This window comes from Pseudomonas sp. H1_D05 (assembly GCF_054682705.1).
Genome location: NZ_CP162825.1, coordinates 2,745,172 through 2,802,842, shown reverse-complemented (window position 1 = coordinate 2,802,842; position 57,671 = coordinate 2,745,172). Strand labels below are relative to the sequence as shown.

Here is a 57,671-nt window from a genome sequence, read left to right as displayed (position 1 = left end):
TGACCGAACTGGAATTTTTTGATTACCGGGTTCACGGTGTCCTACCTTCTTTGTGGCTCTTGGGGGAACTGGTTTCTTGCGAATTCTTGGGCAATGTCGGGAATCGGCCCAACCGTTGTCCGGGGTAAAACGTGTATCCAGATAAAACTTGAGGCTGGGAGCCTGCAAGCCGCCAGCGGTAAACCGCAGACGTCCGACAGACAACCAACCTCATAGCGCAATCGCTGATTAGCGACGCAGACCCAGGCGACCGATCAGAGTCTGATAACGACCCAGATCCTTGCCTTTCAGGTAGTCCAGCAGCTTGCGACGCTGGTTTACCATGCGGATCAGACCACGACGGGAGTGGTGATCTTTACCGTTGGCCTTGAAGTGACCTTGCAGCTTGTTGATGTTGTGGGTCAGCAGTGCAACTTGCACTTCTGGCGAACCAGTGTCACCAACAGCTTGCTGGTAGTCAGCAACGATTTGAGCTTTTTCTTGAACGTCGAGAGCCATGAGGCAATCCTTTTTATCAGGAAACTGTTTCAGGGAAACAGCTTCAACAGGCCAGGGACAAATCCCTGTATCTATAAATGAGTAGTGACCGTGCCTGTTAACAGCCACCCTCGCCAGCCTGCTTTGACACAGACCGGTTTCGGTCATTCCGACCGAATCAGTCGACGTGGTGCAATGCGCCCGTCTTCGCTCACTTCACCGATACCGATGAAGCGACCATTGTGATCCTGTACCCGTACCATGCCGAACTTCGGAGCATCCGGGGCACGTACCGGCTGGCCGTTGAGCCAGTAGAACGCACTCGCTTCCGAGAAGTGCAGCAACGGCCAATCCAGCAGGCCGCTGTCCGATGGCATCAGGAAGCGATCAACCGCTTCGTTGCCGCCTTCGGCATGTACTGCTTCAAGCTCTTCGAGGGTAACCGTCTGCGCCAGGGTGAAAGGCCCGGCCTGGGTACGACGCAATTCAGCGACGTACGCACCACAACCGAGTTGCTCACCGATATCCTCCACCAGGGTGCGAATATAGGTGCCCTTGCTGCAATCCACCGCAAGACGCGCAGTATCGCCTTCGAAGGCCAGTAATTCCAAGCGCGCAATAGTAACAGAACGCGGTTCGCGCTCCACTACTTCGCCTGCACGAGCCAGCTTATACAGCGGCTGGCCATCACGCTTGAGCGCCGAGTACATCGGCGGTATCTGACTGATTTGCCCGCGAAATTTCGGCAGAACCGCTTCGACATCGGCGCGACCAACGGTCACCGGGCGCTCCTGCAAAACCTCACCTTCGGCATCTGCCGTGGTGGTGGTCTTGCCCAGTTGCGCCAGGGTTTCATAACCCTTGTCGGAATCGAGCAGGTATTGCGAGAACTTGGTGGCCTCACCGAAGCACAACGGCAAAACGCCGGTGGCCAGTGGGTCTAGGCTACCGGTGTGACCGGCCTTCTCGGCATTGAGCAGCCAGCGGACCTTCTGCAACGCAGCGTTGGAGGTGAACCCCAACGGTTTGTCGAGCAAGATGATGCCGCTGACATTACGACGGATACGTTTGACCTGAGCCACCGAATTACTCCTTGGTGTCTTCAGGTTCAGCAACGACCGGATGCTGATTGTCTTCAGCCACGGCACGCTCGATCAGCGCCGACAGGTGCGCACCACGCACGACGGATTCATCGTAGTGGAAGTGCAATTGCGGCACGCTGCGCAGTTTCATTTCACGGGCCAGCTGCATGCGCAGGAAACCTGCGGCGGCGTTGAGCACCTTGATGCTTTGCGCGATATCTTCAGCATTGTCCTGGCCCATCACGGTAATGAAAATCTTGGCGTGACCGACGTCACGGCTGACTTCCACAGCGGTAATGGTGACCAGACCCACGCGTGGATCTTTGACTTCGCGACGGATCAGTTGGGCCAGCTCACGCTGCATCTGATCGCCGATACGTTGGGTACGGCTGTATTCTTTTGCCATGATTTGTTACCTGTTACTGCCCTGCGGTGAAACCCGCAAGGTCTGAAAGCGGCAAACGCCCGGCCTGACAAAAGCCAGACCGGGCGTTGCGTTTAGAGTCCGGGTGATGCGCCGCACCGTTGAGTACGGCAGCCCATCACGGCTCCTGAAGTGTGCGAGTTAGAGGCTGCGAGCAACCTGAACCTTCTCGAAGACTTCGATCTTGTCGCCGACTTTGACGTCGTTGTAGCTCTTCACGCCGATACCGCATTCCATGCCGGCACGTACTTCGGAAGCGTCATCCTTGAAGCGGCGCAGGGATTCCAGCTCGCCTTCGAAGATAACGATGTCTTCACGCAGTACACGGATCGGACGGTTACGGTGCACAACACCTTCGATCACCATGCAGCCTGCGATCGCGCCAAACTTCGGCGAACGGAACACGTCACGCACTTCGGCCACACCCAGGATGTTCTCGCGAACATCGCTGCCGAGCATGCCGGTCAGGGCTTTCTTGACGTCTTCGATGATGTCGTAGATCACGTTGTAGTAACGCATGTCCAGACCTTCCTGCTCGACGATCTTCCGTGCGCCAGCATCGGCACGCACGTTGAAGCCGAACAGTACAGCGTTGGAAGCCAGTGCCAGGTTAGCGTCGGATTCGGTGATACCACCAACGCCGCCGCCGACTACACGCACTTGTACTTCGTCGTTGCCCAGGCCATTCAAGGCACCGTTCAACGCTTCCAGCGAACCACGGACGTCGGATTTGAGGACGATGTTGAGCGTCTTCTTCTCGGCCTGACCCATGTTTTCGAAGATGTTTTCCAGCTTGCCGGCGTGAGCGCGAGCCAGTTTGACTTCGCGGAACTTGCCTTGACGGAACAGAGCCACTTCACGGGCTTTCTTCTCGTCAGCAACCACGCTCATCTCGTCGCCAGCGTCCGGGGTACCGTCCAGGCCGAGGATCTCGACAGGGATGGATGGACCGGCTTCTTTGATTGGCTTGCCGTTCTCGTCGAGCATGGCACGCACGCGGCCATAGTTCGAACCGACCAGAACCATGTCGCCTTGGCGCAGGGTACCGTCTTGAACCAGAACGGTAGCCACCGGGCCACGACCTTTGTCGAGACGCGATTCAACCACAACGCCACGGCCAGGAGCCGATGGAGTTGCTTTCAGTTCGAGAACTTCAGCTTGCAGCAGAACGGCTTCAAGCAACTCGTCCACGCCAGTACCGACTTTCGCCGAAACCGGAACGAACGGCGTATCACCGCCCCACTCTTCGGAAGTCACGCCGTGAACCGACAGTTCGCTACGGATGCGATCGAGATCGGCGCCCGGCTTGTCGATTTTGTTCACTGCTACAACCAGTGGAACGCCAGCCGCTACAGCGTGCTGAACAGCTTCAATGGTCTGCGGCATCACGCCGTCGTCCGCTGCAACCACCAGGATCACGATGTCGGTCGCCTTGGCACCACGAGCACGCATTGCGGTAAACGCGGCGTGACCCGGGGTGTCGAGGAAGGTGACCATGCCGCGTTCGGTTTCAACGTGGTATGCACCGATGTGCTGAGTAATACCGCCGGCTTCGCCAGCAGCTACCTTGGCACGACGGATGTAGTCGAGCAGGGACGTTTTACCGTGGTCAACGTGGCCCATTACGGTCACGACTGGCGCACGGGAGAACGACTCACCTTCAAACTTCAGGGACTCGGCCAGGGAGTCTTCCAGGGCGGTGTCGCTGACCAGGGTCACTTTGTGGCCCAGTTCTTCGGCTACCAGTTGAGCAGTTTCCTGATCAAGCACCTGGTTGATGGTCGCTGGAGTACCCAGTTTGAACATGAACTTGATGATTTCAGCAGCCTTGACCGACATCTGATTGGCAAGATCGCCAACAGTGATGGTCTCGCCGATCTGCACATCACGCACGACAGGGCCGGTTGGGCTCTGGAAACCGTGTGCGTTGCGCTTCTTCAGCTTGGCCTTGCCGCGACCACCACGACGGAAGCCATCGCTTTCTTCGTCGGTAGTGCGTGGTGCCACGCGTGGAGCCGGCGCTTTTTCTTTGACCGAGGCGCGATGCGGAGCGTTTTTGCGCTCGCCATCACCGCCACCGCTGCGACGATTGTTATCGTCAGCACGTGGCTTGTCCGGACGGCGCTGTTCGTTCTGCTTGTTGCGAACGTCAGCAGACGGAGCTGGAGCAGCGGCAACCACCGGTGCGCTTTCGCGAACAGGTTCGGCAACTGCAGCCGGCGCCGCAACGGCGTCGCTGGTAGCGTTCTGCGCAGCAGCAGGCTGATTACGCGCTTCTACTTCGGCGCGTTGCTTGGCTTCTTCTTCAGCCTTCTGACGGGCAGCATTTTCTACTGCGCGACGCTCATCCAGTTCACGCTTGCGCTCGGCTTCGATTTCTTCCGGGCTACGCTGTACGAAAACTTTCTTCTTGCGGACTTCAACGCTGATGCTTTTGCTGCCAGCAACACGCAGGGTGCTGGTGGTTTTACGCTGCAGCGTGATCTTGCGTGGTTCTTCCACTTTCGCCTTGTGGCTGCTTTTCAAGTGAGTCAGCAGGGACTGCTTCTCACTGTCAGTCACATTTTCTTCGGCGGCGGTGTGCGGCAGACCTGCCTCACGCATCTGCTGCAACAGGCGCTCTACCGGTGTTTTGACCTCATCGGCCAGTTGTTTCACCGTGACTTGCGTCATGCACTTCTCTCCTCAGGCCGCGCCTAATTACTCGAACCAGTGGGCTCGGGCGGCCATGATCAACTTGCCGGCACGATCATCGTCAATGCCGTCGATGTCGAGCAGGTCGTCAATAGACTGCTCGGCCAGGTCTTCGCGGGTAATTACGCCGCGCACCGCCAGTTCCATCGCCAAATCCTTGTCCATACCCTCAAGCGAGAGCAGGTCTTCGGCCGGATGGGCGTCTGCCAGCTTTTCCTCAGTAGCGATGGCTTTGGTCAACAAACGATCCTTGGCACGAGCGCGAAGCTCGTTGACGATATCTTCGTCAAAGCCGTCGATGTTGAGCATTTCTTCCAACGGTACGTAGGCAATCTCTTCCAGGCTGGTGAAGCCTTCATCTACCAGCACCTGAGCCAGTTCTTCGTCGACTTCCAGCTCGTCGATGAAGTTGCGCAGGATGTCGCCGGTTTCTGCTTGCTGCTTAGCCTGGATGTCCGATTCGGTCATCACGTTCAGGGTCCAGCCAGTCAACTGGCTCGCCAGACGCACGTTCTGACCACCTCGACCGATGGCCTGAGCCAGATTGTCTGCGCCAACGGCGATGTCCATTGCATGGGCATCTTCGTCAACGATAATTGCCGCAACCTCAGCCGGGGACATGGCGTTGATCACGAACTGAGCCGGGTTGTCATCCCACAGGACGATATCAACACGCTCACCGCCCAACTCGCCCGACACTGCCTGGACGCGCGAACCGCGCATACCAATGCAAGCGCCCTGCGGGTCGATGCGTTTGTCCTTGGAGCGGACGGCGATCTTGGCGCGCGAACCCGGATCACGGGACGCTGCCATTACTTCGATCAGGCCTTCGGCAATTTCCGGCACTTCGATGCGGAACAGCTCGATCAGCATTTCCGGCGCGGTACGCGACAGGATCAGCTGCGGGCCGCGGTTCTCGGTGCGGATTTCCTTGAGCAGCGCACGCAGGCGCACGCCGACACGGAAAGTTTCGCGAGAAATGATGTCTTCACGGGCCAGCAACGCTTCAGCGTTGTTACCCAGATCGACGATCACGTTGTCGCGGGTGACTTTTTTCACGGTGCCGGAGATGATTTCTCCCAGGCGCTCGCGATAGGCGTCGACCACTTGAGCGCGCTCGGCTTCGCGAACTTTCTGCACGATGACCTGCTTGGCAGTCTGTGCAGCGATGCGGCCGAACTCGATGGATTCGATCTTTTCTTCAACGACGTCGCCAACCTTGGCGCCAGGATGCGTTTCAGCAACCTTGGTTGGCCAGGTTTCGATGGCCGGATCGTCGAGATCATTCTCTTCAACGACCGTCCAGCGACGGAAAGTTTCGTAAGAACCGGTGTGGCGATTAATCTCCACACGCAGGTCTACTTCGTCTTCAAAACGCTTTTTGGTAGCAGTGGCCAGAGCCAGCTCCAGCGCTTCAAAAATTACGCTTGCCGGTACGCCCTTTTCATTGGATACCGACTCAACAACCAGCAGTACTTCTTTGCTCATCGTACGCCTCGCCTTTCGCAAGCCATTGGATCCGCGGGATCCGCGTCTCAGTCAAAACTGGGAATAATGTTGGCCTTGTCGATCATATCGATCGGCAACAGGAACTCATGGTCGTCTACCTGCACCACGACATCCTGTTCTTCTACACCGCGCAGAAGGCCCTGAAAGTTGCGTCGACCTTCAAAAGGCGAGCGCAGCTTGATCTTCACTTGTTCACCGGCAAATTTTGCAAACTGCTCAAGAGTGAACAGTGGGCGCTCCATGCCAGGCGAGGAAACTTCGAGGGTGTATTCAACGGAAATTGGATCTTCAACATCCAGTACACCGCTGATCTGACGGCTGACAATGGCGCAATCGTCCACCAGCACGCCACCCTCTTTATCGATATAAACGCGCAACATCGAGTGACGACCCTGAGCCGAAAACTCGATACCCCAGCATTCATAGCCCAGGGCCACGACCACCGGGGCCAGCAAGGCCTGCAACTCTTCTAGCTTGCTCGACACCTGAACCCCCTAGTGCATGATATGTGCATGCTTTGCAAAATAAAAAAATGGGCTTAACGCCCATCCTTGAAACGCCGTCGAACAGCGGCGTTGAAAGTGTCCAGCTAACAAAAAGCCCCTTAAAAGGGGCTCCTTAAACTGGTTGCGGGGGCCGGATTTGAACCGACGACCTTCGGGTTATGAGCCCGACGAGCTACCAGACTGCTCCACCCCGCGACAAAGCTGGGGCGGAAGTATACGACCGATCCCTTATAGGGTCAATGTAACCTTCCACCTGCAAGAAAGCCCGCAACAGCGGGCTCTCCTGACTAATTGGTACCGAGAAGGGGACTCGAACCCCTACACCCTATGGGCACAACCACCTCAAGGTTGCGTGTCTACCAATTCCACCACCTCGGCAAAACTACGTTGAAACCCTTCTTACTTCTGCTCTTGAGCTGGAGGTACGTCAGTCGCTGGAGTAGCCGACTTTTGCTCTTGAAGCACCGGGACATCATCAGAAGCCGGTTGTTGTTGCTTAGGCACTTCCAACACTGCTGGATTTGGGAGACCTGCCTGAGTCAGCTGATGAGCCTTCTCTTTAGCAAAGTAACCTAACCCCAAGCTGGTTATGAAGAAACCGGCGGCAAGTATAGCAGTAAACTTACTAAGAAAGGTAGAGGAACCTTGGCTTCCGAACACAGTATTTGAAGCACCTGCTCCGAAAGACGCGCCAGCGTCCGCACCCTTACCCTGCTGCAGCAAAACCAGAGCAACTACGCCCAATGCACCCAGCAGATGAAAAACGACTACGACTGTTTCCAGCATTTTTTCAGTTTCCCGCGGCGCGACAGATCGCACCGAACTCATCTGCATTCAGGGAAGCTCCACCAATGAGCCCCCCATCGATATCCGGCATGCCGAACAGTTCGACCGCATTGGCCGCCTTCACGCTGCCGCCGTATAGAAGGCGCACACCTCGTGCGACTTCAGAATTCTCTGCCGCCAACTGCTCGCGAATGGCTTTATGCACATCCTGAGCCTGTTGAGGCGTTGCAGTCAGTCCGGTACCAATGGCCCAGACAGGCTCGTAAGCGATGACTGCCTTGGCAAAAGCACCTACACCCAGCTCCTCGATGATGCTGCCCAGCTGACGCCCGACAACCTCAAGAGTTTTTCCAGCTTCGCGTTGCTCAAGGGTTTCCCCTATACATAACACCGGAATCAAGCCACATGCCTGTGCCGCTGCAAACTTGCGATTCAGCATCCCATCTCGCTCGCCCATTATCTGGCGGCGTTCGGAGTGCCCGACAAGCACAAGGGAACAACCTGCATCCACCAACTGACTCGGTGCAATCTCACCGGTCAATGCACCTTGCATGGATTCCACCGCAGAATTCTGCGCACCGACCGAAATCGATTTGCCTTTCAAGCCATCAATCACTTGATTGATATACAAGCAAGGCGGGAATACCGCGACATCAACACCGCTTGGCAAGGCCAGATGACGAAGGCCGTTGATCAGCTCAGCGACGCTGGCGCGGGTACCGTGCATCTTCCAGTTACCAGCTACCATAGGGCGACGCATGCTGTACCTCGTCGGTCAAAGTGGGCGCAGATGTTACCCAACACAATCATGGCTTGCAAGCCGTATCAGGCAGAAACTTCAGTTACCAGTTTTGCCAGCTCTTCGGCGTAGTTGCGAACCTGGGTTTCATCCTCGCCTTCGACCATTACCCGCACCAGAGGCTCTGTCCCGGACTTGCGCAAAAGCACGCGCCCGCGTCCCGCCATTGCCTGGGTGACGCGCGCACTGGCCTCCTTGACAGCCGGGTGCTCCAGCGGACTTTCGCCACCACCAAAACGCACATTGATCAGTACCTGAGGGCACTTGCGCAATGCCTGGCGGGTTTGCGCCAAACCTTCATTACGGGTCTTCAGCGCCATCAGCACCTGCAACGCAGCGATGATCGCATCACCGGTCGTGGTGTGATTGAAGCAAACGATATGCCCCGAGTTTTCTCCGCCGACCAGCCAGTTGCGTTCAAGCAACTCGGCAATCACGTAACGGTCGCCGACATTGGCACGAATAAATGGAATCGAAAGATCCGCCAGCGCGAGTTCCAGCCCCAGATTACTCATCAGGGTACCAACGACACCGCCCTGCAATTTGCCCCGCTCATGCAGATCACGAGCGATGATAAACAGCAATTCATCACCATCGACGATGGCGCCAGTGTGATCGACCATCAGCACCCGATCACCATCACCATCGAAAGCGATACCCAGGTCGGCATGCTCGGCGAGCACCGCAGCCTGCAACTGACCCATATGGGTCGAGCCGCAGTTTTCATTGATATTCAGACCGTTTGGCTGCGCTGACAGCACGACGACTTCTGCCCCCAACTCGCGGAAGACACTCGGAGCCACCTTATAGGTCGCACCGTGCGCACAGTCGATAACGATCTTGAGACCGGAAAAACTGGTTCCGGTTGGCACACTGCTTTTGCAGAACTCAATGTAGCGACCTGATGCATCGTTGATTCGCGACACTTTGCCGATCTTGCTCGATTCGACCACAGTCATCGGGGTATCGAGCAGCTCTTCAATCATCAGCTCCAGCTCATCCGGCAGCTTGGTGCCTTTACCGGAGAAGAACTTGATGCCGTTATCGTCATGCGGATTGTGCGAGGCACTGATCACGATACCGGCCTCAGCCTGAAACGTACGCGACAGATAGGCAATGGCCGGCGTCGGCATAGGACCCAGCAACATCACATCAGCCCCCGCCGATGTCAGACCAGCCTCAAGTGCCGACTCGAACATATAACCGGAAATCCGCGTGTCCTTGCCGACCAGCACCTTGCAAGCGCCCATTTTGCGGAACGCCATGCCGGCAGCCCAGCCGAGCTTGAGCATGAAGTCAGGAGTAATCGGGTATTCACCGACTCGACCACGAATGCCGTCAGTACCAAAGTATTTCTTGCTCATAACTGCTCCATCATTCTTATTCGGCTGATTCCACGGCCGCGATCATGCGCACCACGTCTACCGTTTCCGCTACATCATGGACGCGCAATATACGCGCCCCCTTCACCGATGCCAGCGCCGCCAGTGCCAGACCACCATGAAGCCGCTCGCCGACAGGACGATTCAAGGCCTGCCCGATCATGCTTTTTCGGGAAACACCGACAAGCAGTGGCCGGCCCAACGCATGGAGGGCTTCCATGTGCTTGAACAAGCTTAGGTTGTGCTGCAGGGTTTTGGCGAAACCGAAACCCGGGTCAAGAATGATCCGCCCCTCAGGAATACCGGCCGCCGCACACTGCGCCATGCGCTCGGCTAGAAAATCACCGACTTCGCGCGTGACATCCTGATACTGCGGATTGTCCTGCATGTCTCCAGGCTCACCGAGCATATGCATGAGACACACCGGCAAACCCGTAGCCGCCGCCGCATCCAGCGCGCCATCGCGCCGCAGTGACCGCACATCGTTGATCAACCCGGCACCCAATCGTGCGGTTTCGCGCATAACGGCTGGCGTAGAAGTGTCCACCGAAATGATCACATCCAACTCGCGATTGATCAGCTCGACGATCGGCGCCACACGCTCAAGCTCTTCGAGCGGTGACACTGCGCGCGCGCCTGGGCGAGTGGACTCGCCACCGACATCAATCAGCGTCGCACCCGCTGCAACCATAGCCTCGGCGTGGCGCAAAGCCGCATCGAGCTGGCTGTATTGGCCGCCGTCGGAGAAAGAATCAGGGGTGACATTGAGAATACCCATGACATGCGTCTGGGCCAAATCAAGAACCCGGTTGCCGCAAGGCAACCGGGTCAGGGACTGTACAGAAGTCATTTCAAACCTTAAACGTCAGCAGCCGGACCGCCAATCGGTGTTTCCGGACGCTCGTCACGAACCACCGGAGGTGGTGGTGTACCAGTGCCCCCCGACCAATCACGTGGCTCGCGTGGTGTACGTCCCGCCATGATGTCGTCGATCTGTTCAGCATCGATCGTTTCATACTTCATCAACGCATCAGCCATCGCATCAAGCTTGTCACGGTTGTCCGTGAGAATCTGTTTGGCCGTGCCGTAGCACTGATCAATGATGCTGCGCACTTCGGAGTCGATCAGCTTGGCTGTCTCACCGGAGAAGCTGGCAGCTTGACCGCCACCGCCGCGACCGAGGAACACTTCACCCTCTTCTTCGGCGTACATCAACGGACCGAGTTTTTCCGACAGGCCCCACTTGGTGACCATGTTCCGCGCAATCTGACTAGCACGCATAATGTCGTTGGAAGCGCCGGTGGTCACACCGTCGAAACCGAGGGTCATTTCCTCAGCGATACGGCCACCGTACAGCGAGCAGATCTGGCTGATCAGCGCACGCTTGGACAGACTGTAACGATCTTCTTCCGGCAGGAACATGGTCACACCCAGCGCACGACCGCGCGGAATGATCGATACCTTGTAGACCGGATCATGCTCAGGCACGACGCGACCGACAATGGCGTGGCCAGCTTCGTGATAAGCGGTGTTCTGTTTCTCTTTCTCGGACATGACCATGGATTTGCGCTCGGCGCCCATCATGATCTTGTCTTTGGCCAGTTCGAACTCTTTCATTTCGACGATGCGCTTGCCGCTACGTGCAGCGAACAAAGACGCTTCGTTGACCAGGTTGGCCAGGTCAGCACCGGAGAACCCCGGAGTACCACGCGCGATAACGGCCGGAGCGACGTCGTCACCCATTGGCACTTTGCGCATGTGTACTTTGAGGATTTGCTCACGACCACGGATATCTGGCAGACCAACGACAACCTGACGGTCGAAACGGCCCGGACGCAGCAGCGCAGGGTCGAGGACGTCTGGGCGGTTGGTTGCAGCGATAACAATGATGCCATCGTTCATTTCGAAGCCGTCCATCTCAACCAGCAACTGGTTGAGGGTCTGCTCACGCTCATCGTGACCGCCACCCATGCCGGCGCCACGATGGCGACCGACGGCGTCGATTTCGTCGATGAAGATGATGCAAGGAGCGTGCTTCTTGGCCTGCTCGAACATGTCGCGAACACGGCTGGCACCGACACCGACGAACATCTCGACGAAGTCAGAACCGGAAATGGTGAAGAACGGAACCTTGGCTTCGCCGGCAATCGCCTTGGCCAGCAAGGTTTTACCGGTACCCGGAGGACCGACCATCAGCACACCGCGAGGAATACGACCGCCCAGGCGCTGGAACTTGCCCGGGTCACGGAGGAATTCAACCAGCTCGCCGACTTCTTCCTTGGCTTCGTCGCAACCGGCAACGTCAGCCAGAGTGGTTTTCACCTGATCTTCGGAGAGCAGGCGCGCCTTGCTCTTGCCGAAGCTCATCGGTCCGCCCTTGCCGCCGGCACCGCCCTGCATCTGGCGCATGAAGAACATGAACACCGCGATGATCACCAGGATCGGGAAGCTGGCTACCAGCAATTGAGTCCAGATGCTTTGCTGCTCAGGCTGCTTGCCTTCAACCACAACGTGGTTGTCGACCAGGTCGCCGATCAGGCCATTGTCCTGGATTGCCGGACGAATGGTCTTGAAGCTATCGCCATCATTGCGCTTGCCGGTAATCACATAACCATCAACGGCTACGCGCTCGACCTTGCCATCCTTGACCTGCTGGATGAAGTCGGAATAGTTGAGGGTCTGCGGCTCGTTAGGGCTGGAGAAGTTGTTCATCACCGTCACCAAGACAGCCGCGATGATCAACCACAGGATCAGATTCTTTGCCATATCGTTCAATTAACTACCCTCTGAAGCAAGCTCCGCTACTGGCGCGCGCTTCGCATGATATTCACCGGCCTAACTTACTACATTACCTACAACTCTGGCAGGCGCCGTCTGTAACCCTTTGTGAAACACTTTCTACACAATATTCGCTTATGCACGCGGAGCGAAATACGAAAAACCTATCACCCCACCAAAAAACCTCGTTTTACTCGCTACGACCGCGGTAACCCCAAGCCAGCATGTATTGCTCACGTGAGCTGCCACGAGAGGAGTCTGGTTTGATCATCTGGATCTTGTCGAACTTTTTGCGAGCGTCCTTCAGGTAAACATCAAACCCTTCGCCCTGAAAAATCTTGATCACAAAATTTCCACCCGGCTTGAGGATCCGTTCCGCCAGATCAAGCGCCAACTCGCAAAGGAACATGGCTTTCGGCATATCCACTTCAGGCGTACCACTCATATTGGGGGCCATATCGGAAATCACAAGGTCCACCTGCGAATTACCCACGGCTTCGAGAATCCGCCCGAGCACTTCGTCCTCGGTGAAATCGCCCTGAATGAAAGTCACGTCCGGAATGCTGTCCATTTCCAGGATGTCCGAGGCGATCAGACGCCCCTGACCACCGATCAGCCGGCTAGTCACCTGCGACCAGCCACCGGGCGCCGCACCCAGGTCGACAACGCTCATACCGGGACGAATCAGCTTGTATTTCTCCTGGATCTCCAGAAGTTTGTAGCTCGCACGCGAGCGGTAGCCATCCTTCTGTGCTTGCTTCACATAGGGATCGTTGACATGTCGTTTCAGCCAACCAAGGCTTGTCTTGGAACGCGCCATTGGGCACCTCGATGATTAGGGTCGTGATTAATTGGGCGGATCCACGAGCCCTCGGGTAAAATGGCCGCCATTTTACAGAATCCAGACGAAAGGGTCAGATTATGCCGCTCACTCCAGAGCAGAAGAAACAGTACAAATCCATTGGCCACCACCTGAAACCGGTTTTGACGGTGGCTGACAACGGTTTGACTGAAGGTGTTTTAGCCGAACTTGAACGCGCTTTGGCGGACCACGAGCTGATCAAGATCAAGCTCAACATCCTCGATCGCGAGTCGCGCCTGGCGCATATCGCAGAACTGTGCAAGGTCGGCAAAGCGGACCTGGTACAGGTCATCGGCAAGATGGCACTGGTTTACCGCAAGAACTTCAGCGTCAACAAGCAGCTGTCGAACGTTCATCGCTTCAAGTGATGACAAGGGTCAAGGGTGTGCTTCGCGCACCCTGCCACTCCATCCCGGCACCGGCTGCATCACCAGCACCAGCCCGGAAAAACCCAGAACCAGATAACTGAAGACCTGCCAGCGCTGCGCATCCGGCCAGCCGACACGCACTGCGACAAACATCGCACACGCATACAACGCCATCAGCAGCACCTGACCGCGAAAATCTCGCCATAGACTGACAAGGCCCTCGGCCTGTACCAGCACCAAAGCCTGAAAAATAACGCATACGGCGGCAAAACCTACCACCAGCACTTCAAATGCACTGGCCACCTCATCGATCAGCAGCGGTGCCAGGCCAATCTTGCCCAACGCCGGCTGCAAACCGAGATGAATCAGCCATAGACCGCCAACCCAAAGCATCTGGGTCAGCTGCCAAAGCATGGCGCCCGCATGCAGCGGGCGCCCTTTTTCAGATGTGACGGACTTCGACAATCTCGTACTCGATCACGCCGCTTGGCGTTTTCACGGCGACCACATCGCCCTCTTCCTTGCCAATCAAGGCACGGGCCAAAGGCGAGCCGACCGAAATCTTGCCAAGTTTGAAGTCAGCCTCATCCTCACCCACGATGTGGTAAGTGACGCTTTCGTCAGTCTCGACATTGGCGATTTCGACGGTGGTACCGAAAATCACTTTGCCGGTGTGCGGGATGGTCGTGACATCGATGATGACCTGATTCTGAATCCGGCCTTCGATATCACGAATCCGCGCCTCGACCATGCCTTGCTGTTCGCGGGCAGCATGGTATTCAGCGTTTTCCTTCAAGTCACCCAACTCGCGAGCCGTACCAATGTCCTGGCTGAGCTTCGGACGGACGACCTTGGTCAGGTGAGCGTGTTCTTCTTCCAGGGCTTTGGCGCCCTGGACGGTCATTGGGTATTTGATCATGCCTTCAATCCTGCGTGTAGATCCTGCAAGCGGCGCACGGTTTTTTCAGGACCGAACTTCAGCGCTTCACAGATAGCTTCGCCAGCAGCAATAGTGGTTGTGCAGTAAATCTTGTGCTGCAAGGCATTACGACGAATGGAGTACGAATCAGCGATCGACTGACGACCTTCAGTGGTGTTGATGATCAGGGTGACTTCGTCATTCTTGATCATGTCGACCACGTGCGGACGACCCTCGGTCACCTTGTTCACACGGCGCACTTTCAGACCTGCGGCTTCGATCAGCTTGGCAGTGCCGGCAGTGGCTACCACTTCGAAGCCCAAGTTGATCAGATCGCGGGCCACGCCTGCAACCAGTGGCTTGTCGTCGTCACGCACGCTGATGAATGCTGTACCGCCGGTCGGCAGCACTTCGCTGGCGCCCATCTGGGCTTTGGCGAATGCTTCACCGAAGGTGTCGCCGACGCCCATCACTTCACCGGTCGACTTCATCTCTGGGCCGAGAATCGGGTCAACGCCAGGGAACTTGGCGAACGGGAACACCGCCTCTTTCACGCTATAGAAGTTCGGGATGATTTCTTTGGTGAAGCCGATTTCTTTCAGGGTCTTACCGGCCATCACGCGGGCAGCGATCATGGCCAGGGAGACACCGATGCACTTCGACACGAACGGTACGGTACGGGAAGCGCGCGGGTTGACTTCGATGACGTAGATGTCTTCGCCTTGCAGCGCCAACTGCACGTTCATCAGGCCGACAACGCCCAGTTCCAGAGCCATTTTCTTGACCTGTTCGCGCATCTCGTCCTGGATGTGCGCCGGCAGCGAGTACGGCGGCAGCGAGCACGCGGAGTCACCGGAGTGAACGCCAGCCTGTTCGATGTGCTGCATGATCGCGCCGATCACCACGTCTTTGCCGTCACAGACCGCATCCACGTCCATTTCGATGGCGCAGTTGAGGAAGTGGTCGAGCAGCACAGGGCTGTCGTTGGACACTTGCACCGCGTCACGCAGGTAACGCTTGAGCTCGTCTTCCTTGTAAACGATTTCCATCGCACGGCCGCCCAGTACATAGGACGGGCGCACCACCAGCGGATAACCGATCTTCGCGGCAGCACGAACAGCTTCGTCTTCGCTGCGCACGGTGGCGTTTGGCGGCTGACGCAGATTCAGGCGCTCAACCATTTGCTGGAAACGCTCACGGTCTTCGGCACGGTCGATGGCGTCCGGGCTGGTGCCGATGATCGGCACGCCAGCGGCTTCCAGGGCACGAGCCAGTTTCAGCGGAGTCTGGCCGCCGTACTGGACGATCACGCCTTTCGGCTTCTCGACGCGGCAGATTTCCAGCACGTCTTCCAGAGTTACCGGTTCGAAGTACAGACGGTCGGAAGTGTCGTAGTCGGTGGAAACGGTTTCCGGGTTGCAGTTGACCATGATGGTTTCGTAGCCGTCTTCGCGCAGGGCGAGAGCAGCGTGAACGCAGCAGTAGTCGAACTCGATGCCCTGGCCGATACGGTTCGGACCACCGCCCAGAATCATGATCTTGTCGCGACCCGACGGCGCAGCTTCACACTCTTCCTCGTAGGTGGAGTAGAGGTAAGCGGTGTCAGTGGCGAACTCGGCGGCGCAGGTGTCAACGCGCTTGTAGACCGGGAACACTTCCAGCTTCTGGCGATGAGTGCGCAGGTTCTTCTCGGTCACGCCCAACAGTTTGGCCAGACGCTGATCGGAGAAGCCTTTGCGCTTGAGCTTGAACATCAGGTCGCGGTCGATAGCGGACAGACCGAGGGTCTTGACCTTCTCTTCTTCCTTGATCAGATCTTCGATCTGCACCAGGAACCACGGGTCGATCATGTTCATGCCGAAGATGTCTTCGACCGACAGGCCAGCGCGGAAAGCATCTGCCACGTACCAGATACGCTCGGCGCCCGGCACGGTCAGTTCGCGCTTGAGCACGCTCATGCTTTCCGGGTTGCTCAGGTCGAGCTTCTCGTCCAGACCGCAAACGCCGACTTCCAGACCGCGCAGGGCTTTCTGCAGGGATTCCTGGAAGGTACGGCCGATGGCCATGACTTCACCGACCGACTTCATTTGCGTGGTCAGGCGTGCGTCAGCCTTGGCGAACTTCTCGAAGGCGAAGCGTGGCAGCTTGGTGACGACGTAGTCGATCGACGGCTCGAAGGACGCCGGGGTCTTGCCGCCGGTGATGTCGTTCGACAGTTCGTCGAGGGTGTAACCCACAGCCAGTTTGGCCGCGACTTTGGCGATCGGGAAACCGGTGGCTTTCGAAGCCAGTGCCGAGGAACGCGATACACGCGGGTTCATTTCGATCACGACCATACGGCCGGTGTTCGGGCAGATACCGAATTGAACGTTGGAACCGCCAGTCTCGACGCCGATCTCACGCAGTACCGCCAGCGAGGCGTTACGCAGGATCTGGTATTCCTTGTCGGTCAGGGTTTGCGCAGGAGCTACGGTGATCGAGTCACCGGTGTGCACGCCCATCGGGTCGAAGTTTTCGATCGAGCAGACGATGATGCAGTTGTCCTTTTTGTCGCGGACAACTTCCATTTCATATTCTTTCCAGCCGATCAGCGATTCGTCGATCAGCAGCTCTTTGGTCGGCGACAGGTCCAGACCACGGGCGCAGATTTCTTCGAACTCTTCACGGTTGTACGCGATACCGCCACCGGTGCCGCCCATGGTGAAGGACGGACGGATGATGCACGGGAAGCCCAGGGTTTCGAGAACCGCGTTGGCTTCTTCCATGCTGTGGGCGATACCGGAACGCGGGCACGCCAGGCCGATGGATTTCATCGCCTTGTCGAAACGCGAACGGTCTTCAGCCTTGTCGATGGTGTCAGCGTTGGCGCCGATCATCTCTACGCCGAACTTCTCCAGAACGCCTTCGCGCTCCAGATCCAGGGCGCAGTTCAGAGCAGTCTGGCCGCCCATGGTTGGCAGCACCGCGTCCGGACGCTCTTTTTCGATGATCTTGGCAACGGTCTGCCACTTGATCGGCTCGATGTAGGTCGCGTCGGCCATGTCCGGGTCGGTCATGATGGTGGCCGGGTTGGAGTTCACCAGGATGACGCGGTAACCCTCTTCGCGCAGGGCTTTACAGGCCTGGGCGCCGGAGTAGTCGAATTCGCAGGCCTGGCCGATAACGATCGGGCCAGCGCCGAGAATCAGGATGCTTTTAATGTCTGTACGTTTTGGCATGGGTTTGTCACTCAAATCCGCAGGTCAGTCGGCAAGCCGTCTTGATCGATTTCTGAAGTCTCAAGGGGGCCACCGGTGTCGGGGCCGCCCTCGAGGGCTTCTCTCTACAGTCTCAAGGCGAACGCTTAGCGTCGCTTGGCCATCTCGTTGATGAAGCGGTCGAACAGTGGCGCGACGTCGTTCGGGCCCGGGCTCGCTTCAGGGTGACCCCGGAAGCTGAACGCGCTCTTGTCGGTGCGCTCGATGCCTTGCAGGGTGCCGTCGAACAGCGATTTGTGGATCGCACGCACGTTGGCTGGCAGGGTTTCTTCGTCTACCGCGAAACCGTGGTTCTGGCTGGTGATCATCACGACGCCAGTGTCCAGATCCTGCACTGGGTGGTTAGCACCGTGGTGGCCGTGGCCCATTTTCAGGGTCTTGGCGCCGGAGGCCAGAGCCAGCAGTTGGTGACCGAGGCAGATACCGAATACCGGAATTTCGGTTTCCAGGACTTCCTTGATCGCCTTGATCGCGTAGTCGCAAGGCTCCGGATCACCAGGGCCGTTGGACAGGAACACGCCGTCCGGCTTCAGTGCCAGCACATCAGCGGCTGGAGTCTGGGCAGGCACCACGGTGACGCGGCAGCCGCGCTCGACCAGCATGCGCAGGATGTTGACCTTGACGCCGTAGTCATAGGCAACCACGTGGTATGGCAGCTCGGAAGCGTCGATGGTCGCGTGGCTGTCGGTTTTCAGATCCCAGACAGTCGAGCGCCATTCGTATTGGGTCTTGGTGCTGACGACTTTCGCCAGATCCATGCCCTTCAGGCCCGGGAAACCTTGCGCAGCGGCGATGGCCGCTTCTTCGGAGATGTTGTCGCCGGCCATGATGCAGCCGTTCTGTGCGCCTTTTTCACGCAGGATGCGGGTCAGGCGACGGGTGTCGATACCGGCGATTGCCACAACGTTGTTGGCTTTCAGGTAATCGGACAGGGACATCGTGTTACGCCAGTTGCTCGCTACCAGCGGCAGGTCGCGAATAACCAGGCCAGCGGACCAGACGCGGTCGGACTCGGCATCTTCCGGCGTGGTGCCGGTGTTGCCGATGTGCGGGTAAGTCAGGGTAACGATCTGTTGGGCGTAGGAAGGATCGGTAAGGATTTCCTGATAGCCGGTCATTGCGGTGTTGAACACCACCTCACCAACGGTTTGACCGTCGGCACCAATGGCTTCGCCGCGAAAAATGCTGCCATCAGCAAGGGCAAGTATGGCTGGCTTAGTCAAGAAGACCTCCCGTAAATAACGCATGAAAGGGCGATCGCAGGTTGTAAAAAAGCGGAGTGACGTATGGACACGTCACCCCGCTTCTTCACTGAATTATTCTGCGCGCTTTTAGTGGACACACTAAAGCTGTAGCTTACAGAAAAAGCCTTTTTTGGTCCACCGCTAAAGAGCCGAAAAGGCCGGAGAATGCGACAGGTCGTCGCCGAGCGGAGAAAAACCAGCGCAAACAGGGCGTTTGCGCCGGGTTCAGCAGTGTATCAACGCAGGTCGAGCACGTCTTGCATGTCGTACAGACCCGGCTCGCGACCATCCAGCCACAGCGCCGCACGCACCGCGCCCTTGGCGAACGTCATACGGCTAGACGCCTTGTGCGTGATCTCCAGGCGCTCACCTTCGCAGGCGAACAACACGGTGTGATCACCGACCACATCACCACCACGCACAGTGGCAAAACCGATGGTTTCACGCTCACGAGCGCCGGTATGACCCTCACGACCGTACACCGCGACTTTCTGTAAATCACGATCCAGCGCACTGGCAATCACTTCACCCATGCGCAACGCCGTACCTGACGGCGCATCGATCTTGTGCCGGTGATGGGCTTCGATGATTTCGATATCCGCATCATCACCCAGCACGCGCGCCGCCATGTCGAGCAGCTTCAGCGACAGATTGACACCGACACTGAAGTTGGCCGCGAACACGATCGGAATATCTTTGCCCGCGTCGGCCAGCAACTGCTTCTGCGCCGCGTCCAGCCCGGTGGTACCAATGACCATGGCCTTGCCGGCCTTGCGGCAGAACGCGAGGTTTTTCAGCATCACTTCCGGCAGCGTGAAGTCGATCAACACATCGAACTCTTCAGCCACGGCTTCGATATGCCCGGACAGCGGCACACCGATACGCCCCAGCGAGGCCAGCTCCCCCGCATCGACGCCGATCAGCGTGCTGCCAGGACGAACCACGGCGGCAGTCAAACCGGTCAGCGGCGCGCGCTGCTGCACGGCCTCGACCAGAATCTTACCCATGCGCCCAGCAGCGCCCATCACAGCTATACGTCGCATGCCGACTCCTTACAGATCGCCGAAGAAGCGCTTCACGCCGTCGAACCAACCGGTGGTTTTCGGCGAGTGGCTATTGTCGTCGGCCAGCGAGCTGCGGAATTCTTCCAGCAGTTCGCGCTGACGACGGTTCAGATTGACCGGCGTTTCGACCGCAACGCGGCACATCAGATCGCCTGCACCGCCGCCACGCACCGGCGCCACGCCTTTGCCGCGTACACGGAACTGCTTGCCGGTCTGAGTGCCTTCAGGGATTTTCAGTTTGACGCGACCGTCGAGGGTAGGGATTTCCAGTTCGCCGCCCAGTGCTGCGTCGACGAAGCTGATCGGCACTTCGCAGAACAGATGCTTGCCATCGCGCTGGAAGATGTCGTGCTCGCGGACATTGATAACCACATACAGGTCGCCCGTCGGGCCGCCCTGCGTACCCGCTTCGCCTTCGCCGGACAGACGAATGCGGTCACCGGTATCGACGCCGGCCGGCACTTTGACCGATAGGGTTTTGTACTCTTCAACGCGACCGTCACCGTGGCAGGAATCGCACGGATCGGAAATGATCTTGCCCTGACCATGGCAACGCGGGCAGGTTTGCTGCACCGAGAAGAAGCCCTGCTGCATGCGCACCTGGCCGATGCCGCCGCAAGTCGGGCACGTCGATGGAGAGGAGCCTTTCTTGGCACCCGAACCGTCGCACGGCTTGCAGTTGACCAGTGTCGGAACACGGATATTCACCGACGTGCCGCGCACCGCTTCTTCCAGATTCAGTTCCAGGGTGTAGCGCAAGTCGCTGCCACGCTGAGCGCCGCCACGGGAACCGCCGCGACCGCCACCGAAGAAATCACTGAAGACATCACCAAAGATGTCCGAGAAGTTCTGACCGCCGAAACCGGCGCCACCGCCACCCATGCTCGGGTCGACGCCGGCATGGCCGTACTGATCGTACGCCGCACGCTTGCTCGAGTCGGACAGCACTTCATAGGCCTCGTTGGCCTCTTTGAACATTTCTTCCGATGCTTTGTCATCGGGATTACGGTCCGGGTGGTGCTTCATCGCCAGACGACGGTAAGCCTTCTTCAGGTCCGCATCGCTTGAGCCGCGCTCAACACCCAACACTTCGTAATAGTCACGCTTTGCCATAAGTCTTCTGCACTCTTGAGGACGTTCGGCAAACCCCTCCTGAGGATGGCCAAACTCGTTGAGCCCCAATACAGGCCCGGACCCAACTCACGTCAATTCAACGATCCTGGTCTTTGTTTCTTGCGGTACTTGCGGCGCGAAAAGCAGGAGCATTCCCGGCCATACCGCCAACATCCGAACCTTGTCGCATGCTGTAAAAATTCGCGTATTCCAGATACGCCAACGCGGGAGCTAGCTCCCGCGCGGCGACATCCTACCAGTCACTGCCTAAAGGCAGTCAACCGGCCGACCAACAACTTACTTGTGGTCTTTGACTTCTTCGAACTCTGCATCGACAACGTCGTCAGCCTTCTCAGCCGATTCGCCTTGCGGGGCTGCGCCATCAGCTGGCTGAGCCTGTTCGGCGTACATCTTCTGAGCAACCGGAGCGGAGACTTTCGACAGCTCTTCAACCTTGGCTTCGATAGCGGCCTTGTCGTCGCCTTTGACAGCGGCTTCCAGAGCAACCACAGCAGCTTCGATCGCAGTCTTCTCTTCGGCGGTGACTTTGTCGCCCGCGTCAGCAATCATTTTGCGCGTCGAGTGAACCAGTGCGTCACCCTGGTTACGGGCAGCGGCCAGCTCTTCGAACTTGCGGTCTTCCTCAGCGTTGGCTTCGGCGTCACGCACCATGCGCTCGATTTCTTCGTCGGACAGACCGGAGTTGGCCTTGATCACGATCGACTGGGTCTTACCGGTGGCCTTGTCTTTCGCACCAACGTGCAGGATGCCGTTAGCGTCGATGTCGAAGGTCACTTCGATCTGCGGCACGCCACGTGGAGCAGGTGGAATGTCGGCCAGGTCGAACTTGCCCAGGGACTTGTTCTGAGTGGCTTGCTTACGCTCGCCCTGCAGAACGTGAATGGTCACAGCGCCCTGGTTGTCGTCAGCAGTCGAGAACACTTGCGATTTCTTGGTAGGAATCGTGGTGTTTTTCTCGATCAGCGCGGTCATCACGCCACCCATGGTTTCGATACCCAGGGTCAGCGGGCTGACGTCGAGCAGCAGAACGTCTTTCACGTCACCGGCCAGCACGGCGCCCTGAATCGCAGCACCCATGGCAACAGCTTCGTCCGGGTTAACGTCTTTACGAGCTTCTTTACCGAAGAAATCGGTAACCAGCTTCTGTACCAGCGGCATACGGGTCTGACCACCGACCAGAATCACGTCGTTGATCGCGCCAACGTCCAGACCTGCGTCTTTCATGGCGATGCGGCAAGGTTCGATGGTGCGCTGAACCAGGTCTTCAACCAGTGCTTCGAGCTTGGCACGCGAGATCTTCACGTTCAGGTGCTTAGGACCGGTCGCGTCTGCAGTGATGTACGGCAGGTTGACGTCGGTCGACTGAGCGGACGACAGTTCGATCTTGGCTTTCTCAGCGGCTTCTTTCAGGCGCTGCATGGCCAGCGGGTCACCTTTGAGGTTCATGCCGCTTTCTTTCTTGAATTCGTCAACGAGGTAGTCGATCAGACGAATGTCAAAGTCTTCACCGCCGAGGAACGTGTCACCGTTGGTGGCCAGAACTTCGAACTGGTGCTCGCCATCAACTTCAGCGATCTCGATCACGGAAACGTCGAAAGTACCGCCACCCAGGTCATAAACGATCACGGTGTGATCGCCCTTGGCCTTGTCCATACCGTAAGCCAGAGCAGCTGCGGTCGGTTCGTTGATGATGCGTTTTACGTCCAGACCAGCGATGCGGCCGGCGTCTTTGGTCGCCTGACGCTGGCTGTCGTTGAAGTAGGCCGGAACGGTGATCACCGCTTCGGTCACGGTCTCGCCGAGGTAGTCTTCGGCGGTCTTCTTCATCTTCTTCAGAATTTCAGCCGAGATTTGTGGCGGTGCCATTTTCTGGCCGTTCACTTCAACCCAGGCGTCGTTGTTGTCAGCCTTGACGATCTTGTAAGGGACCATCTGGATGTCTTTCTGCACAACTTCTTCGTCGAAACGACGACCGATCAGACGCTTCACCGCGTACAGAGTGTTGTGCGGGTTGGTCACAGCCTGACGCTTGGCCGACTGACCTACCAGAATTTCGCCATCGTTGGCGTAAGCGATGATCGACGGCGTGGTACGCGCGCCTTCAGCGTTTTCAATAACTTTTGCTTTGCCGTTTTCCAGCACGGAGACGCAGGAGTTGGTGGTCCCCAGGTCGATACCGATAATTTTGCCCATGTTAACTCTCCCGAAACTTTGGATTTTTTTGCCGCAGCAGTGGTGGCTGACTGCGGTAATACTTAAACGCTTGACTTCTAAATGGGGGCCTTGCGGCTAATTTCAAGCCTTCTCGTCAATCGAAGGCGAAATTGGCGCAGGCGCCTTGCTGACCACAACCATGGCCGGACGCAGCAGGCGACCGTTGAGCTGGTAGCCCTTCTGGAACACCTTCAGAACGCTGTTCGGTTCTACGTCGGCGCTTTCTTGCATGGCCATCGCCTGATGCTGAACGGCGTTGAACGGTTCGCCGTGCGGATCGATCGCTTCCAGCTGATAACGCTTGAGGGTGTCGTGGAACATCTTCAGCGTCAGCTCGATGCCTTCGCGCATCGGACGAATGCTTTCGTCGTCCGGGTTCGACAGCTCGAGGCCGCGCTCCAGGCTGTCGACGATCGGCAACAGGTCGCCGGCGAATTTTTCCAGGGCAAACTTGTGCGCCTTCTCGACGTCCTGCTCGGCACGGCGACGGACGTTCTGCAGATCGGCAGCAACACGCAGAGATTGATCCTGCGCGGCGGCCAATTGCTCTTCGAGCACTTGTACACGGGTCGCCAGGTCATCACCCGAACCTTCGGGCGCCTGATTGGCTTCTGGGTTTTGCGTATCTACTGTCTGTTCGTCAGCCATAGAATTCTCCTTTCAATTTCTTCCGCGAGCCTGACTCGCGCTTCTGCCCCGATATATGGGGCCGCAAAATCAGGCTTCAAGGGCCTTCAAACATTAACCCTACAAAAAAGTGTCGAATCTTCATTCCTCAATGCGCTAAGCAGATTTTCGGTTCAAGCAAATCGACCTAAGGGAGGGCATTGTCAGCGCGAAACAAAACACTGTATAAATAACCAGACCTTTAGCTTGGGAGCGGCCTTTATGCTGGTGCACCTGTCCGTACATAACTACGCCATCGTTGAACATCTCGATCTCGAACTTGATCGCGGGATGAGCGTGATCACGGGTGAAACCGGCGCCGGCAAGTCGATCATGCTCGACGCGCTGGGCCTGACCCTCGGCGATCGTGCCGACAGCGGCGTGGTGCGCCCCGGCGCCGACAAGGCCGACATCCTCGCGACCTTCGATCTGGCGGACATCCCTGAAGCCAGCGCATGGCTGGCCGAGCGTGACCTGGAGACCGACGGCCCGTGCATTCTGCGCCGGGTGATCACCTCCGAAGGTCGTTCACGCGGCTACATCAACGGCACCCCCTGCCCGCTCGGCGACCTCAAGTCATTGGGCGAGTTGTTGATCGATATCCATAGCCAGCATGAACACCAGTCCCTGCTGAAAACCGATACTCACCGCCGCCTGCTGGACGAGTACGCCGGCGCTACCGACCTGGCCCGCCAGGTTCAGCTCGCCGCCCAGCGCTGGCGCCAGACTCGCCAGGAGCTGGAGCGCCTCTCCAATTCCGGCGACGAACAACGCGCCCGCCATCAATTGCTGAGCTATCAACTTGAAGAGCTGGAAAACCTCGGCCTCGGTGATAACGAGCTGGAGCAACTTGAGCAGGAACACAAAAACCTGACCAACGCCGAAACCTTGCTGGGCATTTGTCGGCAAGTGGTCGAACAATGCAGCGAAAGCGATTCCGGCAATGTATTGAATGCACTGACTGCCAGCCTCAATCGCCTGTCGAGCGTGAACAATTCCGTTGGCGCACTGGGCGAAGCGAGCAGTTTGCTCACCAGCGCACAGATTCAGGTCGAAGAAGCCGTTGGCGAACTGAATCGCTTCCTCGATAACTTCGATGCCGATCCGGCGCGCCTGCAATATCTGGAAGAACGTCTCGACGCTATTTATACCCTGGCGCGCAAACACCGCATTCAACCCACCGAAGTCGGCGAAATGCAGCAGAAACTGCTGGATGAGATCGAAACCCTCAACGCCAATGACGAATCCATTGAGCGCCTGGGTGAAGAACTGGCCTCCTACGCCCGCCACTATCAGGAGAAAGCCCGAGAACTGAGCGATTTGCGTCATCAGGCTGCCGGCAGTCTCGCCAGTGCTGTTGAGCAGGAAATTCAGCGACTGGGCATGCCGGGGGGACGATTCACCATCGAATTGAAGGCCAACAGCAGCGACGAGTTATTGCCCAACGGGCTGGAACAGGTCGAATTGCTGGTCAGCGCCAACCCGGGCCAGCCGCTGAAGGCGCTGGCGAAAGTCGCTTCCGGCGGTGAGCTGTCACGGATCAGCCTGGCGATTCAGGTCATCACCGCACAGACATCCCGTGTTCCGACGCTGGTATTCGACGAAGTGGACGTCGGCATCGGTGGCCCGACCGCAGAAATTGTCGGCCAACTGTTGCGCCGTCTCGGCGATCGCGGCCAGGTACTGACTGTCACGCACTTGCCGCAAGTGGCCGCGCAAGGCCATCAGCATCTGTTCGTGCACAAGGTGCGCGGTGAAGAGGCAACGCACACTGCCGTTTCCAAACTGAGCAAGAATGACCGTATAGAAGAAGTGGCACGAATGCTCGGCGGCATCGATCTGACCAAGGAATCCCTGGCCCACGCGAAAAAAATGGTGGTCACTGCCAAGGTTTAGCAATGACAGAAAGCACGAAGGCGACCCTTGGGTCGCCTTCGTTCGTTTCGCGAATGTGAAATTCGCGCGACATGCTTACTTTTTCTTGCGCACGTACAGCACCAGATTGTGATCTACCAGATCAACACCGTGCTCCTCGGCAATTGCCTTCTGGAGCTTTTCGATTTCCGGGCTGACGAATTCGACGACTTCACCGGTTTCCACGTTGACCATATGGTCGTGGTGGCCACCGTCGGCCAATTCGAATACCGCATGGCCGCCGTCGAAGTTGTGACGGACCACGAGGCCAGCCGCTTCGAACTGGGTCAGAACACGGTAAACCGTGGCCAGACCGACGTCCTCACCAGCCTCCATCAACGCCTTGTAGACGTCCTCGGCACTCATGTGACGCTGCTCTGTAGAGTCGAGCATTTGCAGGATCTTGACCCGTGGCAGGGTCACTTTGAGGCCGGCTTTGCGTAGTTCGCTATTTTCAACCATGGTCAGCTTTCTCGCGATGCTGCTTCGCAGCTTCTCTTAATGCGGGTATGATCGGCGTTTACGTTGTCCCAGCCAAGATAGTGGAAGTCGCCCACCGATGCAAAACACCAAGCTCTTGCTAACCAGTTTCACCTTTGTGGGACTGCTCGCACTCGCCGGTTGTTCATTCCCCGGGGTTTACAAAATCGACATCCAGCAGGGCAATGTCGTCACGCAGGACATGATAGACCAGTTACGCCCGGGAATGACCCGGCCGCAAGTACGGTTTATCATGGGTAACCCTCTGCTTGTCGACACGTTCCATGCCGATCGCTGGGATTATCTGTACAGCCTGCAACCGGGTGGCGGTGAACGCCAACAGGAACGCATCAGCGTTATTTTCAACTCAAACGACCAGCTTGTCAGCCTGTCCGGTGACTTTATGCCGGGCGTAAGCCGTGACGAAGCCATTCTCGGCAAGGACAATGGCACGACCGTGACCGCTCCTGCTGAAAACGCCGAGAAGCCAAAACCGGAAAAACCGGTCAAGCCAGGTTCCTTGCTGGATCAGATCCAGAAGGACGTCGATGGTGTGGAAACCGTTCCGGTTCCAACACCAGAGCCGCTGGACACCTCGCCGCAATAATTTGCGACGCAATAAAAAACCCGGAAATTCCGGGTTTTTTATTGCCTGCGATTTGGCTTTTTTACGCGTTTCGCGCTTTGGCCTCGGCAGCCTTGGCCGCTCGCAAGCGTCGAACCTCTTTCGGATCGGCAAGTAATGGGCGATAAATCTCGATGCGCTCCCCTGCCTGAATAACCCGCGAGTCCGGGTCAGCAACCACTTTGCCAAAGATGCCCAGCGGGCACTCCGCCAGATTCAACTCGGGAAACTCGCTAGCGATACCCGACGCAAGCACCGCAGCCCGCACCGTCGCACCTTCATTGACACTGAACGAGCGCAATACCTGACGATCCACCGCCGCGTATACCACCTCTATCTCGATCACCGGCTCAACCATGCATCTGCTTGGCGCGCTGGCAGAACGCGTCCACTAGCGTATTCGCAGCCTGATTGAACAGCGGCCCCAGCGTCGCGCGTACCAGCGGTCCGGCGTAATCGAACGACAGATCCAGACTGATCTTGCAGGCCTTCTCGTTCAACACCTTGAACACCCACACACCGTGCAACTGATTGAACGGGCCTTCTTCCAGGTTCATTTCAATCGACTGCCCCGGCACCAGCGTATTACGCGTCACGAAATGCTGACTGAGGCCGCCCTTGGCCACGCCAACACTGGCGCGCATATGCTCCGGCGAGCTTTCCAGCACTTCCGCCGAGGAGCACCACGGCAGAAATTCCGGGTAGCGCGCCACGTCGTTGACCAGGTCATAGAGAAATTGCGCCGGGTACGGCAGCAACGCCGATCGTTGAATATGTGTCGTCATGTGAGCGTTACTTCCAGAGCTGAGCGGCAAACACTACAAGAATGCCGATGGGCGCCACGTAGCGCATCAAGAACAAAGACAGGACGAACAGTAGCGGATTGCGGATGGACAACTCGTCGCGTACCGCTTCACGCCCCATCACCCATCCGGCAAACAGCACGAAACACAAGCCACCGAGCGGCAGCATGATCCGTGAGGTGAAGAAATCGATCACACCAAAGAAGTCCAGACCGCTCTGCGCACCCCATTGGTAGAGATGGAACATCCCGCCTTCGTTCACGAAAAATTTGGCTTCCTTCCAGATATTGAAGGAGAACACCGTGCCCAGACCGACGAACCAGCAAGTGAAGGCAAGCCAGAAAGTCACCCACGCGCGGCTGACTTTGGTGCGCTCAACCAAGTAGGCAACCATCGGTTCCAGAAGGGAGATCGCCGAGCTCCAGGCAGCGATCGCCACCAGCACAAAGAACACCACGCCCATCAACTGCCCGAACGCCACATTACCAAAGGCAAATGGCAGACTGACGAACATCAGCCCCGGTCCTTCGCTAGGGTTCAGGCCTCCGGCAAATACAATCGGGAACAAGGCCAGACCGGCGATCAGCGAAACAAAGGTATCGAGCAGCGCCACACCGACAACGGTGCCCGACAACGATGAGCTCTTCGGCATATAAGCACCGTAGATCATGATCGAACCGACACCGACGCTCAGCGAGAAGAACGCGTGCCCCATGGCCGGCAACAAGCCGTCGAGGACTTTTTCCGGGTGGAAGTCGAACATGAAATGCACGCCCTCCATGAAATGCCCGGTGGTCATGCTGTAACCCAGCAACACCAGAATCATCACGAACAGCAGCGGCATCATGATGCGCAGGCTGCGCTCAAGCCCGGCGACCACGCCCTTGGCGATGACGAAGGCCGACAGCAGCATGAAAATCGTATGCCAAAGTGTCAGACGCCATGGATTGGAGATGACATTGCCGAAATAGGCGCCGACCTGATCGGCTGTGGCGCCCTGGAAGTCGCCGCGGCCCATATCGACAATGTAGTCGAGCGACCAGCCGCCGACCACACTATAGAAAGACAGGATCAACAATGCCGTGATCATCCCGGCAAATGCGCCCCACGACCATTTGCCCGAGTGCCCGGCTTCCAGTGCCAGCACCTTCAAGGCGTTCGCCGGACTTTGCCGGGCGCGCCGGCCGATCAGGGTTTCAGCGAGCATGACCGGGATGCCGATCAGCGCGATGCACGCCAGAAACATCAGCACAAAGGCGCCGCCGCCGTAGACCCCGACCATGTAGGGGAACTTCCAGATACTACCCAGTCCCACGGCCGAACCGGTCGCGGCGAGTATGAATACCCAGCGGCTAGCCCAACTGCCGTGGACAGAAACCTTGTCTGTCGACATCGTTTATCACGCCCAAGCGTTAGAAAAAGAGGCCGCATTGTCCGGGATTCACTCAACCTGCTCAAGCACGCAGCAACACCGTAGCCGACGGCGGTTTATCTCCATATAATGCCGCCCCTATGGCTAAACAGAAGAAACACCCAACAGGGACCATCGCGCAGAACAAAAAGGCGCGACACGATTACTTCATCGAGCACAAGTTCGAGGCTGGTCTGGTCCTGGCCGGCTGGGAAGTAAAAAGTCTGCGGGCAAGCAAGCTACAGCTGGTCGACAGCTATGTTCTGCTCAAGGATGGCGAAGCATGGTTGCTCGGCAGCCACATCACGCCTCTGATGACCGCAAGTACCCACGTCATCGCTGACCCGGTGCGCACACGCAAATTGCTGCTCAACCGCCGCGAGCTGGAAAAGCTCGCCGCCGCTGTGCAGCAAAAGGGTTACGCCTGCGTCTGCCTGTCCTGGTACTGGAGCAAGCACATGGTCAAGTGCGAAATTGCTCTGGGCAAGGGCAAGAAGGAATACGACAAGCGTGATACCGAGCGCGAGCGCGATGCCGGTCGCGAACTGCAGCGTGCGGTGCGCAACAAGGGCAAGGAAGATTAATTTCTTCTGCCTTTAAAGCGTATTCGCGAGCAGGTCGAATCGTCGCACCGTCGCTCCCACCTTGGAATGCATTTCAAATGTGGGAGCGACGGTGCAACGATTCGACCTGCTCGCGAAAGCTATTGCAGCATCAACACAAAAACAACTGATCACATCCCCTTGCGCCGCTCCGCCCGGGCCATGCGCTGAACCTCTTGCCGCACCTCTTCCAGCACTTCCTGCACATACAAGATATGTCGGCTGGAGACTTCTCGCGCCTGCTCCGCGCGACCTTCAATAATCGCCAGATACAATTCCCGATGCTGGGTGATCAGCATGTCGCGGGTTTCCGTGCGCTGCTTGTACATGCCGCCGATGTTGGTGACGACGTTACGCTTGAGCAGATCGAACAGCCCGCGAATGGTGTGCAACAGCACGGCGTTATGGCTGGCTTCGGCAATCGCCAGGTGGAATTTCGCATCCGCCGCGCCCTCCTCCGCCCGACTGACTTCATCGTGACGCGAATAGCAGTCCTGCAGCTCTTCGAACGCGGCGGTCAGCCGCTCACGATCGACATCGGTGGCGCGCAATGCGGCGTAATAGGCGCACGATGCCTCCAAAGTATGCCGAAACTCCAGTAGATCGCGCTGTGCTTCAGGATTGCTTTCGAGCAACTGCAGCAGCGGATCACTGAACGTCGAGCCGAGGCTTTCCACGACATAGTTGCCGCCGCCCTGACGACTGACCAGCAGACCTTTGGCCGCCAGTTTCTGAATCGCTTCGCGCAGCGACGGCCGTGATACGCCAAATTGTTCTGCCAGCGTGCGCTCCGCTGGCAGCCGCTCACCGGACTTCAGCGTGCCCTCGAGGATCATCCCCTCAAGTCGCTCGACAATATCGTCAGACAAACGGCGCTGCCGAATCTGATCAAACCCCATAACTCATTTCTCCACGATCCCGACCGCTCGCCGGGCTCTCTATTCTGGCCTATCGGCGCCTTGCCGACACCTACCAGACGCCACTTGCGCAAACCAGATCAGATGCGATCTGCACCGCTTGTTCGACAAAAGTTTCAGGGCGACAAATTGACACACCGACACCAAGGCTTTTACCCTAGCCAACAGCGATTGTAAATTGGTCTTACCAATTATCCAAGAACGCTGACAGTGCCTGACCAACAACAATTAGGGGCCACCCCATATGCAAACCTGGCAACAGCTCTACAGCCCGCTCGGCAGTCTCGGCGTGTCCGCACTCGCGGCCGTCATCCCCATCGTGTTCTTTTTCCTCGCATTGGCGGTGTTCCGCCTCAAAGGCCATGTGGCCGGGAGCATCACCCTCGGCCTGTCGATTGCCGTAGCGATCTTCGCGTTCCACATGCCGGTCGACATGGCCTTCGCCGCTGCCGGGTATGGCTTCGCCTACGGCCTGTGGCCGATTGCCTGGATCATTGTCGCGGCGGTGTTCCTTTACAAACTGACGGTCAAAAGTGGTCAGTTCGAGGTCATTCGCAGCTCGGTGTTATCGATTACTGACGACCAGCGCCTGCAAGTGCTGCTGATCGGTTTCTGCTTCGGAGCGTTCCTGGAAGGTGCCGCCGGTTTCGGCGCACCCGTGGCGATTACTGCCGCGTTGCTGGTCGGACTCGGCTTCAACCCGCTGTACGCCGCTGGCTTGTGCCTGATCGCCAACACCGCACCGGTAGCGTTCGGTGCACTGGGGATCCCGATCATCGTCGCCGGCCAAGTCACCGGTATCGACGCGTTCAAGATCGGCGCCATGACCGGTCGCCAACTGCCGTTGCTGTCGCTGTTCGTGCCGTTCTGGCTGGTGTTCATGATGGACGGCCTGCGCGGCGTACGTGAAACCTGGCCGGCTGCGCTGGTTGCAGGCCTGAGCTTCGCCATCACCCAATACTTCACCTCGAACTTCATTGGGCCAGAATTGCCGGACATCACCTCGGCGCTGGCCAGCCTGATATCGCTGACCCTGTTCCTGAAAATCTGGCAGCCAAAACGCACCGCAGGCGCGCAAATCGCCGGCGCCACGTCGAGCGCAGCGATCACCGCCAGCGTCGGCGGTTTCGGCCAGAAGCGCACCACTGTGGCTTCGCCTTACAGCCTCGGGGAAATTTTCAAAGCCTGGTCGCCGTTCCTGATCCTCACCGTACTGGTGACCATCTGGACGCTGAAGCCTTTCAAAGCGATGTTCGCCGCTGGCGGTTCGATGTACAGCTGGGTGTTCAACTTCGCGATTCCGCACCTTGATCAATTAGTGATCAAAACCGCGCCCATCGTGGCCACCCCTACCGCCATTCCAGCGGTGTTCAAACTCGACCCGATTTCCGCGACCGGCACGGCGATTTTCTTCTCCGCGCTGATCTCGATGCTGGTCTTGAAGATAAACTTCAAAACTGGTCTGACCACTTTGAAAGAGACCTTCTACGAACTGCGCTGGCCCATCCTGTCGATCGGCATGGTGCTGGCGTTCGCTTTCGTCACCAACTACTCCGGCATGTCTTCGACCATGGCGCTGGTGCTGGCCGGTACGGGCGCCGCGTTCCCGTTCTTCTCACCGTTCCTCGGCTGGCTGGGCGTATTCCTCACCGGTTCGGATACTTCATCCAACGCCCTGTTCAGTTCGTTGCAAGCAACCACTGCGCACCAGATCGGCGTCAACGACACCTTGCTCGTGGCGGCGAACACCAGTGGCGGCGTGACCGGCAAGATGATCTCGCCACAATCGATCGCCGTGGCCTGCGCCGCGACCGGTCTGGTGGGCAAGGAGTCGGATCTGTTCCGCTTCACCCTCAAGCACAGCCTATTCTTTGCAACGATTGTCGGTTTGATCACCCTGGCTCAGGCCTACTGGTTCACCGGCATGCTGGTCCACTAAACCTACAAGAAGCATGGAAAAAACCGACGCCGATCCGTGATTTCGGCGTCAGCAATTCACAACCCGGTCTGTAAGGCTGCTGAAAGCAACGCTCTTTATATTCAGCAGCCGCCACAGACGGATAACCGGGCCCACCCGGAGACACGCCTGATGAGCGAGCTTTTTTACAACGCTGTGCCAAACGCGACCCGCGTGGCACCGCCACTGCCCGAACCTCGGCAATACCCCAGCGAGAAACCGTCGCGGGTCTACCTGTTCGGCACGTGTGTGGTCGACCTGTTCTACCCCGAAGCCGGGATGGACGCGATCCACTTGCTGGAGCGCGAAGGGATCCGGGTCGAGTATCCGCAAGGGCAAAGTTGCTGCGGCCAACCGGCCTACACCTCGGGTTACACCGAGCAGGCGCGGACGGTAGCGCGCTCGCAACTGGCGCTGTTTGCCGGGGATTATCCGGTAGTGGTGCCGTCGGGTTCCTGCGCCGGCATGCTGCGTGAGCATTACGCCGACTTGTTCAAGGACGAGCCGGAGACGTTAAAACAGGTTCAGGCCCTCGCGGCCCGCACCTATGAACTGGCCGAGTTTCTGCTGTTCGTCTGCAAGGTGCAGCTCAAGGACAGCGGCGAACCGGTCAAAGTCGCGCTGCACACTTCGTGTTCGGCACGGCGCGAAATGAACACCCACCTGCACGGCCGCGAGTTGTTGGCGCAGTTGAGCAACGTGGAACGGGTCAACCATGACCACGAAAGCGAATGCTGTGGCTTCGGTGGGACATTCAGCGTCCGTATGCCAGACATTTCCGGCGCGATGGTGGCTGACAAGACCCAAGCGTTTAAGGATTCAGGCGCGCACAAGGTGTTGAGCGCCGATTGTGGCTGTTTGATGAACATCAACGGCGCATTGGAGAAACAAAAAGAAGCGCTGCGCGGGCAACATCTCGCGAGCTTCTTGTGGCAACGAACCGGGGGTGCGCAATGAGCACTTCCGCGATTATTCCTACGGTCGCCGTAGAAGAAGATTTCCGCACCCGGGCACACAATGCCTTGGGCGATCAGCAGCTACGGAACAACTTCCGCACTGCCATGGACTCACTGATGGTCAAGCGGGCAGCCGCTTTCAGTGATGCCCACGAAAGAGAACATTTGCGCGCACTGGGCAATTCGATCAAGGCCCGCGCGCTGTCCAAGTTGCCCGACCTCCTTGAGCAACTGGAACAGAACCTGACCCGCAACGGTGTGACAGTGCACTGGGCGGAAACGGTGGGCGAGGCCAATGGCATCGTCTTATCGATCATCCGCGCTCACGAGGCGCGGCAAGTGATCAAGGGCAAATCGATGGTCAGCGAAGAGATGGAGATGAACCATTTCCTCGAGGCTCGGGACATTGAATGTCTGGAGTCCGATATGGGGGAATACATCGTCCAGCTCGACCACGAGAAGCCTTCACACATCATTATGCCGGCGATCCACAAGAATGCCGGTCAGGTCGCGTCCTTGTTCCACGACAAACTTGGCGTGGAATACACCAAGGACGTTGACCAACTCATTCAGATCGGTCGCAGAGTCCTGCGGCAGAAATTCTTCGAAGCGGACATCGGCGTCTCCGGTGTCAACTTCGCCGTCGCCGAAACCGGCACCCTGCTGCTGGTGGAAAACGAAGGCAACGGGCGCATGACCACCACCGTGCCGCCGGTGCACATCGCCGTCACCGGCATCGAAAAAGTCGTGGAAAACCTGCGTGACGTGGTGCCGTTGCTGTCACTGCTGACGCGTTCGGCGCTGGGCATTCCGATCACCACTTACGTCAACATGATCTCCGGCCCGCGCAAGGAACACGAGCTCGACGGCCCGCAGGAAGTGCATCTGGTGTTGCTCGACAACGGTCGCAGTCAGGCCTTCGCCGACAGTGAACTGCGTCAGACCTTGAACTGCATCCGCTGCGGCGCCTGCATGAACCATTGCCCGGTCTACACCCGCGTCGGTGGCCACACCTATGGCGAGGTGTACCCGGGACCGATCGGCAAAATCATCACCCCGCACATGGTCGGTCTGGCCAAAGTCCCCGATCACCCGAGCGCTTCGTCGCTGTGCGGTGCCTGCGGTGAAGTGTGCCCGGTAAAAATTCCGATCCCGGCAATCCTGCGGCGCCTGCGCGAAGAGAACGTCAAAGCCCCGGACAGCCCGAATCAAGTGATGCGCGGTCAGGGCAGCAAATACTCGCGCAAGGAACGTTTCATCTGGAACGCCTGGGCCAGGCTCAACAGCTCGCCGACCTTGTATCGATTGTTCGGCTTCTTCGCCACGCGCCTGCGTGCATTGACGCCGAATAACGTCGGCCCGTGGACACAAAACCACAGCGCGCCGAAACCCGCTGCCCGCTCACTGCACGACATGGCCCGCGAGCATCTGGCCAAACAGGGAGACCGCTGATGAGCGCCAAGCAAAATATCCTCGGCAAGCTGCGGAAAAGTCTGACTGGCGCCACACCGATTGCCGACAACTTCGATGTCGAACTAGTGACGCAGCCTTACACCTACAGCGCCGAACAACGCATCCCGCAACTGCGCAAATTGATGGAAGCGGTGCACACCGAAATCCACCTGACCTCGGGCGAAGAGTGGCCGGCACTGCTTGCGCAATTGTTGCGCGACCGCCAGTTGCCGAGTCTGTTGATCGCACCGACGACAGCGCACGGGCAGAAAATCACACAGCATTGGGCGAACAATCCTGATCTGCCGATACTGAAATCCTACGATCGGCCAATGGAAGAGTGGAAAGCCGAACTGTTCAACGACACCCCGGCCAGCCTCACCGGCACCCTCGGTGCCATCGCCGCCACCGGCAGCCTGATTCTCTGGCCAACCCGCGAAGAACCGCGTTTGATGAGCCTGGTACCGCCGGTACATTTCGCCCTGCTCAAGGCCAGCGAAATCCGTGACAACTTCTATCAGGTGCAAGAGGAATTCGTGTGGGCCCAGGGCATGCCGACCAATGCGTTGCTGGTGTCCGGCCCGTCGAAAACAGCGGACATCGAGCAAGTGCTGGCTTACGGCGCCCACGGCCCGAAAGACCTCGTGGTGCTGATCCTGGAGGACCAATGACGCTTCCGGTGAATTTCCTGCGTGATGCGCAACAACTGATTCCAGCCGAGCGCCGTTTTGATGACCCGTTATCGACTCTGGCCTTTGGTACGGATGCCAGTTTTTATCGACTGATCCCGAAGCTGGTAATCCGCGTCGAGTCCGAAGATGAAGTGGTGGCGCTGCTAAAACTGGCTCAGCGCGACCATGTTCCAGTGACCTTCCGTGCGGCGGGCACCAGCCTCTCCGGTCAGGCGATCAGCGATTCCGTTTTGATCGTGCTTGGGGATAACTGGAACGCCCGCGAGATTCGCGGCCAAGGCATGCAGATTCGCCTGCAACCGGGAGTGATTGGCGCACAGGCCAACGCATGGCTGGCACCGTTCGGGCGCAAGATCGGCCCGGATCCGGCGTCGATCAACGCCTGCAAGATTGGCGGCATCGTCGCTAACAATGCCAGCGGCATGTGCTGCGGCACCGCGCAAAACACCTACCACACGCTGGCCGGGATTCGGCTGGTGCTGGCCGATGGCACGCGTCTGGATACCGAAGACGCTGCCAGTGTTGCAACGTTTCACGCCAGCCACGGTGATCTGCTCGAACGCCTGGCGACGTTGGGACGCGAAACCCGCGCAAACGCCGAACTGGCTGCAAGAATTCGCCACAAATACCGTCTGAAAAATACCACCGGGCTGTCGCTGAATGCCTTGGTGGATTTCGATGAGCCTGTGGATATCTTGAGCCACCTGCTGGTCGGTTCCGAAGGCACCCTCGGTTTTATCAGCGCGGTGACTTACAACACGGTGATCGACCACCCGAACAAGGCCTCGGCGCTGATCGTGTTTCCGGATGTGGAAACCTGCTGCAACGCGGTCACCGTACTGAAAAGCCAACCGGTGTCCGCCGTAGAACTCCTGGATCGACGCAGCCTACGCTCGGTGCAAGACAAACCGGGCATGCCCGCTTTCGTACAACAGCTGTCGAACAATGCCTGCGCGCTGCTGATCGAATCCCGCGCCGCATCGTCCACTTTGCTGCAGGAACAACTGGCGCAGATCATGGCGTCGCTCAGCGGCTTCCCAGTGGAGAAGCAGGTCGACTTTACCGAAGACCCTGCCGAGAACGCCAAGCTCTGGGCGATCCGCAAGGACACCTTCCCCGCCGTGGGCGCAGTGCGCAAAACCGGCACCACGGTGATCATCGAAGACGTGACCTTCCCGGTCGAACAACTGGCGATCGGCGTCAATCGCCTGATCGAGCTGTTCGACAAACATGCCTACGATGAAGCGATCCTTTTCGGACACGCACTGGAAGGCAATCTGCACTTTGTCTTCACCCAAGGCTTCAACAACCCGGAAGAAGTCGCACGCTATCAAGCGTTCATGGACGACGTCGCGCAACTGGTGGCGGTGGAGTTCGGCGGCTCGTTAAAGGCTGAACACGGCACCGGGCGCAACATGGCGCCATTCGTGGAACTGGAATGGGGCAGCGACGCCTATCAACTGATGTGGCAGCTCAAACGTCTGCTCGACCCGAACGGCATTCTCAATCCCGACGTGGTGCTCAGCGAAGATCCGCAGATCCACCTCAAGCACCTGAAGCCGCTGCCAGCAGCCGACGAGATTGTCGATAAGTGCATCGAGTGCGGCTTCTGCGAACCGGTCTGCCCGTCGAAAGGCCTGACCCTGAGCCCGCGCCAGCGCATCGTCATCTGGCGCGATATTCAGGCGAAAAAACGTGCAGGTGTCGACACCACCGAACTGGAAAAAGCCTACGAGTACCAAGGCATCGACACCTGCGCCGCGACCGGTCTGTGCGCGCAACGTTGCCCGGTAGGCATCAATACCGGTGAGCTGGTGAAAAAACTCCGAGCCCGACACGCAACGCATCAGAAAACCGCTGACTGGATCGAAGGAAATTTCGCCAAGACCCTGCAAGGCGCACGCTTCACCCTGCATGTGGCCAACGGTGCGCGGATGATGCTCGGCGCACCGCGTCTGGCGAAACTTTCGGCAACCATTACGCGCCTGTCCAAAGGCCAGGTGCCGTTGTGGACGAATGCGATGCCGCAACCGGAGAAGGCCATTCGCTTCAGCCCCAGCGTCTCGGACGAACGTCCGCGCGTGGTGTATCTCGCAGCGTGTGTCTCGCGAGTCATGGGGCCGGCGGCGGGTGATAAAGAGCAAATGTCGCTGTACGACAAAACCCGTGGCTTGCTGGAAAAGGCCGGTTACCAAGTGGTGTTCCCGGACAATCAGGACAACCTCTGCTGCGGCCAGCCCTTCGCCTCAAAAGGCTACGCCGAACAGGCCGAACACAAACGCCAAGAGCTGATCAGCGCCCTGTTGCACGCCAGTCGCGGCGGACTCGATCCGATCTATTGCGACACCAGTCCGTGCACGTTGCGCCTGGTTCAGGACGTAGGAGAAACCCGCCTGGATCTGTACGACCCGGTGCGCTTCATCCGTACGCACCTTCTCGATCGACTGGACTTCACTCCGCAAGACGCACCGATTGCCGTACACGTGACCTGCAGCACGCAGCATCTGGGCGAAAGCCAGGCGTTGATCGATCTGGCGCGCAAGTGCAGCAACAACGTGGTGATTCCGGAAGGCATTCACTGCTGTGGGTTTGCCGGCGACAAGGGCTTTACCACGCCGGAGCTGAACAGCCATTCGCTGCGCACGCTCAAGGATGCCGTGCAGCATTGCAGCGAAGGGATTTCCACCAGTCGGACTTGTGAGATCGGTCTGACGCAACATGGCGGAATTGACTACCACGGGCTGGTCTATCTGGTGGATCGCGTGACCCGGGCGAAGGCCTGCTGAAGAAAAATAGAACCCTTGAGTTCGACTGTAGTCCACAGAATAACCCCGGCTGATCGGGGTTTTTCTTCCATACGGTTGCCCGTCCTGACGGCCAGCGAAGTCTGGACCCACTCGGTTCAAGGAGATACACATGAAACGTTCTGTACTGTTAGGTCTGTTCGTTACTGCATCGATGATGGCGTCCGCTTCGTTTGCTGACGGCAAGCCTGCCGACCTGTGTGATGCCAATATTCAGACCATTGAGAATGGCAAGGGGCAGCTGTCAGCGAATCCGGAACTGAGTCAGCGCGCTGAAACCAGTGTGGCCAAGGCCAAGGCACTCAAGGCCCAAGGCAAGATCGACGATTGCATTGCGGAAACCTCGCAAACCATCGTGGAACTGCGCAAATCCACCGGCACCAACAACTGATCAGCTTCCCGGCCAACCTTCGGGTTGGCCTTGCGGGCTGATTGGCGTACACTGCGCAGGCTTGTTGCTCAAACAGATGTACTGAGCAATGAGTTCGGGGCCGTTTAGGATTCGACGCCGGTTGCGAAACTCTAGGTGCATGCCGACTTGGTAACAGAAGTCGTAAATCCACTGTTGCAACTACTTATAGTTGCCAATGACGACCAATACGGTGTTGCTCTCGCTGCTTAATTGCAGCTGACAATGCTCCTGGTACCTTCGGGTCCAGCAATCATCAGGGGATGTCTGTAAACCCAAAATGATTGTCATATAGAACAGAATCGCCGTGCAGTACGTTGTGGACGAAGCGGCTAAAACTTACACAACTCGCCCAAAGCACCCTGCCCTTCGGGTCGCTGAGGGTTAACTTAATAGAAACGGCTACGCATGTAGTACCGACAGCGGAGTACTGGCGGACGGGGGTTCAAATCCCCCCGGCTCCACCAACTCTAAAAAAAGACGTCCTAGGACGTCTTTTTTTGTGCCTGAAATCCCGTAAATTCAGGGGCTTAGGCGCTACAGAAATCTCTGAGCGTTCAGAAACATCTGCTAGCTCGTGTATTCCAAGCTTTCACCTGCTAAGTATTTGAAATACACAATGAGAGCTCAAGCGGCGCGCCTGTCGAACGTCAAGGTCAAGCCTCCAAACCAAAAGAGGATGACTACATCCTAACTGATGGTGGCGGCGTTCAGATGAGGGGCAGAGCCAATGGTTTGAAGCTTTGAAACTTCAATTACATCCACCCCAGACCAAGAAACGGATCAACATGGGGTGGGTACCTCCCCCTAGGTAGGTCTGGCTCAAGTACGGAAACGCACCGTTGGCGCCAGAGAGCTAGTTGCCCCGGGTCTCGCCCCTAATGCGAAGCGGGACACAGATTGCCAGACGTTAAAGGCCACCACGGAGCACACATTTAAAAGGTAGCCACCGCTTGGTTTGATCTCAAGAAATACTCGGTGACCACTTCGTACGCTGAAGACATCTGGCGCTCTTTAACACTCCACGTCTTTCCTGACCTGGCGCTAACACCCATTTCAGCAATCACTTCGCCAGCGGCGATTGAACTGCTGAGATCTCTCGAGGCGAAAAGCAGCCTAGAGACGGTTAAGCGGTTTAGCCAGCGTCTAAACGAGATTATTACTTACGGGGTGAATGACGATCCGCTCTGTCTTTAAAAAACCGAAGAAACAAAACATGGCGGCGCTGGCGCCGGATGAGCCGAAAGAACTGATGCGAGCTGTGGCTAATCCAGCATCAAAAGGACCACACGCTGCTTGATCGAGTGGCAGCTCCACACCATGAGCCGTCCAGCAGAGGCCGCTACCGCTCGGAGTGCAGACCTCGACCTCGAAAAGCAGATATCGACAATCCCACGGAAGCGGATGAAAAAGCGCCGCACGTATATAATCTCGCTCACGCGGCAAACGCTCGAGCTCTGGAAGCTATCAAGCCCCTCAAAATGTATTCCCCACAGATCGAAATCCGCGCATCCAATGCAACAGCAAGACCGACAACATGGCGCTTAAGCGGATGGGATTTGCGGGCGCCTAGTCAGCCACAGTATGCGTTCAATGGCGAGCACAACATTAAACGAGCATGGCTGGGATCCTGAGTTGATCGAGATTGCACTCGCTCATGAAGGACGAGGGGCGTTGCGCCTATAACCGGGCTGACTATATCGAGCGCAGACAGCCAATGATGCATTGGTGGAGCGAGCACATCCAGGAAGCAGCTACCGGCAGTCTTTCGATGTCAGCAATCATTGGTGCTGAGAATTGAGTGCTAGATATGACTTATCGTACCGGTAGATATCTTGACCAGCGAGCGCCGTACAGACGAGTGCTTCGCTCGCATGCAAAGCGGATGCATCACAGTCCAGCGCTCAGCCTGCATGCTGACTCGCTCGCGAAGCTAATCGCCACCTATCGCCTCACTAAAAACTGGCCACAAGCCAGTTCTTTATTTCGACATCCAATTGAAATATATGAATTTTTTATTCAGCATTTTCGACTAGCCCATATATCAGACCATACCCTCGACGCCTGCTCGGAGCCCCGCTGGTGCAGGACTTCATCCACCTTCAAATGAGATGACGGATTGCTTCCGCCTGGATAGAAACTCGCGCTTGAATATTGCCTTAAAGGTGGTGCACCTGACGCCCCACCCACCTCGACCGACCGCGCGCTGACTTTGACGCGGGATCACTGCACACTACCCGAGTTAGTGACGCTGGCAGCTCCCATTGAATCTAGGTTGCGCTGCTCTCGCATCATGAATAACGCATTCTCTGTACCTCGAATGGCCCGTCGTCGACAAGAGTCTGGTCGTCACTAGCTAATCGCCACATCCGGAAGCTTCCCTCCGCGCCAGCTTTGCCGACCATGTAGACCCGGCCATATTCGACATGGCGAGCACCCGCCTTTGCTTTGTCAAACTGTCGGAGATGCGGTCCTTTGACTTCACCTAAAGCTACCCCGCCTCCTTCATTGCGCTCGGCAACGCCCACGACGAAGTCCGGATAGAATCCCACACCTTCAGCCCAGCCGTACAGGGCAACAGAGAAAGGTTTTTGTGGCGGATTACGGTGCCACCACAACACTTGAGAGGAAGTATCAAGCATTTCAGCAAACTCCCGTTCCTGAGGACGAAGATCTTCCGGAAAAATGCCATAGAGGTTGCGAGCAGCTGGCGCCAACGGCAGTGTGGATGATACGAACGCTGGCAATTGGATGGTCGCGGAGCTGACCTGCTCAGCTCTCAGACGTTTGTGCGCGTCACGAATGAGCCTGTCGTTACGAACTAAGACTAACTCCAACTGGCCGGTTAATGCTTCTTCGCTCTCCGGCAGTTCGTATCCCTCACTGACAAGTACTTCCCGGAAGCGCGTCCTTAGCGCAAGAAGCAGCTCGCGCCGATCAACCTCTTCGAACTGAAACGCTATCTGGCGCGCCCTTTGAGCAATGGCAACCGAGGAGACGGTTGCCCATACATCCTTATCTTCCGGCGTGGTTCCTGATGAAAATACATCGGTCACTCGCTCTGTAACCCTTGAGCGTACTTTGAGTCGATCGCCGAGTACCCGTGAGAAGTCGATGTGGTGAGCAAGCCTTTGCTCAAAGTCTTCAGGCAAAGGAGGTAGAGTTTCAGTTACAAGCGACTGAGGGGTCGCAGCCCTGAGTGCATAATTGAAGCCGTTCGAATGGGCTTCTAGCTGAAAGGCACGAGCAAGAGGCGAGGATTCCATGTACCCATGCGCCAGCCCCGGATGAAGCGGGTCGGCAGGTGTCTGACTATCTATTGAAAGAACGGAGGCGGGAGGGGCGGCAAGTATCTGAAAAAAATCTATCTGCGATCCTAAACCTTGGGGTGAAAAAATATTCGATGAACTCAAATGTCCAAAATCAGGCGCACCTTCACCGCTTATATGCTGGGTACTGTTATCCGCCGCATTGGAAGACAACGCAGTGTTCTTCTGATTAGCGAGAAGAGAGAGGGTTTCCCCAGGTTTAGCAACCTGCACACTCGACTCACCCCCTATGATGGTTACAACAGTAGCGGGCGCGGCGGACGCTAGTTGGCCAGGTAACTGGTTGATTTGCGCCGCAGCGTTGAGCAAGCCTTCCTGTGCCTCGCCATTGGCCAAGAATACATAACCATAGTGCAATAAAGGCGGCAAGTCGTTGAGCCGGCCTTGAAGCGAACGGTGGACACGCATGATGCGGCCTACTACTTGTACGCCAAAGTTGGAGTCGCGGGCACCACGGAGAGCTGCGAGAGTGAAAGCCCGAGGGGCATCAAATCCAGTTGCGATGGCCATCTTAAATAAGATGACTTCAACCTGAGGGTCGTCCGCAAGTGCTGACAGGTTCGGATCCGGTTCGTCCGAGGTGTGACTGCGTACAGCTGTTTCTGGAAAGCGTAGAACGTTGATTAGATACCTTTTTGCCTGCTCCAACATCTGTCCGCCGTTGGGGACCTGTACCAACATCAAGGGGACCAACCCGACGTTGGCGTCGGCTAAGGTGGTCTTGATAAGCCGGTGCATCGCAGCGGCTTCAGACATAGCCACTTCTTCAAAAGCCAGCAGTTGCGCATCGTCCTGGTTCTGGGCTATAAATCTTGCAGCCTTGACGCTCTTTTTAAGCAATTGCGCCTCCACCCCTTCGGCACGTGTAATCGACGCCCAATCGTTCGGCCCTCCGATCTGGTAACCAGTTTGCTTGGCAAACTTAGCCGCATCAGTGTCTCTAGGAGTAGCCGTCATCAACAATACATAGTCCGGTGACATCACATCGGCAAAAAAACGTCCTGCCTCAGTGGCACGGACAAACCCGTGGTGAGCTTCGTCCACCACGACACCGATGCGAAAACCGAGATGTCTTGCTTCAGCTATCAAGTCATCGACAGCCAGGCCTACATCACCGGTCTGCCGGACTACACGAGAGTCACGAGATCTGGCTGCCACCGTCTGCCAGCTTAGGACGAATACCGCCCCCGGGAGAAGCTTCTCGACTTGGCGATCAGTGTCAATATCTAGGTGTATCAAACTTGGTGCCTGCCGTTTGAGCGACGCCTTAGCCTGGGAAAGAACGCCCGTGAAGGGTGCGAACCAGAACCATAGGATTCGATCTGTGGGCGAAAATCTCGCGATAAACTCGCTAGCCATCAACGTTTTGCCAATACCGGTGGGGGCCTGCAAAAGAACGCACGCGCCGTTGCGGCGGAGGCGTTCGAGCTCATCCTTACGTGGACTTGAGCCCAAGGCATCGTAGGTGGACTTCAGAGCTACAAATCTCTCGACTAACACATTGATGTGCCGGACTTGAAAAGGCATCGGGACGGTACGGCTCACGGCTGCTCTCCCTGTAGTACCAATTGATCTTCCCTTGCTTCGGTTTCAACGGGCTCAGGTTCTCGGACCTGCGCGTTACCTTGCCGGAAGGCACGCTGCAAGTCCTGAGGCACGGCCACATAGCTTACGTTCGTGGCTAAGCCAACTAGGGCTTCCTGCACCGCTTGTATACCCCAGCTAAGTATCACTGCTGGCCCCTTATGATTTTCCAATGTTGCGCAGAGAGCCGCCAAAGTTGAAGGCTTTGTATTGGCACAGTATGCGATCAGATGATTGCCATTTACTGAAATGGAAACACCGTGCTGTGGTGCACTCAAAGGATGGCCAGAAGCCTGCTGAGCAAATGTCCAAACCATAGAATCTGTGAGCTGCTCTTCAAACCGATGCATCGGAACAGGAATGGCTTTCAGGTAAGCAAATGAGCCCCCTAAAGGCTCGACTAACCCTGTTTTTATCGACGAGTATCCTTCCATCGCCTTGCGAATTCGCACGGCGCAAACGTCGCGGCATAGGTTTCTGTCAGGTGTCTCGTCAGTCGCTTCACGGCTAGACACCACTACAAACCTTCTCTGCCCTCCATCAGCCTTGTTCATTCGGAGCAATGCATGCGCCGTGGTTCCAGAGCCTGCAAAGAAATCGAGCACAAGAGCGTCTTTCTCTGGAGCGCATATTTGAAGGACTCTTTCCATAAGGCGGGTGGGCTTCGGAGTATCGAACGCAGTCTGTGTGCCAAAGATGTCTTGAATCTCTTTGCGCGCCTCGTCGGTGTGTCCGACCTCGTCGTGCGGCCACCAAGTCCAAGGTGTCATGCCATCAATGTCTTCCAAGAACTGCATCCGGCTAGGCATGGCGTTGCCATCCTTACCAAAGTAAATAAGCCCCTGCGCTAGAAGATCATCGTATTTCGACTTGATTACCTTCCAACAGCCCCCTTCGGGGGGGGCGAAAGACTTTTCCTGTAACTGGCGAGACAATTTCGTACATCTGATTAGGTCGGAATCCTTGAGCGGACAGTGACACGGCACGCCACTTCCCTCGGGGATGCCCTGTCTCTTTGTAAACTGACTTCTGTTTTTCACCTAAAACCAACCTACCTCGGCGCTGCTTGAACGCATCAGGCTTGAGTGAATAAATCAGGAGATATTCATGTGCATCGCCGATAGCGCTACGGTTCTCACGACTGTAGCGCTTTTGCCAAATGCAATTAGCTATGAAGCTACGCTCGCCGAACACTTGATTCATCAGCAGCCCCATGTTGAACAGCTCATTGTCGTCAATACTGACTACGATGGCGCCATCCTCTTTGAGCAGGGCTTTAGCTAAAACCAGACGCTGATATATAAATTCTAGCCATGTACTGTGTCGGTAGCGGTCTCGGGGGTCGAAGAAGTGGTCGTTGTAGACAAAATCCTTGTTGCCCGTGTTGTAGGGGACATCAATATAAATGAGATGAAATTGCCCTGCGTGGGTGGTGGCCAGGTGCCTCAACGCATCATAGTTGTCTCCCTCGATGACTAAGTTGTCCCATGGCCCCTCGCCGTAGCACTGCTCCGGAAGAAGCTCGAACCCAACGAAGTCTCGGTTGAGCGCCTTATCTGGAGTAATGTTCTGACGCTCCCAATGCAGCCCGTAATGAGCCTGCACGTCGCGACGCTTAAGCACTTCGATGAGCTGCTCTTTAGTCAAAGTGGAATAGTCGATAGCGCTCAAGCTTTCCTCGGTTGTCTAGGGGTTGACACCTGCCGTGCCTGGTCCAGATGGAGCCATACGAGTCGCGGCAGTGCTGACGAGTTTTCGACGAAATATTTCGTGAAATGCTATATGGGCGACCGCTTCACGGCCACGCTTGATCAAGTAAAAGCTGACCGGGTTCCCAGCCTCGCTCGTCCAAGGTCGCGAAAACGGTTTGTTCAAATCACACATTATCATGCATTACGTCGGCGAAGACGAGAGCACGCCGTCCTCGTGCCAGTGCAGTGCAGTGCAGTGCAGTGCAGTGCAGTGCAGCCTAGGACAACTGTCTAATGCAGCATCGTTTAACTTAGCCAAACCCTCATTGCTTCGTAGAGTTCTCTGCCTGCCTGGGTTGCTGATCGGCAGTCGTATCCCGGGTTGGATTGCAAGCTGTGGGTGGTAAAGTCGAACTATTTACCGCTGTAGGATACCCAGGTGCCCGGAGTCTGAAGCTCAGTAACTGCGATAGCCTTATTGCTCCAGTGCTGTCGATAACCTCTTAGCGGAGGTGACGCGCCCAGATCTGGTTCCTGTGCAAGTAGCTCTCGGATGGTTTGGGTGGCAATGGCGACAGACTTCAGACATTCAATCAATGCTCATGCCGATGATGCACATCCGGAAAATGCGCATGGCTATGCCGCATCGGCGTATGCACATGCGGATGGCTGTGCGGCTCCGTTCCATCCCATTCAAACCCATGCGTATGCTGATGATGCTCGTCGTGTGTGTGGCGATGATCATGCTCGAGCAACTCGTGCTGATGCTCATGAATATGGTTCTCCATCAGGTGAATCCATACCCCCACGGCCATTAACGCTGCGGCGAGCAGGAACATCAGCGATACCGACTCGCCCAGCAGCAGAATCGATATAGCTGCGCCCAGAAACGGCGCGGTGGAAAAGTATGCGCCGGTGCGTGCACTGCCCAGCCCGCGCAGGGCGAGGACGAACATCACCAGGCTGACGCCGTAGCCGAGAAATCCGACCAGCAGGATGGGCACCAGCGTGGTGGCCGCAGGCATTTGCGTGCCGATGAGCAAGGCCAGGCCGCAGTTGACCAGACCGGCGACCAGGCCTTTGCTGCCGGCGATGAACAGTGCGTCCGAGGCAGAGACTTTCCGCGTGAGGTTATTGTCGATGGCCCAGCAAAAGCAGGCGAAGGCGACGGCCAGCGGGCCTGTCCAGTCCTGCGCCGACACGGTCTCTTGCGGCCAGGACAACACGACACCGCCGGCCACGATGGCGAGCATGCCGATCACGATTCGCCGATCGGCATTTTCCTTGAACACTAGCCACGCCAGCAGTGCCGTGAGCACTGATTCCAGATTGAGCATCAGTGACGCGCTCGCGCCGGACGTTCTGGTCAAACCGAACATCAATGCCACTGGCGCCAGCACACCGCCGAAGCCGATGGCTCCGACCAGCCACGGCCATTCGCCGGCTCCGAGTCCGGAACGCTGCCAGCCTCGATCGCGGGCAAAACGCAGGACGGTCAAACCCAGCCCGCTGCCCAGATAGAGCAACCCGGCCAATAGAATCGGTGAAATCTGTACGCCCAACAGCTTGGCGAGTGGTGTACTGGCGCCAAACAATGCTGCCGCAACCAAAGCGTAGAGAACGCTCACATTCATGACGGGATCACTCGCTCGGGCTGATGAAATATTGGCGACAATCATGGCAGAACTCAGGTGAGTTTTATGTGAACCGTTCCCTGAAGGATCCCCTCCCCTTCAAGCACACACCCATCCAGCAACATTTGATCCGCGCAATCCAGGGCGCAGGGGCGACACAGCCTCTATGTTGCGAACATCGAGATGGGGATTGTCACCGGACTCAAGCCAGCGGATAAACCCCGGAAGCGCTTCTACACTTACAGCGCCCCTTCCGCCACACCGAGCCCCCATGACCTCTCTAAAAGATCGCATGCAACAAGGCAAAGACGCGCGCAAGAAGTGCCCGCGCAGCGCTCAGGCATCCACCGGAAAAATGAACCGTGACCCGATTCCGTTGATCAAGGCCTCCAGCCAGGGCCGCGTCGCGTCGCTGGTCGAACTGCGTTACGGGCGCATGCTGGTGTCGCCGTTCACGTTCTTTCGCGGCAATGCCTTGTTGCAGGCGCACGATCTGGCGGGCACGGCGAACATGGGCCTGAACTTGCCCATCTGTGGTGACTGCCACCTGATGAATTTCGGCGGTTTCGCCACGCCGGAGCGCAATCTGCTGTTCAGCGTCAACGATTTCGACGAAGCACATCCCGGGCCGTGGGAGTGGGATCTGAAGCGTCTCGCGGCAAGTTTCGTGGTGGCCGCCCGTGACTTGCGCCACGGCGAATCGGTCGAGGAACAGGTGTGCCGTGAAATGGTCGGTGCCTATCAGACCACGCTGCTGGAGTGCGCCGAGCAGAGCGTGCTGGAAAACTGGTACGAGTCGATCAGCTACAACGACCTGCTGGCGCAGGCACGCAAAAGTACCCTTGAACATGTGGAGCGCGCCATCGAGAAGGCCGAACGGCGCACACACGCCGAGCTGCTGCCGAAAATCAGCGAGCGCGATGCCCACGGGCGTCTGATCATTCGCGATGACCTGCCGGAAATTTTTCACCTGCACAAAAACACCACGCTGCTGGATGCCGAGGATGACTGGCTGCGGCTCGCGGACTGGCGGCCGCTCTTCGACACGTTCATGCGCGAGTATCGCAGCACGTTGCAACCCGACCGCCGCGAGTTGTTGTCGCGGTTTCACGTGCAGGATCTGGCGTTCAAAGTGGTGGGCGTCGGCAGTGTCGGCACGCGTTGTCTGGTGGCGCTGCTGACCGACGATCAGGAGTTCCCGCTGTTCCTGCAATTCAAGGAAGCCCGGCGTTCGGTGCTCGCCGACTACGTCAAAAGCAAAGCGCGGGTGCGCCATGAAGGGCAGCGCGTGGTCGAGGGGCAGCGCCTGATGCAGGCGGCCAGTGACTTGTTTCTGGGCTGGACGACCGGCCCCAGCGGTCGGCAATTCTACGTGCGGCAATTACGCGACATGAAGATCTCCGCCGAACTGGAAAACTTCGATGCTGAAACCTTTGCCGCTTATGGTCGCGTTTGCGGCCGCGCCCTCGCCCGGGCACATGCCAAGGCCTCCGGCCTCGCTGCGCAAATCAGTGGCTACATCGGCAAAGGTGAAGCGCTGGCGGATGCGCTGTTGAAGTACGCGCAACATTACACCGCGCAAAACGAACGTGACTTCGAACGCTTCCAGACGGCGTGTCGCAAGGGGCAGTTGCGCGCGCGGTCAGAGGCTGACTTTGCTGCTGATCACCTGCCTTGAAATGACGTCCGTGATCACCGTGATTGCCATTGGTTTTGCCGCCACGCCCTCCTTCCCACATCGAACGTCCTAGGAAAATTCCCGCAACACGCGTCGACTTTGATGAACTGGTGCACAGTTCCTCAGGGCGTTACGCTCCACGACCACTGCCATCCAGCGGACGGTTTGGCAGCCGCAATTGCAGTGAATGTTCACTCCACGGAGCTACGTCATGAAGAAAATCCCCCGCCTTTCGCTGGTTGGCCCGGCACCGTCCGATGCGCCAGCGTCCAGCACCCAACCGCAATCGAATACCAGCGCACGCAGCGAAGCGCACAAGCGGCGCCGTAGCATCCCGCTCAATCAGCTCATCAGGGTGCGCGACGATGTCGACACCCTGACCCTGCTCACCCACGCCAGTGAGATCCTCGATTCCCTAGCGGCCATCAGCGCAACCTTTGCCGATGAGTTCGACGGCTCGAAACGTCATGTGGCGGTGGCCATGAAGCAATTGAGCGCACTGGCCGAGATCCTGATTTGTCGGGCACGGGACAATCTGGATCCGCAGAAACCGCTGAACACTACCGGGCCTGAAACCCGCCATTGACGGGCGAAACCCCGGCGCTCGGTTGCGCATCGGACTGCATTGGCGCCGCCCATCGAGATGAATTTTTCTTCACTGCAGCTGCGCGGCCAACCCTTGTACAGTCCGCTCGCTCATTCAAGAAACTACGGTTCGCCCGCGCTCCTGCGGGCTTTTTTTTGCCTGAAACAAAGCCCCTGCGTCGCAACGACTTGCCGTAACCCGGCGGATTGCGCGACTCTGCCGGAAGATCCCCCATTCCGGAGCGCCCGATGCCGCTGTTGACCCTGCCCTGCCAACGCCTGACGCTCGCGATACTTGCACCGGAGCAGGCCGAGCTTGAAAGCGAGTTCTACCGACGCAACCTGCGCCACCTGGCGCCATGGTCGCCCATCCGCACCACTGAATATTTTTCCACCGAGCAAATTCGCCGACGCCTTGACGTGCAGGCCAGCGCATTCGAGGCCGGGCTGGCCATGCATTTCGCGCTGCTGACCCCGGACGGCCAGCAGATGATCGGCGCCTGCAACTTCAGCGGCATCATTCGTGGTGCCTTTCAGGCGTGTTATCTGGGTTATCACATCGACGAGGCCCAACAGGGTCAAGGTTTGATGCAGGAAGCGCTGGAGGCTGGCATCGCTTACATGTTCGATACCCAGAACCTGCACCGGATCATGGCCAACTACATTCCCGGCAACGAACGCAGTGCACGCTTGCTGGAGCGCCTGGGCTTCGAACGTGAGGGTTACGCCAAGGCGTATCTGAATATTGCCGGGCGCTGGCAGGATCACGTGCTGACGGCGCGGGTCAATTCAAGGTTCGAGACACCGGAAAAGCGCTGGTCGAAACCTTTGGCGTGAGTTTCACAATTTGTTAAGGATTGCCGACGTATGCTCAGGCCTCCCGCCCCTTTCGGTTGCCTGAACCCTATGTCGCGTGCCGTCACTTCGCTGTTTCTGCTTGCCGCCCTGCTGTTTTTCTTCGCGCTGGGCAACCATCAATTGCAAGGTTCCACCGAGGCCCGCGTCGCCGGCATCGCTATGGAGATGCACCTGGACGACGACTGGGTGACACCTCGTTTGTTCGGCGAACCGTTTCTGGAAAAACCACCGCTGAGCCTGTGGCTGGATGCTGGCGCCATGCGTGTGTTCGGTGTTTCACCGTGGGCCGTGCGGCTGGCGTCGGCCGTTGCCGGGTTGCTCAGCGTGATGCTGCTGTACGGCATGTTGCGGCGTTTCGAGCGGCCGAAAATGATTGCCTGGACCGCAGGCATTCTGCTCGCGACCATGGCCAGTTATTGGAGCAATGTGCGCGGCGTCGGCGAGGATGCATTACTCGCCCTCGGCGTGACCACGGCGCTGCTGGCTTTTTATCAGGCGCAGCGGGCCTCGACTCTGGGCAACTCGCTGCTGTTTGTCGTCGGGATCGCCATCGCCACGTTGAGCAAAGGTGTGCTGGGGCTGGCGATGCCGGGAGTGGTGATTTTTGCCTATCTGCTGGCCGACAACCTGATGGACAAACGACTGAAAATCGCTGACTGGCTGCGACCGGGTTTCCTGACCCTGCTCGGTTTGATTCCGCTGCTGATCTGGCTCGTCATCCTCTTCCAGCACGGCGGCGCGCAGGCCGTCAAAGAGGTGCTGCTGACCAACAGCGTCGGGCGCTTCAGCGGTTCGTTCGTCGAGGCCGGGCACTACGAACCGTTCTACTACTACCTCGCCAAACTGCCGGAAGCCTTTCTGCCGTGGAACATTCTGGTGTACCTGGGGCTCTGGCATTTCCGCAAACAACTGAAGGCCAACCGTTACCTGCTGTTTTTCAGCCTATGGATCGTGGCGCAGTTCATCATGCTGACGTTGGCGTCGAGCAAACGCACGGTGTACCTGATGTCGATGACACCGGCCGCCGCGGTGATCGCAGCGGAGTATGCAGCCGTGCTGTTCGAGCGCTTGAAGCAGTATGAATCCGGTAATGGATTCGTAGGCCGAATCGCCAGGCAGCGTCAGACACTGGCAGTCGGTGTGCTCACGCTGGTGATCGGCAGTTACCTCGCCGCCGCGCAGTGGGCGTTGCCTCATGCCGACAAAAAGCTTTCGTTCCTGCCGTTGAGTGCAGAGATTCAGACGCTGCAAACCGCCGGGCATCAAGTCGCACTGTTTCAGGCCAACGAGCGGGTCGGTGGCGCGACGGTCTTCTATACCCAGCAAGTGCTCAAAGGGCTGGATACCGAAGCGCAGTTGCGAGATTTCCTCACGGCCTCGCCCTCGCATGTCGTGGTGATGGCTGGTGACAGTGAGCCCGCGCCGCCACTGAAAGTGCTCAAAACCATGATGGTCGGGCGCCAGGCGTATTACTTCGTCGGCTATTGAAGCCCGCGCAACCCCATAAAAAAACCGCCGTGATGGCGGTTCTTTCACTTCATCTGAACGGGTTCAGAGAGAGACCTCTGGCTGAGCACTGAAAGCTTTCTGCTCACGCTTGCCCAGCACCGGCACATCCAGCCGTGCCCGCCCGTAGAAAGCCAGCGCCGTCAGCAAACACGCCAGCCAGACGAAGATTCCGGCCCAGAAGGTGTGGGACATGTAGTGCCAGCCTTGCAGGACGCGAGTAGTGCCATAAACCAATCCCAGCAACAGTGAGCCCCACAAGATGGCACTGGAAAAACGCCATTGATAACGTCTCGCCACGAAATACAGCGCCAGCATGGTGAAGCCGCCCGACGCATGGCCACCCGGCCAGCACCGGCCACTTCCGGCTTCGTGGAACAGTTGAAAATTGCTGTACCACTCAATGTGGGCCATTTTCCCGCCGTACAGCGTGGTCTCGATCGGGCAGTAAACGCTGGTGTGGGACTTGAGGAAGTGAATCACCCCGGTGCAAACGGCAAATGCGACCACCACAAACAGAAAATCCCTACGGTGATCAGCGGCAAATCGCAGCACTGGCGCGATTTTACTGCGCTCCAGCATCGCACCAAGGCGCGGACGTTTGTGCGGATTGACCAATGGCCAGACCACCGATAGCAGCGCGCCGATCAGGGCGATTTCCGCCGTCCAGTTGGGAATGATCCGCGCCCATTTGTGCGTGAGCTTTTCAAAGAAGTGGATTTTGTCGAGTGGGAAGCTCTGGGTCAGCGGATCGAACAGCAGGTTGCTGAAGGCGATGTCGATGTTGGTCATGTCGAACATCAGGAGCACCAGCGCCGCACAAGCGAGCGGAATACCAAAGTTGTAAGCGTAGAAGCGGGATTTCATCGGGTATTCACCGTGCGCCAGTCGGAGGCTTCAATAAAGCCGAGCATCTTGGGAGCCGCCGGGCTGGCAGCGGAAACAAACAATGACGAGCCGTAACCCATGTCCGAGGCCGAAACTTTGAGGTCTTTCTCGATTTGCGCCATGCACTCGCTGTGGGTCACCAGAATCAGATTGCGCCCCGGGACCTTGTGGGCCAGCGCATCCTGCAACATGCGCCCCCGGCAGTTGATCAACCAGTCGTCGCCGCTGGCGGCATGATTGAACATGTAGCCGGCCGTCTGCACCGTGCGCATCGACGGGCTGTTGTAGATGTCGGCGTTGTTCAGGCCCAGTTGTTCGAACCGGGCACCAACCGCCACCGCGACACTGCGCGAGCGATCGGTGATGCCGTCATTGCCACTCAGGCACGCGGCTTTGGAGTGATCGCAACGCTCGACATGACGCACCAGCACGATCATCTCGCCCTTGGCCCAACCTGCCGCCAACGCCTGCGCACCGGCGACATTGCCGTGGGCCAGGTCTGGCACCGCCGCCGGCGCCAGCAACCACAGAGTCAGCGGGATCACCAACACTGATGCCGCCAACACCACCCAAGTGTTGCGAAAACGCGCCAAAAAGCTCAAATCGATCGAGCGTTTGACGCCGAACAGACTCAGTCTCAATTCCACAAAAACCGCCTCGCCACTGTGCATCTCGGGTTTATTCGATGCGGCGAAGGTACAGAGGCGCGCGTGGGCAACCAGTGAAACCCATGTGAAAAAAGTCTTGGGATCCGTTGTTACAAACTCCGTAGGACAAAATCCTTTCAGCTCTGGGAAATGCGGCCGATACAAACCTGCTAACACCCTTGCTGGCTCAAAAAAACAACAATCTTCCAGCCTAACCGACGACAAGAAACCCAACGTTTCTGGAGGATTTTTGATGAATAGCTGGTTCGGCAACATCAGCGTGAACATGAAACTGGGCCTGGGCTTCGGCCTGGTGCTGGCCCTGACCTGCGTACTGGCCCTGACAGGCTGGACCAGCCTCGGTGGCCTGATCGACCGCAGCAACTGGATGAGCGACATCACCCAGCTCAATGCCGGCTTGACCAAACTGCGCGTGGTGCGCCTGCAATACATGCTGACCAATGGCGATGAAACCGCCGCACAGAACGTGCAGACCACCCTTGAAAGTTTTGCCGCGCAACAACAGAAGCTGATCAACAGCTTCAAGAGCCCGGAAAACGTCAAGCTGCTCAAGGAGCAGGCAGCGACCATCGCTGAATACCAGACCTCGCTGAACAAAATGCGCAACGCTTACCGCACCGGCAACAGCGCGCGCGACAGCATGAGCGTGAGTGCCGAGACCGCGTACAACCAGATCGAGTCGATCAGCAAACGCGTACAGCAGATGGACATGAGTGAACAGCGTTTCGAACAGTTCCAGGCGATCACCGCCGCCAAGGAAGCGTTCATCCTCGCGCGCTACGAAGTGCGCGGCTATACCGCCACCACCAACGCCGAAACCGAGCAGAAAGCCGTCGGCCAACTGGATGTCGCAATCGCCAGCCTCAAGCAACTGAACGTGCATTTCGCCGACTCTCAGCAAGACGCCCTGCGTCAACTGGAAACCGCACTGGTCAACTATCGCAGCGCATTGATGGCGTACAAAAACGCCAACACCGACGCCGTGCAGGCCCGTAAGGAAATGACCGATCAAGGCACCGCGATCGTCAACACCAGCGAGCAGCTGTACCAGATTCAACTCGACCGCCGCGATGTCGAAAGCGCTCAGGCACGTACCTTCCAGTTGATCAGCACCCTGCTGGCGCTGTTGGTTGGCGTGATTGCTGCGGTGATCATCACCCGTCAGATCACCCGTCCGCTGCAAGAAACCCTCGCCGTGGTCGAGCGCATTGCCAGCGGCGACCTGACCCAGAACGTCACCGTCACCCGCCGCGACGAACTCGGCGTGCTGCAACAAGGCATCGCGCGCATGGGCGTGACCCTGCGTGACTTGATCAGCGGCATCCGCGACGGCGTCACCCAGATCGCCAGCGCCGCCGAAGAACTCTCGGCCGTGACCGAGCAGACCAGCGCCGGTGTGAACAGCCAGAAAGTCGAAACCGATCAGGTTGCCACCGCCATGCACGAGATGACTGCCACCGTGCAGGAAGTCGCGCGCAACGCCGAAGAAGCCTCGCAAGCGGCTGCCGCCGCTGACGGCGAAGCCCGCGAAGGCGACAAAGTCGTCAACGAAGCCATCGCGCAGATCGAGCGTCTGGCCAGCGAAGTGGTGCGTTCGACCGAAGCGATGAGCGTGCTGCAACAGGAAAGCGACAAGATCGGCAGCGTCATGGACGTGATCAAGGCAGTAGCCGAACAGACCAACCTGCTCGCCCTCAACGCTGCGATCGAAGCCGCGCGCGCCGGTGAAGCCGGTCGTGGTTTTGCCGTGGTCGCCGACGAGGTTCGTGGCCTGGCTCAGCGTACGCAGAAATCCACCGAAGAAATCGAAGGCCTGGTCGCCGGTCTGCAGAACGGCACCCAGCAAGTCTCGGCGGTGATGAGCAACAGCCGCGCCCTGACCGACAGCAGCGTAGCGCTGACGCGCAAGGCTGGCGCATCACTGGAAAACATCACCCGCACGGTGTCGAACATCCAGTCGATGAACCAGCAGATCGCTGCTGCTGCCGAACAGCAGAGCGCCGTGGCTGAAGAGATCAGCCGCAGCATCATCAACGTGCGCGACGTGTCGGAACAGACCGCCGCAGCGAGTGATGAGACCGCCGCGTCGAGTGTTGAACTGGCGCGCCTGGGTGGTCAATTGCAGCAGATGGTCAGCCACTTCCGGGTTTGATTTCATCACCTGAATACCATCTACTACAAAGCCTTTGACAACAAAGGCTTTGTAGTTCAGAACATCTAGTGCTTCGTTTTTATGTCCTTATCTGCTACGACTGATTGTTATGGTACGACCCTCGTACTCACTTCCATCTAGATCATCAATAGCACTTTGGGCAGAGACGTCGTCTGAAAAAGTCACAAAACCAAACCCACGAGACAGCCCTGTTTCTCTTTCCCTAATTATAGTCGCGTCTACAATCTCGCCATAATTATTGAATGCGTCTCTCAGCGAATCGTCCGTAATATTAAACGAAAGGCCACCTATATAAATTCTCACACTCATGGCTCGCACCTCTTGGCTTGCATATGTTATTTCCACTCGCACGCCGAACATAACAATCCCGAAAAATTTTTACACCTGTAAGAAATACCAGGCTTTTAGACGAATTCAATCTAACCGTTATGCTGGAGTGGTATGAGGATTAGCACGAATAAAACAGTTTCAGTCTCGTATTAATAGATCCGCTACGTCACCTGTGCAAGAAGTGCCGCCGTATGGTCCTCGCGGTCTGCATATGCGCAGAGTTCATCAACAAGTTTCACGTGCCTTTGAAATTCCCCCGCGTCTTTTAGCTGATCATGGCAGGCCGATAATGGAACGAACAAGCTAGTTATATGATTATCCAGACTGTTACTCACAAGTGAAGTACCGCTTTATGAAACACAAAACTATCTATTCAGCATCAACTAACACCCACTGGTTTCTGCATCTCGTCTATACATGAACTTTCCAACCATCAGACCGACGTCTTAATCCTATCCTTTACACGTCAAGCTCATTTCTTTTCATTGACAACAAGCTCTAAAAACAAAGTCGTAAACGAAGCCATCGCGCAGATCGAGCGTCTGGCCAGCGAAGTGGTGCGTTCGACCGAAGCGATGAGCGTGCTGCAACAGGAAAGCGACAAGATCGGCAGCGTCATGGACGTGATCAAGGCTGTTGCTGAACAGACCAACCTGCTCGCCCTCAACGCCGCGATCGAAGCCGCGCGTGCCGGTGAAGCCGGTCGTGGTTTTGCCGTGGTCGCCGATGAAGTTCGTGGTCTGGCCCAGCGTACGCAGAAATCCACCGAAGAAATCGAAGGCCTGGTCGCCGGTCTGCAGAACGGCACCCAGCAAGTCTCGGCCGTGATGAGCAACAGCCGTGCGCTGACCGACAGCAGCGTGGCGCTGACGCGCAAGGCTGGCGCATCGCTGGAAAACATCACCCGTACGGTGTCGAACATCCAGTCGATGAACCAGCAGATCGCTGCTGCTGCCGAACAGCAGAGCGCCGTGGCTGAAGAGATCAGCCGCAGCATCATCAACGTGCGCGACGTGTCCGAACAGACCGCAGCGGCGAGTGATGAGACGGCGGCGTCGAGTGTTGAACTGGCGCGCCTGGGTGGTCAATTGCAGCAAATGGTCAGCCACTTCCGCGTTTGATCCTGATTCAGCGCTGAAGCTACAACCGCATCGCGAGCAGGCGAAGGCCTACAAGAAATGGTGTTGATCACAGACTATGTGAACTACACCAATCCCCTGTAGGAGTGAGCCTGCTCGCGATTGCGTCCGCCCCATCACCCCGATGTCCCGAAAAAAACTCCGCCTAATGTAGGAGCTGCCGCAGGCTGCGATCTTCTGATCTTCGCTTTTGAACAAATCAGAAGCCAGATCAAAAGATCGCAGCCTTCGGCAGCTCCTTGAAGGTATTCTTCAGCGCGTGCGCATTTCGAGCATCAGCAATCTGGAAAATCCATAACCCTGGCTTTTTCCTGCCGTGAAGGCAAAGCAAGGTCGATCCCTCCGACCGAGGAAAAGCGCTGGCGAATCCGGCTACCCAAGCCTCCAGCGCTATCCCTTCTAATCAATGCTCGCCCCAGAA

50 protein-coding genes, 2 tRNA genes, 1 other RNA gene and 2 pseudogenes (2 of these 55 only partly in view) are annotated in these 57,671 nt (G+C 57.5%); 19 read left to right on the top strand and 36 right to left on the bottom strand.

What is annotated here, in order from left to right; genetic code table 11:
* The 15 genes from pnp to rlmE all read right to left on the bottom strand — a co-directional run.
* On the bottom strand, positions 1-35 hold the 5' portion of the coding sequence (gene pnp / locus AB4O11_RS12530; RefSeq protein ID WP_007915263.1) for a polyribonucleotide nucleotidyltransferase. Its footprint begins 2,071 nt before the window's first position; only the first 35 of its 2,106 coding nucleotides appear in the window; it begins with the start codon at positions 33-35; its stop codon lies beyond the left edge, outside the window.
* A gap of 193 nt (positions 36-228) precedes the next feature.
* Positions 229-498: a 30S ribosomal protein S15 gene (gene rpsO / locus AB4O11_RS12525; RefSeq protein ID WP_003177875.1), complete on the bottom strand. Its 270-nt coding sequence runs from the start codon at positions 496-498 to the stop codon at positions 229-231.
* A gap of 143 nt (positions 499-641) precedes the next feature.
* Positions 642-1,559 carry a tRNA pseudouridine(55) synthase TruB gene (gene truB / locus AB4O11_RS12520; RefSeq protein WP_093435771.1) on the bottom strand — a complete coding sequence of 306 codons (918 nt, stop codon included), beginning with the start codon at positions 1,557-1,559 and terminating at the stop codon, positions 642-644.
* A gap of 4 nt (positions 1,560-1,563) precedes the next feature.
* Positions 1,564-1,965, bottom strand: a complete 402-nt coding sequence (gene rbfA / locus AB4O11_RS12515) for a 30S ribosome-binding factor RbfA (protein ID WP_093435767.1) — start codon at positions 1,963-1,965, stop codon at positions 1,564-1,566.
* A 159-nt stretch (positions 1,966-2,124) separates the two neighbouring features.
* Positions 2,125-4,656 (bottom strand): translation initiation factor IF-2, encoded by a 2,532-nt coding sequence (gene infB / locus AB4O11_RS12510; RefSeq protein ID WP_095119526.1) that lies wholly within the window; start codon positions 4,654-4,656, stop codon positions 2,125-2,127.
* A gap of 27 nt (positions 4,657-4,683) precedes the next feature.
* Positions 4,684-6,165, bottom strand: a complete 1,482-nt coding sequence (gene nusA / locus AB4O11_RS12505) for a transcription termination factor NusA (RefSeq protein ID WP_093435760.1) — start codon at positions 6,163-6,165, stop codon at positions 4,684-4,686.
* 47 nt (positions 6,166-6,212) lie between these two features.
* Positions 6,213-6,671, bottom strand: a complete 459-nt coding sequence (rimP, locus tag AB4O11_RS12500) for a ribosome maturation factor RimP (protein ID WP_007915250.1) — start codon at positions 6,669-6,671, stop codon at positions 6,213-6,215.
* Positions 6,672-6,810: 139 nt separating this feature from the next.
* Positions 6,811-6,887 (bottom strand) — tRNA-Met (locus AB4O11_RS12495).
* A gap of 97 nt (positions 6,888-6,984) precedes the next feature.
* Positions 6,985-7,070 (bottom strand) — tRNA-Leu (locus AB4O11_RS12490).
* A gap of 21 nt (positions 7,071-7,091) precedes the next feature.
* A complete protein-coding gene (gene secG, locus AB4O11_RS12485) occupies positions 7,092-7,478 on the bottom strand; it encodes a preprotein translocase subunit SecG (RefSeq protein ID WP_016986497.1) in 387 nt (128 codons plus the stop codon).
* 4 nt (positions 7,479-7,482) lie between these two features.
* Positions 7,483-8,238, bottom strand: a complete 756-nt coding sequence (tpiA, locus tag AB4O11_RS12480) for a triose-phosphate isomerase (RefSeq protein ID WP_016986498.1) — start codon at positions 8,236-8,238, stop codon at positions 7,483-7,485.
* A gap of 65 nt (positions 8,239-8,303) precedes the next feature.
* Positions 8,304-9,641: a phosphoglucosamine mutase gene (gene glmM / locus AB4O11_RS12475; RefSeq protein WP_064119464.1), complete on the bottom strand. Its 1,338-nt coding sequence runs from the start codon at positions 9,639-9,641 to the stop codon at positions 8,304-8,306.
* A gap of 16 nt (positions 9,642-9,657) precedes the next feature.
* Positions 9,658-10,509 carry a dihydropteroate synthase gene (gene folP, locus AB4O11_RS12470; protein WP_093435757.1) on the bottom strand — a complete coding sequence of 284 codons (852 nt, stop codon included), beginning with the start codon at positions 10,507-10,509 and terminating at the stop codon, positions 9,658-9,660.
* 8 nt (positions 10,510-10,517) lie between these two features.
* The gene (gene ftsH, locus AB4O11_RS12465; RefSeq protein WP_016986501.1) at positions 10,518-12,425 is read right to left on the bottom strand and encodes an ATP-dependent zinc metalloprotease FtsH; all 1,908 of its coding nucleotides are present in this window, start codon (positions 12,423-12,425) and stop codon (positions 10,518-10,520) included.
* Between the two features lie 202 nt (positions 12,426-12,627).
* Positions 12,628-13,257, bottom strand: a complete 630-nt coding sequence (gene rlmE, locus AB4O11_RS12460) for a 23S rRNA (uridine(2552)-2'-O)-methyltransferase RlmE (protein ID WP_007915237.1) — start codon at positions 13,255-13,257, stop codon at positions 12,628-12,630.
* Positions 13,258-13,358: 101 nt separating this feature from the next.
* Here rlmE and AB4O11_RS12455 point away from each other — a divergent pair, with 101 nt between their 5' ends.
* Entirely contained in the window at positions 13,359-13,667 is a 309-nt protein-coding gene (locus AB4O11_RS12455) for a YhbY family RNA-binding protein (RefSeq protein WP_003221534.1), read from the top strand.
* Positions 13,668-13,676: 9 nt separating this feature from the next.
* Here AB4O11_RS12455 and AB4O11_RS12450 read toward each other — a convergent pair whose 3' ends face one another.
* The 8 genes from AB4O11_RS12450 to grpE all read right to left on the bottom strand — a co-directional run bounded on the left by AB4O11_RS12450 (position 13,677) and on the right by grpE (position 24,147).
* Entirely contained in the window at positions 13,677-14,081 is a 405-nt protein-coding gene (locus AB4O11_RS12450) for an MFS transporter (protein WP_093435749.1), read from the bottom strand.
* 28 nt (positions 14,082-14,109) lie between these two features.
* Positions 14,110-14,586 (bottom strand): transcription elongation factor GreA, encoded by a 477-nt coding sequence (greA, locus tag AB4O11_RS12445; RefSeq protein ID WP_003221530.1) that lies wholly within the window; start codon positions 14,584-14,586, stop codon positions 14,110-14,112.
* The gene (carB, locus tag AB4O11_RS12440; RefSeq protein WP_007915231.1) at positions 14,583-17,804 is read right to left on the bottom strand and encodes a carbamoyl-phosphate synthase large subunit; all 3,222 of its coding nucleotides are present in this window, start codon (positions 17,802-17,804) and stop codon (positions 14,583-14,585) included. The genes greA and carB overlap by 4 nt, the downstream gene beginning before the upstream one ends.
* A 125-nt stretch (positions 17,805-17,929) precedes the next feature.
* Positions 17,930-19,066, bottom strand: coding sequence for a glutamine-hydrolyzing carbamoyl-phosphate synthase small subunit (gene carA, locus AB4O11_RS12435; RefSeq protein ID WP_460130773.1), 1,137 nt, complete (start codon positions 19,064-19,066; stop codon positions 17,930-17,932).
* Positions 19,067-19,323: 257 nt separating this feature from the next.
* Positions 19,324-20,130 (bottom strand): 4-hydroxy-tetrahydrodipicolinate reductase, encoded by an 807-nt coding sequence (gene dapB / locus AB4O11_RS12430; protein WP_116256444.1) that lies wholly within the window; start codon positions 20,128-20,130, stop codon positions 19,324-19,326.
* A 9-nt stretch (positions 20,131-20,139) separates the two neighbouring features.
* Positions 20,140-21,264: a molecular chaperone DnaJ gene (gene dnaJ / locus AB4O11_RS12425; RefSeq protein ID WP_016986506.1), complete on the bottom strand. Its 1,125-nt coding sequence runs from the start codon at positions 21,262-21,264 to the stop codon at positions 20,140-20,142.
* A gap of 297 nt (positions 21,265-21,561) precedes the next feature.
* Positions 21,562-23,478: a molecular chaperone DnaK gene (gene dnaK / locus AB4O11_RS12420; protein WP_007915221.1), complete on the bottom strand. Its 1,917-nt coding sequence runs from the start codon at positions 23,476-23,478 to the stop codon at positions 21,562-21,564.
* A 102-nt stretch (positions 23,479-23,580) separates the two neighbouring features.
* Positions 23,581-24,147: a nucleotide exchange factor GrpE gene (gene grpE / locus AB4O11_RS12415; protein WP_007915219.1), complete on the bottom strand. Its 567-nt coding sequence runs from the start codon at positions 24,145-24,147 to the stop codon at positions 23,581-23,583.
* Positions 24,148-24,387: 240 nt separating this feature from the next.
* Between grpE and recN the strand changes: the two genes are divergently transcribed.
* On the top strand, positions 24,388-26,061 hold the full coding sequence (gene recN / locus AB4O11_RS12410; RefSeq protein ID WP_007915217.1) for a DNA repair protein RecN: 1,674 nt from the start codon (positions 24,388-24,390) through the stop codon (positions 26,059-26,061).
* A gap of 75 nt (positions 26,062-26,136) precedes the next feature.
* Here the strand turns inward: recN and fur are convergent, their stop codons facing one another.
* Positions 26,137-26,541: a ferric iron uptake transcriptional regulator gene (gene fur / locus AB4O11_RS12405; protein WP_003221515.1), complete on the bottom strand. Its 405-nt coding sequence runs from the start codon at positions 26,539-26,541 to the stop codon at positions 26,137-26,139.
* Positions 26,542-26,638: 97 nt separating this feature from the next.
* On the opposite strand from fur, the gene AB4O11_RS12400 reads away from it, so the two are divergent.
* Positions 26,639-27,166, top strand: coding sequence for an outer membrane protein assembly factor BamE (locus AB4O11_RS12400; protein ID WP_093435741.1), 528 nt, complete (start codon positions 26,639-26,641; stop codon positions 27,164-27,166).
* A gap of 61 nt (positions 27,167-27,227) precedes the next feature.
* Here the strand turns inward: AB4O11_RS12400 and AB4O11_RS12395 are convergent, their stop codons facing one another.
* Genes AB4O11_RS12395 through AB4O11_RS12385 form a run of 3 tightly spaced genes read right to left on the bottom strand, consistent with a single transcriptional unit; the run spans position 27,228 to position 29,380 of the window.
* Positions 27,228-27,542 carry an RnfH family protein gene (locus tag AB4O11_RS12395; RefSeq protein ID WP_095049704.1) on the bottom strand — a complete coding sequence of 105 codons (315 nt, stop codon included), beginning with the start codon at positions 27,540-27,542 and terminating at the stop codon, positions 27,228-27,230.
* Positions 27,535-27,969: a type II toxin-antitoxin system RatA family toxin gene (locus AB4O11_RS12390; RefSeq protein ID WP_016986510.1), complete on the bottom strand. Its 435-nt coding sequence runs from the start codon at positions 27,967-27,969 to the stop codon at positions 27,535-27,537. The genes AB4O11_RS12395 and AB4O11_RS12390 overlap by 8 nt, the downstream gene beginning before the upstream one ends.
* Before the next feature lie 7 nt (positions 27,970-27,976).
* Positions 27,977-29,380, bottom strand: coding sequence for a sodium-dependent transporter (locus AB4O11_RS12385; protein ID WP_460130771.1), 1,404 nt, complete (start codon positions 29,378-29,380; stop codon positions 27,977-27,979).
* Between the two features lie 119 nt (positions 29,381-29,499).
* On the opposite strand from AB4O11_RS12385, the gene smpB reads away from it, so the two are divergent.
* Positions 29,500-29,982, top strand: coding sequence for an SsrA-binding protein SmpB (gene smpB / locus AB4O11_RS12380; protein WP_007915208.1), 483 nt, complete (start codon positions 29,500-29,502; stop codon positions 29,980-29,982).
* A gap of 149 nt (positions 29,983-30,131) precedes the next feature.
* On the opposite strand, the gene AB4O11_RS12375 is transcribed toward smpB, so the two are convergent.
* Positions 30,132-30,899, bottom strand: a complete 768-nt coding sequence (locus AB4O11_RS12375) for an FCD domain-containing protein (RefSeq protein ID WP_007915207.1) — start codon at positions 30,897-30,899, stop codon at positions 30,132-30,134.
* Positions 30,900-31,161: 262 nt separating this feature from the next.
* Here AB4O11_RS12375 and AB4O11_RS12370 point away from each other — a divergent pair, with 262 nt between their 5' ends.
* From AB4O11_RS12370 to AB4O11_RS12335, 8 genes and pseudogenes are all read left to right on the top strand, one after another.
* Complete coding sequence (locus AB4O11_RS12370; RefSeq protein WP_460130770.1) at positions 31,162-32,856, top strand: lactate permease LctP family transporter; 1,695 nt, start codon at positions 31,162-31,164, stop codon at positions 32,854-32,856.
* Between the two features lie 150 nt (positions 32,857-33,006).
* A complete protein-coding gene (locus tag AB4O11_RS12365; protein WP_460130769.1) occupies positions 33,007-33,831 on the top strand; it encodes a (Fe-S)-binding protein in 825 nt (274 codons plus the stop codon).
* Complete coding sequence (locus AB4O11_RS12360) at positions 33,828-35,282, top strand: LutB/LldF family L-lactate oxidation iron-sulfur protein (protein ID WP_460130768.1); 1,455 nt, start codon at positions 33,828-33,830, stop codon at positions 35,280-35,282. The genes AB4O11_RS12365 and AB4O11_RS12360 overlap by 4 nt, the downstream gene beginning before the upstream one ends.
* Complete coding sequence (locus AB4O11_RS12355; protein WP_320335805.1) at positions 35,282-35,953, top strand: LutC/YkgG family protein; 672 nt, start codon at positions 35,282-35,284, stop codon at positions 35,951-35,953. Before AB4O11_RS12360 ends, AB4O11_RS12355 begins: the two co-directional genes overlap by 1 nt.
* Positions 35,950-38,760 carry an FAD-binding and (Fe-S)-binding domain-containing protein gene (locus AB4O11_RS12350; RefSeq protein WP_460130767.1) on the top strand — a complete coding sequence of 937 codons (2,811 nt, stop codon included), beginning with the start codon at positions 35,950-35,952 and terminating at the stop codon, positions 38,758-38,760. The genes AB4O11_RS12355 and AB4O11_RS12350 overlap by 4 nt, the downstream gene beginning before the upstream one ends.
* Before the next feature lie 130 nt (positions 38,761-38,890).
* Entirely contained in the window at positions 38,891-39,169 is a 279-nt protein-coding gene (locus AB4O11_RS12345; protein WP_460089852.1) for a hypothetical protein, read from the top strand.
* Between the two features lie 96 nt (positions 39,170-39,265).
* Positions 39,266-39,654, top strand: a transfer-messenger RNA (tmRNA) gene (ssrA, locus tag AB4O11_RS12340).
* A 152-nt stretch (positions 39,655-39,806) separates the two neighbouring features.
* Positions 39,807-40,988 (top strand): annotated as a pseudogene (locus AB4O11_RS12335) (tyrosine-type recombinase/integrase).
* Positions 40,989-41,478: 490 nt separating this feature from the next.
* Here the strand turns inward: AB4O11_RS12335 and AB4O11_RS12330 are convergent.
* The 4 genes from AB4O11_RS12330 to AB4O11_RS12315 form a co-directional block, all read right to left on the bottom strand.
* Positions 41,479-44,061: a DEAD/DEAH box helicase gene (locus AB4O11_RS12330; RefSeq protein ID WP_460130766.1), complete on the bottom strand. Its 2,583-nt coding sequence runs from the start codon at positions 44,059-44,061 to the stop codon at positions 41,479-41,481.
* The gene (locus AB4O11_RS12325) at positions 44,058-44,888 is read right to left on the bottom strand and encodes a DNA methyltransferase (RefSeq protein WP_460130765.1); all 831 of its coding nucleotides are present in this window, start codon (positions 44,886-44,888) and stop codon (positions 44,058-44,060) included. The genes AB4O11_RS12330 and AB4O11_RS12325 overlap by 4 nt, the downstream gene beginning before the upstream one ends.
* 67 nt (positions 44,889-44,955) lie before the next feature.
* Entirely contained in the window at positions 44,956-45,771 is an 816-nt protein-coding gene (locus AB4O11_RS12320; RefSeq protein ID WP_460130764.1) for a site-specific DNA-methyltransferase, read from the bottom strand.
* Between the two features lie 613 nt (positions 45,772-46,384).
* Positions 46,385-47,425 (bottom strand): DMT family transporter, encoded by a 1,041-nt coding sequence (locus AB4O11_RS12315; protein ID WP_460130763.1) that lies wholly within the window; start codon positions 47,423-47,425, stop codon positions 46,385-46,387.
* 271 nt (positions 47,426-47,696) lie between these two features.
* Here AB4O11_RS12315 and AB4O11_RS12310 point away from each other — a divergent pair, with 271 nt between their 5' ends.
* The 4 genes from AB4O11_RS12310 (at position 47,697) to AB4O11_RS12295 (ending at position 52,034) form a co-directional block, all read left to right on the top strand.
* A complete protein-coding gene (locus AB4O11_RS12310) occupies positions 47,697-49,103 on the top strand; it encodes a DUF2252 domain-containing protein (RefSeq protein ID WP_460130762.1) in 1,407 nt (468 codons plus the stop codon).
* A gap of 211 nt (positions 49,104-49,314) precedes the next feature.
* Positions 49,315-49,689: a DUF6124 family protein gene (locus AB4O11_RS12305; protein WP_099757951.1), complete on the top strand. Its 375-nt coding sequence runs from the start codon at positions 49,315-49,317 to the stop codon at positions 49,687-49,689.
* A gap of 248 nt (positions 49,690-49,937) precedes the next feature.
* The gene (gene rimJ, locus AB4O11_RS12300; protein WP_099757950.1) at positions 49,938-50,525 is read left to right on the top strand and encodes a ribosomal protein S5-alanine N-acetyltransferase; all 588 of its coding nucleotides are present in this window, start codon (positions 49,938-49,940) and stop codon (positions 50,523-50,525) included.
* Between the two features lie 30 nt (positions 50,526-50,555).
* The gene (locus AB4O11_RS12295) at positions 50,556-52,034 is read left to right on the top strand and encodes an ArnT family glycosyltransferase (protein WP_460130761.1); all 1,479 of its coding nucleotides are present in this window, start codon (positions 50,556-50,558) and stop codon (positions 52,032-52,034) included.
* A gap of 63 nt (positions 52,035-52,097) precedes the next feature.
* On the opposite strand, the gene AB4O11_RS12290 is transcribed toward AB4O11_RS12295, so the two are convergent.
* Complete coding sequence (locus AB4O11_RS12290) at positions 52,098-52,919, bottom strand: phosphatase PAP2 family protein (RefSeq protein WP_460130760.1); 822 nt, start codon at positions 52,917-52,919, stop codon at positions 52,098-52,100.
* Entirely contained in the window at positions 52,916-53,587 is a 672-nt protein-coding gene (gene pmrG / locus AB4O11_RS12285) for a lipopolysaccharide core heptose(II)-phosphate phosphatase PmrG (RefSeq protein ID WP_460130759.1), read from the bottom strand. Before pmrG ends, AB4O11_RS12290 begins: the two co-directional genes overlap by 4 nt.
* Before the next feature lie 253 nt (positions 53,588-53,840).
* Here pmrG and AB4O11_RS12280 point away from each other — a divergent pair.
* Together AB4O11_RS12280 and AB4O11_RS12275 are read left to right on the top strand one after the other, a co-directional pair.
* Positions 53,841-54,854: pseudogene (locus AB4O11_RS12280) on the top strand (methyl-accepting chemotaxis protein); the annotation flags it as partial.
* A gap of 42 nt (positions 54,855-54,896) precedes the next feature.
* Positions 54,897-55,760 (top strand): methyl-accepting chemotaxis protein, encoded by an 864-nt coding sequence (locus tag AB4O11_RS12275; protein ID WP_371748303.1) that lies wholly within the window; start codon positions 54,897-54,899, stop codon positions 55,758-55,760.
* A gap of 87 nt (positions 55,761-55,847) precedes the next feature.
* Here the strand turns inward: AB4O11_RS12275 and AB4O11_RS12270 are convergent, their stop codons facing one another.
* The gene (locus AB4O11_RS12270; protein WP_460089828.1) at positions 55,848-56,090 is read right to left on the bottom strand and encodes an RNA recognition motif domain-containing protein; all 243 of its coding nucleotides are present in this window, start codon (positions 56,088-56,090) and stop codon (positions 55,848-55,850) included.
* A gap of 575 nt (positions 56,091-56,665) precedes the next feature.
* On the opposite strand from AB4O11_RS12270, the gene AB4O11_RS12265 reads away from it, so the two are divergent.
* Positions 56,666-57,232 (top strand): methyl-accepting chemotaxis protein, encoded by a 567-nt coding sequence (locus tag AB4O11_RS12265; protein WP_460092311.1) that lies wholly within the window; start codon positions 56,666-56,668, stop codon positions 57,230-57,232.
* Positions 57,233-57,525: 293 nt separating this feature from the next.
* Here AB4O11_RS12265 and AB4O11_RS12260 read toward each other — a convergent pair whose 3' ends face one another.
* A protein-coding gene (locus AB4O11_RS12260; protein ID WP_093435583.1) for a FitA-like ribbon-helix-helix domain-containing protein crosses the window boundary here: on the bottom strand, positions 57,526-57,671 show its 3' portion. It continues 103 nt past the right edge of the window; the window shows 146 of its 249 coding nt (coding positions 104-249); the start codon falls outside the window, past its right edge; it ends in the stop codon at positions 57,526-57,528.

What these genes read in the sequence shown, in the direction of transcription:
- glmM (WP_064119464.1), bottom strand. Translation starts at nt 9,641, where the DNA reads ATGAGCAAGAAATACTTTGGTACTGACGGCATTCGTGGTCGAGTCGGT.
- infB (WP_095119526.1), bottom strand. Translation starts at nt 4,656, where the DNA reads ATGACGCAAGTCACGGTGAAACAACTGGCCGATGAGGTCAAAACACCG.
- AB4O11_RS12270 (WP_460089828.1), bottom strand. Translation starts at nt 56,090, where the DNA reads ATGAGTGTGAGAATTTATATAGGTGGCCTTTCGTTTAATATTACGGAC.
- AB4O11_RS12275 (WP_371748303.1), top strand. Translation starts at nt 54,897, where the DNA reads ATGGGCGTGACCCTGCGTGACTTGATCAGCGGCATCCGCGACGGCGTC.
- AB4O11_RS12355 (WP_320335805.1), top strand. Translation starts at nt 35,282, where the DNA reads ATGAGCGCCAAGCAAAATATCCTCGGCAAGCTGCGGAAAAGTCTGACT.
- AB4O11_RS12365 (WP_460130769.1), top strand. Translation starts at nt 33,007, where the DNA reads ATGAGCGAGCTTTTTTACAACGCTGTGCCAAACGCGACCCGCGTGGCA.
- folP (WP_093435757.1), bottom strand. Translation starts at nt 10,509, where the DNA reads ATGACTTCTGTACAGTCCCTGACCCGGTTGCCTTGCGGCAACCGGGTT.
- rpsO (WP_003177875.1), bottom strand. Translation starts at nt 498, where the DNA reads ATGGCTCTCGACGTTCAAGAAAAAGCTCAAATCGTTGCTGACTACCAG.
- rlmE (WP_007915237.1), bottom strand. Translation starts at nt 13,257, where the DNA reads ATGGCGCGTTCCAAGACAAGCCTTGGTTGGCTGAAACGACATGTCAAC.
- AB4O11_RS12360 (WP_460130768.1), top strand. Translation starts at nt 33,828, where the DNA reads ATGAGCACTTCCGCGATTATTCCTACGGTCGCCGTAGAAGAAGATTTC.
- AB4O11_RS12400 (WP_093435741.1), top strand. Translation starts at nt 26,639, where the DNA reads ATGCAAAACACCAAGCTCTTGCTAACCAGTTTCACCTTTGTGGGACTG.
- secG (WP_016986497.1), bottom strand. Translation starts at nt 7,478, where the DNA reads ATGCTGGAAACAGTCGTAGTCGTTTTTCATCTGCTGGGTGCATTGGGC.
- recN (WP_007915217.1), top strand. Translation starts at nt 24,388, where the DNA reads ATGCTGGTGCACCTGTCCGTACATAACTACGCCATCGTTGAACATCTC.
- AB4O11_RS12305 (WP_099757951.1), top strand. Translation starts at nt 49,315, where the DNA reads ATGAAGAAAATCCCCCGCCTTTCGCTGGTTGGCCCGGCACCGTCCGAT.
- AB4O11_RS12310 (WP_460130762.1), top strand. Translation starts at nt 47,697, where the DNA reads ATGACCTCTCTAAAAGATCGCATGCAACAAGGCAAAGACGCGCGCAAG.
- AB4O11_RS12290 (WP_460130760.1), bottom strand. Translation starts at nt 52,919, where the DNA reads ATGAAATCCCGCTTCTACGCTTACAACTTTGGTATTCCGCTCGCTTGT.
- AB4O11_RS12375 (WP_007915207.1), bottom strand. Translation starts at nt 30,899, where the DNA reads ATGGGGTTTGATCAGATTCGGCAGCGCCGTTTGTCTGACGATATTGTC.
- AB4O11_RS12370 (WP_460130770.1), top strand. Translation starts at nt 31,162, where the DNA reads ATGCAAACCTGGCAACAGCTCTACAGCCCGCTCGGCAGTCTCGGCGTG.
- ftsH (WP_016986501.1), bottom strand. Translation starts at nt 12,425, where the DNA reads ATGGCAAAGAATCTGATCCTGTGGTTGATCATCGCGGCTGTCTTGGTG.
- AB4O11_RS12345 (WP_460089852.1), top strand. Translation starts at nt 38,891, where the DNA reads ATGAAACGTTCTGTACTGTTAGGTCTGTTCGTTACTGCATCGATGATG.
- grpE (WP_007915219.1), bottom strand. Translation starts at nt 24,147, where the DNA reads ATGGCTGACGAACAGACAGTAGATACGCAAAACCCAGAAGCCAATCAG.
- fur (WP_003221515.1), bottom strand. Translation starts at nt 26,541, where the DNA reads ATGGTTGAAAATAGCGAACTACGCAAAGCCGGCCTCAAAGTGACCCTG.
- AB4O11_RS12315 (WP_460130763.1), bottom strand. Translation starts at nt 47,425, where the DNA reads ATGAATGTGAGCGTTCTCTACGCTTTGGTTGCGGCAGCATTGTTTGGC.
- AB4O11_RS12450 (WP_093435749.1), bottom strand. Translation starts at nt 14,081, where the DNA reads ATGCTTTGGCAGCTGACCCAGATGCTTTGGGTTGGCGGTCTATGGCTG.
- dapB (WP_116256444.1), bottom strand. Translation starts at nt 20,130, where the DNA reads ATGCGACGTATAGCTGTGATGGGCGCTGCTGGGCGCATGGGTAAGATT.
- rbfA (WP_093435767.1), bottom strand. Translation starts at nt 1,965, where the DNA reads ATGGCAAAAGAATACAGCCGTACCCAACGTATCGGCGATCAGATGCAG.
- AB4O11_RS12455 (WP_003221534.1), top strand. Translation starts at nt 13,359, where the DNA reads ATGCCGCTCACTCCAGAGCAGAAGAAACAGTACAAATCCATTGGCCAC.
- rimJ (WP_099757950.1), top strand. Translation starts at nt 49,938, where the DNA reads ATGCCGCTGTTGACCCTGCCCTGCCAACGCCTGACGCTCGCGATACTT.
- tpiA (WP_016986498.1), bottom strand. Translation starts at nt 8,238, where the DNA reads ATGCGTCGCCCTATGGTAGCTGGTAACTGGAAGATGCACGGTACCCGC.
- nusA (WP_093435760.1), bottom strand. Translation starts at nt 6,165, where the DNA reads ATGAGCAAAGAAGTACTGCTGGTTGTTGAGTCGGTATCCAATGAAAAG.
- AB4O11_RS12385 (WP_460130771.1), bottom strand. Translation starts at nt 29,380, where the DNA reads ATGTCGACAGACAAGGTTTCTGTCCACGGCAGTTGGGCTAGCCGCTGG.
- AB4O11_RS12295 (WP_460130761.1), top strand. Translation starts at nt 50,556, where the DNA reads ATGCTCAGGCCTCCCGCCCCTTTCGGTTGCCTGAACCCTATGTCGCGT.
- dnaJ (WP_016986506.1), bottom strand. Translation starts at nt 21,264, where the DNA reads ATGGCAAAGCGTGACTATTACGAAGTGTTGGGTGTTGAGCGCGGCTCA.
- greA (WP_003221530.1), bottom strand. Translation starts at nt 14,586, where the DNA reads ATGATCAAATACCCAATGACCGTCCAGGGCGCCAAAGCCCTGGAAGAA.
- AB4O11_RS12390 (WP_016986510.1), bottom strand. Translation starts at nt 27,969, where the DNA reads ATGACGACACATATTCAACGATCGGCGTTGCTGCCGTACCCGGCGCAA.
- dnaK (WP_007915221.1), bottom strand. Translation starts at nt 23,478, where the DNA reads ATGGGCAAAATTATCGGTATCGACCTGGGGACCACCAACTCCTGCGTC.
- carB (WP_007915231.1), bottom strand. Translation starts at nt 17,804, where the DNA reads ATGCCAAAACGTACAGACATTAAAAGCATCCTGATTCTCGGCGCTGGC.
- smpB (WP_007915208.1), top strand. Translation starts at nt 29,500, where the DNA reads ATGGCTAAACAGAAGAAACACCCAACAGGGACCATCGCGCAGAACAAA.
- AB4O11_RS12350 (WP_460130767.1), top strand. Translation starts at nt 35,950, where the DNA reads ATGACGCTTCCGGTGAATTTCCTGCGTGATGCGCAACAACTGATTCCA.
- AB4O11_RS12395 (WP_095049704.1), bottom strand. Translation starts at nt 27,542, where the DNA reads ATGGTTGAGCCGGTGATCGAGATAGAGGTGGTATACGCGGCGGTGGAT.